General features: G+C 69.0%; 54 protein-coding genes (1 of these 54 running past the window's edge). 22 read left to right on the top strand and 32 right to left on the bottom strand.

Going from position 1 to position 57671, the window contains the following annotated elements:
* From ACFVVM_RS12810 to ACFVVM_RS12785, 6 genes are all read right to left on the bottom strand, one after another.
* Positions 1–1606 carry the 5' portion of an ABC transporter substrate-binding protein gene (locus tag ACFVVM_RS12810; protein WP_387616965.1) on the bottom strand. Its footprint begins 29 nt before the window's first position, so 1606 of the gene's 1635 nt are visible here — the first part of the coding sequence; it begins with the start codon at positions 1604–1606; its stop codon lies beyond the left edge, outside the window.
* Positions 1606–3597 (bottom strand): acetyl/propionyl/methylcrotonyl-CoA carboxylase subunit alpha, encoded by a 1992-nt coding sequence (locus ACFVVM_RS12805; RefSeq protein ID WP_387616963.1) that lies wholly within the window; start codon positions 3595–3597, stop codon positions 1606–1608. Before ACFVVM_RS12805 ends, ACFVVM_RS12810 begins: the two co-directional genes overlap by 1 nt.
* Positions 3594–5159 carry an acyl-CoA carboxylase subunit beta gene (locus ACFVVM_RS12800; protein ID WP_387616961.1) on the bottom strand — a complete coding sequence of 522 codons (1566 nt, stop codon included), beginning with the start codon at positions 5157–5159 and terminating at the stop codon, positions 3594–3596. The genes ACFVVM_RS12805 and ACFVVM_RS12800 overlap by 4 nt, the downstream gene beginning before the upstream one ends.
* Positions 5156–6391, bottom strand: coding sequence for an aminotransferase class I/II-fold pyridoxal phosphate-dependent enzyme (locus ACFVVM_RS12795; protein WP_387616959.1), 1236 nt, complete (start codon positions 6389–6391; stop codon positions 5156–5158). Before ACFVVM_RS12795 ends, ACFVVM_RS12800 begins: the two co-directional genes overlap by 4 nt.
* Positions 6392–6435: 44 nt before the next feature.
* A complete protein-coding gene (locus ACFVVM_RS12790) occupies positions 6436–7623 on the bottom strand; it encodes an MFS transporter (RefSeq protein WP_387616957.1) in 1188 nt (395 codons plus the stop codon).
* A 152-nt stretch (positions 7624–7775) separates the two neighbouring features.
* Positions 7776–8552 carry a helix-turn-helix domain-containing protein gene (locus ACFVVM_RS12785; RefSeq protein ID WP_387616955.1) on the bottom strand — a complete coding sequence of 259 codons (777 nt, stop codon included), beginning with the start codon at positions 8550–8552 and terminating at the stop codon, positions 7776–7778.
* Between the two features lie 72 nt (positions 8553–8624).
* On the opposite strand from ACFVVM_RS12785, the gene ACFVVM_RS12780 reads away from it, so the two are divergent.
* Complete coding sequence (locus tag ACFVVM_RS12780) at positions 8625–10676, top strand: thioredoxin domain-containing protein (protein WP_387616953.1); 2052 nt, start codon at positions 8625–8627, stop codon at positions 10674–10676.
* A 197-nt stretch (positions 10677–10873) separates the two neighbouring features.
* On the opposite strand, the gene ACFVVM_RS12775 is transcribed toward ACFVVM_RS12780, so the two are convergent.
* Positions 10874–12355, bottom strand: a complete 1482-nt coding sequence (locus tag ACFVVM_RS12775) for an adenylate/guanylate cyclase domain-containing protein (RefSeq protein ID WP_387616952.1) — start codon at positions 12353–12355, stop codon at positions 10874–10876.
* Positions 12356–12425: 70 nt separating this feature from the next.
* Positions 12426–13088 (bottom strand): hemolysin III family protein, encoded by a 663-nt coding sequence (locus tag ACFVVM_RS12770; RefSeq protein ID WP_387619171.1) that lies wholly within the window; start codon positions 13086–13088, stop codon positions 12426–12428.
* A gap of 259 nt (positions 13089–13347) precedes the next feature.
* Between ACFVVM_RS12770 and ACFVVM_RS12765 the strand changes: the two genes are divergently transcribed.
* The 3 genes from ACFVVM_RS12765 (at position 13348) to ACFVVM_RS12755 (ending at position 15898) form a co-directional block, all read left to right on the top strand.
* Positions 13348–14127, top strand: coding sequence for an isoprenyl transferase (locus ACFVVM_RS12765; protein ID WP_387616950.1), 780 nt, complete (start codon positions 13348–13350; stop codon positions 14125–14127).
* 28 nt (positions 14128–14155) lie between these two features.
* Positions 14156–14722, top strand: a complete 567-nt coding sequence (locus tag ACFVVM_RS12760; protein ID WP_387616949.1) for a hypothetical protein — start codon at positions 14156–14158, stop codon at positions 14720–14722.
* A gap of 81 nt (positions 14723–14803) precedes the next feature.
* Positions 14804–15898, top strand: a complete 1095-nt coding sequence (locus tag ACFVVM_RS12755; RefSeq protein ID WP_387616947.1) for a hypothetical protein — start codon at positions 14804–14806, stop codon at positions 15896–15898.
* Here ACFVVM_RS12755 and coaA read toward each other — a convergent pair whose 3' ends face one another.
* Positions 15899–16831: a type I pantothenate kinase gene (coaA, locus tag ACFVVM_RS12750; protein ID WP_387616945.1), complete on the bottom strand. Its 933-nt coding sequence runs from the start codon at positions 16829–16831 to the stop codon at positions 15899–15901.
* A gap of 198 nt (positions 16832–17029) precedes the next feature.
* Here coaA and ACFVVM_RS12745 point away from each other — a divergent pair, with 198 nt between their 5' ends.
* The gene (locus tag ACFVVM_RS12745; protein WP_387616943.1) at positions 17030–18247 is read left to right on the top strand and encodes a DUF885 domain-containing protein; all 1218 of its coding nucleotides are present in this window, start codon (positions 17030–17032) and stop codon (positions 18245–18247) included.
* Here the strand turns inward: ACFVVM_RS12745 and ACFVVM_RS12740 are convergent.
* On the bottom strand, positions 18240–18380 hold the full coding sequence (locus ACFVVM_RS12740) for a hypothetical protein (RefSeq protein ID WP_387616941.1): 141 nt from the start codon (positions 18378–18380) through the stop codon (positions 18240–18242). The genes ACFVVM_RS12745 and ACFVVM_RS12740 overlap by 8 nt on opposite strands.
* Before the next feature lie 164 nt (positions 18381–18544).
* Here ACFVVM_RS12740 and glyA point away from each other — a divergent pair, with 164 nt between their 5' ends.
* From glyA to ACFVVM_RS12725, 3 genes are all read left to right on the top strand, one after another.
* Positions 18545–19840, top strand: a complete 1296-nt coding sequence (glyA, locus tag ACFVVM_RS12735; RefSeq protein WP_387616939.1) for a serine hydroxymethyltransferase — start codon at positions 18545–18547, stop codon at positions 19838–19840.
* A gap of 151 nt (positions 19841–19991) precedes the next feature.
* A complete protein-coding gene (locus ACFVVM_RS12730) occupies positions 19992–20336 on the top strand; it encodes a cold-shock protein (RefSeq protein WP_387616937.1) in 345 nt (114 codons plus the stop codon).
* Positions 20333–21337, top strand: a complete 1005-nt coding sequence (locus ACFVVM_RS12725) for an alpha/beta hydrolase (RefSeq protein WP_387616935.1) — start codon at positions 20333–20335, stop codon at positions 21335–21337. Before ACFVVM_RS12730 ends, ACFVVM_RS12725 begins: the two co-directional genes overlap by 4 nt.
* Positions 21338–21345: 8 nt before the next feature.
* On the opposite strand, the gene ACFVVM_RS12720 is transcribed toward ACFVVM_RS12725, so the two are convergent.
* Together ACFVVM_RS12720 and ACFVVM_RS12715 are read right to left on the bottom strand one after the other, a co-directional pair.
* Positions 21346–21546: a hypothetical protein gene (locus tag ACFVVM_RS12720; protein WP_387616933.1), complete on the bottom strand. Its 201-nt coding sequence runs from the start codon at positions 21544–21546 to the stop codon at positions 21346–21348.
* Positions 21547–21601: 55 nt separating this feature from the next.
* Positions 21602–22597: an LLM class F420-dependent oxidoreductase gene (locus ACFVVM_RS12715; RefSeq protein ID WP_387616931.1), complete on the bottom strand. Its 996-nt coding sequence runs from the start codon at positions 22595–22597 to the stop codon at positions 21602–21604.
* A 99-nt stretch (positions 22598–22696) separates the two neighbouring features.
* On the opposite strand from ACFVVM_RS12715, the gene ACFVVM_RS12710 reads away from it, so the two are divergent.
* Both ACFVVM_RS12710 and ACFVVM_RS12705 read left to right on the top strand, forming a co-directional pair.
* On the top strand, positions 22697–22975 hold the full coding sequence (locus ACFVVM_RS12710; RefSeq protein WP_387616929.1) for a hypothetical protein: 279 nt from the start codon (positions 22697–22699) through the stop codon (positions 22973–22975).
* Positions 22972–23370: a PIN domain-containing protein gene (locus ACFVVM_RS12705; protein WP_387616927.1), complete on the top strand. Its 399-nt coding sequence runs from the start codon at positions 22972–22974 to the stop codon at positions 23368–23370. The genes ACFVVM_RS12710 and ACFVVM_RS12705 overlap by 4 nt, the downstream gene beginning before the upstream one ends.
* Positions 23371–23388: 18 nt before the next feature.
* Here the strand turns inward: ACFVVM_RS12705 and ACFVVM_RS12700 are convergent, their stop codons facing one another.
* Positions 23389–24597 (bottom strand): FAD-dependent monooxygenase, encoded by a 1209-nt coding sequence (locus tag ACFVVM_RS12700; RefSeq protein WP_387616925.1) that lies wholly within the window; start codon positions 24595–24597, stop codon positions 23389–23391.
* A gap of 107 nt (positions 24598–24704) precedes the next feature.
* On the opposite strand from ACFVVM_RS12700, the gene ACFVVM_RS12695 reads away from it, so the two are divergent.
* Both ACFVVM_RS12695 and ACFVVM_RS12690 read left to right on the top strand, forming a co-directional pair.
* The gene (locus tag ACFVVM_RS12695) at positions 24705–25415 is read left to right on the top strand and encodes a TetR/AcrR family transcriptional regulator (protein ID WP_387616923.1); all 711 of its coding nucleotides are present in this window, start codon (positions 24705–24707) and stop codon (positions 25413–25415) included.
* 41 nt (positions 25416–25456) lie between these two features.
* A complete protein-coding gene (locus ACFVVM_RS12690) occupies positions 25457–25876 on the top strand; it encodes a limonene-1,2-epoxide hydrolase family protein (RefSeq protein ID WP_387616922.1) in 420 nt (139 codons plus the stop codon).
* A gap of 1 nt (position 25877) precedes the next feature.
* On the opposite strand, the gene ACFVVM_RS12685 is transcribed toward ACFVVM_RS12690, so the two are convergent.
* Complete coding sequence (locus ACFVVM_RS12685) at positions 25878–26150, bottom strand: hypothetical protein (RefSeq protein WP_387616921.1); 273 nt, start codon at positions 26148–26150, stop codon at positions 25878–25880.
* A gap of 298 nt (positions 26151–26448) precedes the next feature.
* On the opposite strand from ACFVVM_RS12685, the gene ACFVVM_RS12680 reads away from it, so the two are divergent.
* The 3 genes from ACFVVM_RS12680 (at position 26449) to ACFVVM_RS12670 (ending at position 29543) form a co-directional block, all read left to right on the top strand.
* Positions 26449–27822, top strand: a complete 1374-nt coding sequence (locus ACFVVM_RS12680) for a PhoH family protein (RefSeq protein WP_387616920.1) — start codon at positions 26449–26451, stop codon at positions 27820–27822.
* 182 nt (positions 27823–28004) lie between these two features.
* Positions 28005–28610 (top strand): LGFP repeat-containing protein, encoded by a 606-nt coding sequence (locus ACFVVM_RS12675; protein ID WP_387616919.1) that lies wholly within the window; start codon positions 28005–28007, stop codon positions 28608–28610.
* Between the two features lie 78 nt (positions 28611–28688).
* A complete protein-coding gene (locus ACFVVM_RS12670; RefSeq protein ID WP_387616918.1) occupies positions 28689–29543 on the top strand; it encodes an acyl-ACP desaturase in 855 nt (284 codons plus the stop codon).
* A 55-nt stretch (positions 29544–29598) separates the two neighbouring features.
* Here the strand turns inward: ACFVVM_RS12670 and ACFVVM_RS12665 are convergent, their stop codons facing one another.
* Both ACFVVM_RS12665 and glpX read right to left on the bottom strand, forming a co-directional pair.
* The gene (locus ACFVVM_RS12665; protein ID WP_387616916.1) at positions 29599–31005 is read right to left on the bottom strand and encodes a class II fumarate hydratase; all 1407 of its coding nucleotides are present in this window, start codon (positions 31003–31005) and stop codon (positions 29599–29601) included.
* A gap of 119 nt (positions 31006–31124) precedes the next feature.
* Positions 31125–32168 carry a class II fructose-bisphosphatase gene (gene glpX, locus ACFVVM_RS12660; RefSeq protein WP_387616914.1) on the bottom strand — a complete coding sequence of 348 codons (1044 nt, stop codon included), beginning with the start codon at positions 32166–32168 and terminating at the stop codon, positions 31125–31127.
* A 128-nt stretch (positions 32169–32296) separates the two neighbouring features.
* Here glpX and ACFVVM_RS12655 point away from each other — a divergent pair, with 128 nt between their 5' ends.
* Positions 32297–32866, top strand: a complete 570-nt coding sequence (locus tag ACFVVM_RS12655) for a DUF4245 domain-containing protein (protein ID WP_387616912.1) — start codon at positions 32297–32299, stop codon at positions 32864–32866.
* Between the two features lie 8 nt (positions 32867–32874).
* Here the strand turns inward: ACFVVM_RS12655 and ACFVVM_RS12650 are convergent, their stop codons facing one another.
* From ACFVVM_RS12650 to ACFVVM_RS12635, 4 genes are all read right to left on the bottom strand, one after another.
* Positions 32875–34299: an FAD-binding oxidoreductase gene (locus tag ACFVVM_RS12650; protein ID WP_387616910.1), complete on the bottom strand. Its 1425-nt coding sequence runs from the start codon at positions 34297–34299 to the stop codon at positions 32875–32877.
* Positions 34300–34405: 106 nt separating this feature from the next.
* Entirely contained in the window at positions 34406–34654 is a 249-nt protein-coding gene (locus ACFVVM_RS12645) for an exodeoxyribonuclease VII small subunit (protein WP_387616909.1), read from the bottom strand.
* Positions 34655–34656: 2 nt separating this feature from the next.
* Positions 34657–35949, bottom strand: a complete 1293-nt coding sequence (gene xseA, locus ACFVVM_RS12640; RefSeq protein ID WP_387616907.1) for an exodeoxyribonuclease VII large subunit — start codon at positions 35947–35949, stop codon at positions 34657–34659.
* 83 nt (positions 35950–36032) lie between these two features.
* Positions 36033–36647, bottom strand: coding sequence for a lipid droplet-associated protein (locus ACFVVM_RS12635; protein WP_387616905.1), 615 nt, complete (start codon positions 36645–36647; stop codon positions 36033–36035).
* A 114-nt stretch (positions 36648–36761) separates the two neighbouring features.
* On the opposite strand from ACFVVM_RS12635, the gene ACFVVM_RS12630 reads away from it, so the two are divergent.
* Positions 36762–37781, top strand: coding sequence for a 4-hydroxy-3-methylbut-2-enyl diphosphate reductase (locus tag ACFVVM_RS12630; protein ID WP_387616903.1), 1020 nt, complete (start codon positions 36762–36764; stop codon positions 37779–37781).
* A 70-nt stretch (positions 37782–37851) separates the two neighbouring features.
* On the opposite strand, the gene ACFVVM_RS12625 is transcribed toward ACFVVM_RS12630, so the two are convergent.
* Together ACFVVM_RS12625 and ACFVVM_RS12620 are read right to left on the bottom strand one after the other, a co-directional pair.
* Complete coding sequence (locus ACFVVM_RS12625; protein WP_387616902.1) at positions 37852–38712, bottom strand: DUF6542 domain-containing protein; 861 nt, start codon at positions 38710–38712, stop codon at positions 37852–37854.
* A gap of 51 nt (positions 38713–38763) precedes the next feature.
* Positions 38764–39912 carry a DNA recombination protein RmuC gene (locus ACFVVM_RS12620; RefSeq protein ID WP_387616900.1) on the bottom strand — a complete coding sequence of 383 codons (1149 nt, stop codon included), beginning with the start codon at positions 39910–39912 and terminating at the stop codon, positions 38764–38766.
* Positions 39913–40058: 146 nt separating this feature from the next.
* On the opposite strand from ACFVVM_RS12620, the gene ACFVVM_RS12615 reads away from it, so the two are divergent.
* Complete coding sequence (locus ACFVVM_RS12615; protein ID WP_387616898.1) at positions 40059–41243, top strand: exonuclease SbcCD subunit D; 1185 nt, start codon at positions 40059–40061, stop codon at positions 41241–41243.
* Between the two features lie 31 nt (positions 41244–41274).
* Positions 41275–44826: an AAA family ATPase gene (locus ACFVVM_RS12610; protein ID WP_387616896.1), complete on the top strand. Its 3552-nt coding sequence runs from the start codon at positions 41275–41277 to the stop codon at positions 44824–44826.
* A 45-nt stretch (positions 44827–44871) separates the two neighbouring features.
* Here the strand turns inward: ACFVVM_RS12610 and ACFVVM_RS12605 are convergent, their stop codons facing one another.
* From ACFVVM_RS12605 to ACFVVM_RS12560, 10 genes are all read right to left on the bottom strand, one after another.
* Entirely contained in the window at positions 44872–45249 is a 378-nt protein-coding gene (locus ACFVVM_RS12605; protein ID WP_387616894.1) for a VOC family protein, read from the bottom strand.
* Positions 45230–45889: a YitT family protein gene (locus tag ACFVVM_RS12600; RefSeq protein ID WP_387616892.1), complete on the bottom strand. Its 660-nt coding sequence runs from the start codon at positions 45887–45889 to the stop codon at positions 45230–45232. Before ACFVVM_RS12600 ends, ACFVVM_RS12605 begins: the two co-directional genes overlap by 20 nt.
* Positions 45890–46047: 158 nt before the next feature.
* Entirely contained in the window at positions 46048–46557 is a 510-nt protein-coding gene (locus ACFVVM_RS12595; protein ID WP_387616890.1) for a methylated-DNA--[protein]-cysteine S-methyltransferase, read from the bottom strand.
* Between the two features lie 24 nt (positions 46558–46581).
* Positions 46582–48141 (bottom strand): DNA-3-methyladenine glycosylase 2 family protein, encoded by a 1560-nt coding sequence (locus tag ACFVVM_RS12590; protein ID WP_387616888.1) that lies wholly within the window; start codon positions 48139–48141, stop codon positions 46582–46584.
* 47 nt (positions 48142–48188) lie between these two features.
* The gene (locus tag ACFVVM_RS12585; protein WP_387616886.1) at positions 48189–48413 is read right to left on the bottom strand and encodes a helix-turn-helix domain-containing protein; all 225 of its coding nucleotides are present in this window, start codon (positions 48411–48413) and stop codon (positions 48189–48191) included.
* Positions 48413–49039 (bottom strand): DUF2975 domain-containing protein, encoded by a 627-nt coding sequence (locus ACFVVM_RS12580; protein ID WP_387616884.1) that lies wholly within the window; start codon positions 49037–49039, stop codon positions 48413–48415. Before ACFVVM_RS12580 ends, ACFVVM_RS12585 begins: the two co-directional genes overlap by 1 nt.
* Before the next feature lie 70 nt (positions 49040–49109).
* Positions 49110–49280, bottom strand: a complete 171-nt coding sequence (locus ACFVVM_RS12575) for a YbdD/YjiX family protein (protein ID WP_387619169.1) — start codon at positions 49278–49280, stop codon at positions 49110–49112.
* Positions 49281–49471: 191 nt separating this feature from the next.
* A complete protein-coding gene (locus tag ACFVVM_RS12570; RefSeq protein WP_387616882.1) occupies positions 49472–51724 on the bottom strand; it encodes a carbon starvation CstA family protein in 2253 nt (750 codons plus the stop codon).
* Between the two features lie 125 nt (positions 51725–51849).
* On the bottom strand, positions 51850–52269 hold the full coding sequence (locus ACFVVM_RS12565; protein WP_387616880.1) for a VOC family protein: 420 nt from the start codon (positions 52267–52269) through the stop codon (positions 51850–51852).
* Positions 52270–52273: 4 nt separating this feature from the next.
* Positions 52274–53116, bottom strand: coding sequence for a helix-turn-helix domain-containing protein (locus ACFVVM_RS12560; RefSeq protein WP_387616878.1), 843 nt, complete (start codon positions 53114–53116; stop codon positions 52274–52276).
* Between the two features lie 251 nt (positions 53117–53367).
* Between ACFVVM_RS12560 and ACFVVM_RS12555 the strand changes: the two genes are divergently transcribed.
* From ACFVVM_RS12555 to ACFVVM_RS12545, 3 genes are all read left to right on the top strand, one after another.
* Entirely contained in the window at positions 53368–54282 is a 915-nt protein-coding gene (locus tag ACFVVM_RS12555) for a zinc-binding alcohol dehydrogenase family protein (RefSeq protein WP_387616876.1), read from the top strand.
* Between the two features lie 172 nt (positions 54283–54454).
* The gene (gene ychF / locus ACFVVM_RS12550) at positions 54455–55558 is read left to right on the top strand and encodes a redox-regulated ATPase YchF (protein ID WP_387616874.1); all 1104 of its coding nucleotides are present in this window, start codon (positions 54455–54457) and stop codon (positions 55556–55558) included.
* Between the two features lie 390 nt (positions 55559–55948).
* Entirely contained in the window at positions 55949–57622 is a 1674-nt protein-coding gene (locus ACFVVM_RS12545; protein WP_387616872.1) for an Eco57I restriction-modification methylase domain-containing protein, read from the top strand.
* Positions 57623–57671: the final 49 nt, after the last annotated feature.

The raw sequence follows: 57671 nt of genomic DNA, 5'->3' as shown, positions 1-57671 counted from the left end.
CGCTCTCCGGCAGCTGCTTGTACGGCCGGAATCCCGCGCCGTACACGTGCGCGGCGGCCGCGATCTGGTTCTCCGGAATGTAGAGCGGCAGCGCGTAACCCTTTTCCACGAGCGCGAACTGCTGCAACTGCGAGTACTGCTTCGCCCGCTCGGCGATGTCGGTGGTCGCGGCGGCCGCCTGCAACCAGGCCGACAGCTCGGGATCACTCGCACGGCTGTAGTTGAGCGTGCCCTTCGATGACGCCGGGTACCAGTGGTTCTCGATGTCGATACCACCGGTGATGGTGTCGGAGTTGGCGATCGAGCCGAAGGTGTTCTTCTTGCGCAGCTCGGCGTAGGTGCCGAGATCGACGTAGGACAGCTTCAGGTCGATGCCCGCGTTCTGCTTGGCCTGGGCCTGCACGGCCTGCAACAGCACCTCGCGCTGGTCGCGCACGGTCGACTGCGCCTGCACCAGATCGATGGTCAGCCGCTGACCGTCCTTGGTGCGGAACCCGTCGGAATCCTTTGCCGTCCAGCCCGCTTCGTCGAGCAGCCGGTTGGCGGCGGCGGTGTCGGCACCGTAGGCGCCCTCGATGCTCTTGTCGTAGAAGGGCTTGTCGACGGTGGAGGTGATGCCCCAGCCGCGAGTGCGCTGACCGCGATAGATCGACTCCAGGATCGCGTCGACATCGACGGCGGCGTTGAGCGCCTTGCGAACTCGCTCGTCGGTGGCCGGGCCGAAGGTGGCGTTCCAGTACAGCGAGTACGGGCTGCCGTTGTTGAGCGCGGTCTGATACGTGTAGTCGGGATCGTCCTGGAACAGCGACGCGTCGTTGCCCGAGACACCCTCGATGAGATCCACCTGGCCCGACGTCAGCGCACCGGTGCGCACCGAGGACTCGGGCAGGAACCGGTAGGTCACCTCGTCGAGGTGGGCCGGACCCTGGTGCGCCGCGTTCGCGGGCGCCCAGTTGTAGTCCGGGTTCTTGGTGAAGTGCAGTTCCTGGCCCTTGACGTAGCGGTCGAGGATGAACGGTCCGGTACCCGCGATCTCCGGTCCACCGGCTTTGATCTGCGGCTTGTCGAAGGCGGCGGGGGAGATGATGTCGAAGCCGGAGGCGAAGTCCAGGAACGGCGCGTAGGGGTTCTTCAGGGTGAAGACCACCGTGTGCTCGTCGCGTGCGTCGACCCCGGCGAGGTTCGACAGCGGACCGGAGGAGAACCCGCCGGAGTAGCTCAGGTCCTGCATGGTGGTGAAGTTGCGGGCGACACCGGCCGCGGTGAGCGGATTGCCGTCGGTGAACTTCACATCGTCACGCAGGGTGAAGGTGTAGGTGAGTCCGTCGGCGGAGATCTCGTGGCCGGTGGCCAGCCAGGGGACGTAGCCGCCGTCCTGGGTGCGGGCGAGCAGCGTCTCGAAGGTGTTGCGCAGCAACATCTTCGTATTGCTCTGTCCGTTGAGGTGCGGATTGAGTGTGGTGGGTTCGGTCTCCACACCCCAGGTCAGCGAGCCGCCGCTCGTCGGTTCCGCGGATTCGCGTGCGGCGGTGTCGGTTCCGCCGCACGCCGACACCAGCAGCGCGGTCGCCGCCATCAGTGCCGTTGCCAGTCGTCGAGTCCGCATCACAGTGCGGCTCCCCTCTCCTCGATGAGAAACAGTGATTGATCCGTCGTGACCACCGCGCCTTCGGCGGCGGTCACCGTGACGATTCCGGCGTGTGTCGCCGTGAGTTCGTGCTCGAGCTTCATGGCCTCGACCACGCCGAGCAGCTGACCTTCCTCGACCCGCGCACCCGACTCGACGTGCAGCCGGACGAGCGTTCCCGGCATGGGCGAACGGATCTCGGGTTCGCCCGCTCCCGCCCCGTGCGCGCCGTACTCGGCGAAGCGCACCTCCCGGACGACCCCGTCGACCTGGCACTCCCAGCCCTCGCCGCGCCTGCGGACCACGCAGGCCGTCGAGCCGACCGTGACGGTGCCGGCGCTGTCGACGCTGACGGGCGAAGGCCCGGACCTGCTCGCGTCGGCGCGGGCAGGTGCCGCGCCCGCTCGGGTGAGCGAGGGCGGGGCCGACGCGGCGCGCAGCAGGGCCGCGTCCTCGGCATAGCCGCTGACCCGCACCGTGAACGGTCGCCCGTCGACCTCGAGATCGATTCCGCCGAGATCACCGTCGACCGGGTCGAGCCAGGCGCGGTCACCGCTCGGCGCACCGGCCGACCAGGGCGTTGCCCGGTCCGGCGCGCTGAGTACCCCGCCCACCGCGAGCGCGGCGAACTCGTCGGGGTCGCCGAACTCGGTGACCGGGTCGATCCGGTCCAGATAGGCCGTGTCGTGCTCGGCCGCCGCGACGATGGGGGAGGACAGCACGTGCGCGGCGAAACCGAGGTTGGTCGAGATGCCGTGCCAGCGCAGTTCCGCACTGGTCCGCCGAGCGCGGTCCAGCGCCTCGGCCCTCGTGGCGCCGGTGGCGACGAGCTTGGCGATCATCGGATCGAATCCGCCGGTGACGCGCAGTCGCCGGGTGAACGCCCGCTCCACCCGCACGTCCGGCCAGTGCGTCACCTCGAGCTCGCCGGGGCACGGCAGGAACGACCGGAACGGGTCCTCGGCGTACATCCGCACCTGCACCGAGGCACCGGAGTAGGCGATGTCGGCCTGGGCGGCGGGCAGCGGTTCGCCCGCGGCGACCCGCAACTGCCACTCCACCAGGTCGAGACCGGTGATCTCCTCGGTGACCGTGTGCTCCACCTGTAGCCGCGTGTTCATCTCGATGAAGAAGAACTCCGTGCCGACCAGCAGGAACTCGAAGGTGCCCGCGCCGACGTACTGCAGAGCCTTCGTACCCTGCACCGCGGCGTCGAACATCGCCGCGCGCACGTCGGCCGGAATCCGCGGCGCCGGAGCCTCTTCGATCACCTTCTGATGCCGTCGCTGCAGCGAGCAGTCCCGGTCGAAGAGATGGACCGCGCCGCCGTGTTCGTCACCGAACACCTGCACCTCGATGTGGCGCGCGTGCTCGACATAGCGTTCCAGATGCAGGCGACCGTCGGCGAAAGCCGCTGTCGCGGTACGCGATGCCGACGCCAGGGCCTCGCGCAGCCCGGCGGCCGAACGCAGCACCGACATCCCCTTGCCGCCACCGCCACCGGCGGGCTTGACGATCAGCGGATAGCCGATCGCGCCCGCCTGCTCGACCAGCGCGTCGAGGTCCTCGCTCGCCACCGCGGTGCCGGGCAGCACGGGCACCCCGGCCTCGGCCATCACCTGACGCGCGGACGCCTTGTCGGCCATGGTCTCGATCACCCGCGAACTCGGCCCGACGAACACCAGCCCCGCCGCCCGGACCGCCCGCGCGAAACCGGCGTTCTCGGACAGGAATCCGTAGCCGGGATGCACGGCATCGCAACCGTTTTCGGTGGCGGCACGAATCAGCGCCGCGGCATCGAGATAGCCGCCCGCGGGCAGCGGCACCGTCGCCACCGCACCGGCGTGCCCGCTCAGCTCGCGGTCCTCCTCGACGGACACCGTCACGTACTCGAGGCCGAGCCGCTCGCAGGTGCGCGCGATCCGGGCGGCGACCTCGCCCCGGTTCGCGATGAGCAGTCGCGCGATCACAGCCGGAACACCCCGAAATGCGCGGGTGCGGGCTCGGTCCGGTCCCAGCGTTCGTGGGCCAGCGACAGGCACTGCGCCAGCCAGGACCGGGTGTCCTCCGGCTCGACCACGGCATCGATCCACATGCGCGCGGCGATGTAGGCAGGCAGCGACTGGCGTTCGAAACTGTCGATGATCGGCTGCTTGATGGCGGCCTCGTCGGCGGCGCTGAGTTCCTTGCCCTCGCGGCGCAACCGGTCGCGCTTGAGGATCGCCATCACCGCGGCGGCCTGCTCGCCGCCGACCCCGGTGGACCGGGCATTGGGCCACATGGCCATGAACTGGCCGCCCATCGACCGCCCCGACATCGCGAAATTGGCGGCGCCGAAACTACCGCCGATCACCAGCGAGATCTTCGGCACGGTGGCGCAGGAGACGGCATTGACCATCTTCGCGCCGTGCTTGGCGATCCCGGCCCGCTCGTACTCCGCACCGACCATGAACCCACTCACGTTGTGCACGAACAACAGTGGGATGCGGCGCTGATTGCAGATCTGGATGAAGTTGGTGGCCTTGAGCGCGCTGTCGGGGAAGATCACGCCCTGATTCGCGATGATCCCGACCTCGTATCCGGCGATCCGCGCGGTCGCGCACACCATCGTGATGCCGTAGTCCTTGCGGTACTCCACCCACGAGGCGGCGTCGACGACGCAGCGCAGGATCGCGCGGACGTCCATCTCCTTCTTGGTGGTCGCCGGGATCAGGTCCGGCAACCGCGCCGGATCGTCGACGGGTTCGAGCACCTCGAAGGCCGGGGGACGCACCCGGTCGCCCGGGGTGCGCGCGACGATGTCGCGGACCATCGCCAGCGCTTCCACCTCGTCGGCCGCGAGATGGTCGGCCACCGCCGTCTCGCGCACGTGCAGGTCGGCGCCGCCGAGGGTCTGCGCATCCACGACCACGCCGGTCGCGGCCTCCACCAGTTGCGGTCCGCCGAGGAAGACGGTGCTGAGGCCGGAGACCATCACGGTCTCGTCGCTCATGGCCGGGATGTAGGCGCCACCGGCGGTGCAGATGCCGAGCACCGCCGAGATCTGCGGCAGGCCCATGGCCGACATCTCCGCGATGTTGCGGAACATCTTCCCGAGGTGTTCCTCGTCGGGGAAGATCTCCTCCTGCAACGGCAGGTAGATGCCACCGGAGTCGGCCAGGTAGACGCAGGGCAGCTTGTATTCCCTGGCCAGCTTCTGCCCGCGCAGCTGCTTCTTGATGGTGAGCGGATAGTAGGTGCCGCCTTTGACGTGCGGGTCGTTGGCGAAGACCATGCACGGGCGGCCGTGGATGGTGCCGATCCCGACGATCAGCGCGGCGGCGGGGAGATCGGTGTCGTACACCTCGTGCGCGGCCAGCCTGCCGATCTCCAGGAACGGCGTGCCGGGGTCGAGGACGCGGTTGACCCGTTCGCGCACCGGCAGTTTGGCGTCGCCCGTGCGCCTGCGTGGCGCCACGATCTCGGCGGTGTGTTCGCGCAGCAGGGCTCGCTGGGCCTCGAATCCGAGGGTGTTCTCGACGGTGACGGTCATGCGGGCTGCTCCGCCCGCTCCTGATGCGCGGCCAGGCTCGCGCTCAGTGTCTCGGCGAACCGCCGGATGGTGTCGGGTTCGAGGTCGGCGCGCAGCATCAGCCGCAGGCCCGCGCTGCCGCGCCGGATGATCGGGAAGAACACCGGCGAGGTGTAGAAACCGGCCTCGAGCATGTCGCGCGCCACGGCGACGGTGACGTCCTCGCGGCCGATGCTGACGAACCGGATGGGCAGTCCGTCCCCGGCGAGCTCGGTGTCGACCAGCGAGTCGAACAGGCGGACCCGCTCGCGCAGGGCGATCTGCAGTGCGTCCACCGTGCCGTCGTCGTGCAGGTCGCACGCGGCGACGATGGCACCGAGCCCGGCGGTATTGGTGCGCTGCGACCACATCAGCGGCCCGCTCGTGCGCAGCAGGGTGGGCTTGTGGGAGTCGTCGCCTGCCGCGCCGTAGAAGATCACGCCGCCGCTGGCGCCGAAACCCTTGTTGAGCGAGGCGATCACGAGCGTGCGCTCGCGCCAGCCCTCGTATGCGCCGAGAACGTAACCACGCCCACCCGGACCGATCGTCGAGATGCCGTGCGCCTCATCGAAATACAGAAACAGTCCGTATTGATCCTGCAGCCGGTGCAGTTCCGCCAGCGGCGCGCCGCCACCCGTGCTGTAGACGCCGTCGGCGACGTAGGCCACGGTCGAGTGCTCGCGGCACAACTGTTCCAGTGCCGCGATGTCGTTGTGCTCGATCGTCACCAGCTCGGTCTCGTCGGCCACCAGCGGCTTCATCGCGTTCAGGCAGAAGTGCGCGTTCTTGTCGAACACGACCAGCGGCGGCTTCCCGTCGGTGAGCTCGCCCGAGGCGAGCAGCGGCAGGGTGGCCCAGGCCGCCGCCGCGCACGACGACACCGTCACGGCCTGCGCGTCGAAAGTGCGCGAGAGCCGCTGTTCGGCCTCTTCCAGCAGCGACAACCGGATGCGCATCCGGGAGATGGAGGAGTTGATCGTCGCGGTCTCGTCGAGGCCGCGGTGCGCACCGGCGAGGATGCGCGGATCGCTGTCGAGGCCGAGGTAGGAGTAGGAGGAGAAGTTGACGATCGTGCGACCGTCACGGTCGTGCACCTTGCCGTCGCGCATGTCCGTCGCGACGATGTCGACCAGGCCGTGTGCGGTGCTGTCGTCCCAGAACGTGTTGCTCAGGTGCAGCTGGCGACCGATGTTGGCGAATTGATGAATGACCATTCGATGGTTCCTTCGGGTGGCGATGGAGCGTCGAGAACGGGTATTCAGGTACGGCTTTCGGGAGTGCGGACGAGCGCGACGTTCGCCGCGGCGAGCAGGGTGAGCACGAGCGACCAGGCCAGCAGGCCGGTGAGCGCGGGACCGGCGAGCGAGGCGATGCCGGCCAGGCCCTGCTGGATCAGCGCGCACCAGGAGACGGCGATCGCCGCTCCGGCGGCGAGATGGCTGACGGCGTGCGCGGCGCTGTTGGGGAACAGGGTCGCCTGACCGAAGGTGCTGGTCACGTACCCGGCGAGGAAGATCGGCAGGGCGATCGCCCGCGGCAGGTCGACCACCCACACGGCGGTGATCAGCACGCAGCCTGCCAGCATGATCCAGGCGCCGCGGCGCATCATGACGCGCGCCCCGACCCCGCGCACCGCGCGGCGCACATAGGTCGCCCCGCCCAGATACGCGGCGCCGTAGAGCACGCCGAACAGGCCGAACACCCACGGCGGCAAAGCGAACCGGTCGGTGAAGATGAACGCCGACTTCTGCTGGATCATCACGATCACGGCGAAGCCGATCCCGCCCGCGACGGCGCTGGCCAGGAAGATCCGGTCGCCGAACAGGCGCCGGGCCGTGCCCTTGACGGGCAGGGTCACCGCCGGTTTCGGCAGCGAGATGCGCAGGGCGAAGGCGACCGGGATCGCGGCGAGTACCGCCAGGATGACGAAGCCGTAGCGCCAGCCGATCGTCGAGGTGACGATCCCGCCGATCACCTGGCCACCGCCGAGCGCGACGACGAAGGCCATCGAGAGCAGCGCCAGCTGACGCGCGAGATCGGCGCCGCTGAACAGGTCCTTGATCATCATCCGGCCGACGACCGCGATGCCGCCCGCGCCGATCGCCTGGATCACCCGCAGCCCCAGCAGTTCCGGCGCGTTCGTGATCAGCGCGAGCGCGGCGCTGGCCAACACGAACAGCAGCCCGGCCGCGACGAAGGCGGGCACCCGGCCGAAGCGCTCGGCCGCCCGGCCCCAGGCGACCACCGGCAGCGCGGCGAACACCACGAACACGGCCACCGAGAGCTGCAGTGTGCTCTCGCTCGCGCCGATGTCCGCGCCGAGGGCGGGCATGCCGGGAAGGTAGATGGTGGTCGCCATCTGGGCGACCACGACGGCCCCGCACGCGGTGGCGACCACGGCTCGGTGTGTCGTCGGTGCCGACCCCTGGTCGGTGTCCTGACGCACGAACAATGTTCTCCCCCTGAGCCATTCGGTTTCCCGGTCCGCGTTCCAGATATACGGCGTCAGGTCGAAGGGCGGCCACCCTTGGAATCGCGGTGATTCTCGAGGATTGAGCCGGCGTCGGCGCGGTTATCGCGGCCGGTGGCGGCGCGGTGTCAGGAGGCGCGTTCGCCCAGGTCGAAGTGGATTCCGGCGCGCAGCACGGTGGTGGCGGACACGCCGATCAGGCCGTGGAAGGTCTCGCTGAAATGCGAGGGTGTGGCGAAGCCCGCATCAACGGCGGAGCGAGTCAGATCTAGGCCGCCGACCGCGCCGCTGAACACCGAGATCATCCGGTTCCATCGCTGATACCCGCGAAACGAGGTACCGCAGTGCTGGGCGAACAGCCGCAGGAAATGGCCGGTGGACAGGCCCATGTTCGCGGCGATCCGCTCGGCGCGCAGGGGCTGCGCGGGTTCGGCGCGGATCGCGGCGGCGACCCGCGCGATGCGGGGATCGCCGACCGGCCCCGCACCGGAAACCGCGCGGGCGTAGACGCGGTCGGGTTCCACGACGGGGCTCGCGCACAGCTCGACGAGCTCGCGCTCGTGGCGGTGCGCCAGCCCGAAAGCACCGGCGGCGTCGGTCATCTCGTCGGCGATCATCGTCGCGGACGCACCCGCCGGATCGACGAACAACGCCAGGATCCAGTCCCCGGCGGCCATCACGCGCTGTGGCGTGCGGGCGGGCGCGAAGCAACTGCGCGTGCGGACCGGGCCGTGCGGGGTGTGCACGACCAGCGGCCCGTCCACGCCGACGGTGAGCATCGCGACCGAGGGGGAGTGCGGATCGACGCCGAGATCGGGTCCGACGTAGCCGATGTGTCCCGGGCGGACCCATGCTGTCGGCGTCCGCACCGGGCCGAGGAGCTGCGGAAGGTCGCCGATGGTCACCTCACCAGCGTATCGGCCGGTCCGGACGGTGGGCCCGTGTGCGGGGCCGGGCGCGTGTGGCAGGGTGGAAGCGTGAACCGATTGGCCGGTGCGACCTCGCCTTATCTGCGTCAACACGCCGAGAACCCCGTGCACTGGCGGGAGTGGGATGCCGAAGCCCTCGCCGAGGCGGCGGCCCGGGACGTGCCGATCCTGCTCTCGATCGGCTACGCGTCGTGTCACTGGTGCCATGTGATGGCGCACGAGTCGTTCGAGGACGCGGCGACCGCCGAGCAGATGAACGCCGAGTTCGTGTGCGTGAAGGTCGACCGCGAGGAGCGGCCCGATCTGGACGCGGTCTACATGAACGCCACCGTCGCCATGACCGGGCAGGGCGGCTGGCCGATGACCTGCTTCCTCACCCCCGACGGCGCGCCGTTCTACTGCGGCACCTACTACCCCAAGCAGCCGCGCGGCGGCATGCCCTCGTTCACCCAGTTGCTCAGTGCGATCACCGACACCTGGCACAAGCGCCGTGACGATGTGAACTCGGCCGCGCAGCAGGTCACCGACGCGCTGCGCGCCCAGGCCACCGGCCTGCCCGACGCCGAATTCGCCATCGCCCCGGCACTACTCGATCAGGCGGTCGCCGCCATCGCCGCGGACGAGGATCGCGAACACGGCGGTTTCGGTGGGGCGCCGAAGTTTCCGCCGTCGGCCCTGCTGGAGGGGCTGCTGCGGCACTGGGAGCGCACCGGCGACAAGACGGTCTACGACCTGGTCGAGCGCACGGCCGAGGCGATGGCCCGCGGCGGCATCTACGACCAGCTGCGTGGCGGCTTCGCCCGTTACGCCGTCGACACCGGTTGGCTGGTACCGCATTTCGAGAAGATGCTCTACGACAACGCGCTGCTGCTGCGCGCCTACGGCCATCTCGCCCGCCGCGCCCCCGCGACGCCACTGGAATCGTTGCCGCACCGGGTCGCGCGCGAGACCGTCGAATTCCTGCTGGGTGATCTGAGCACCGCCGACGGCGGTTTCGCCTCCGGTCTCGACGCCGACACCCACCTCGAACCGGGCGGTCCCGGCGTCGAGGGCGCGACCTATGTGTGGACGCCCGCGGAGCTGGTCGGCGAGCTCGGCCCGCTCGAGGGCATGTGGGCCGCCGACGCGTTCGGCGTGAGCACCGCCGGCAACTTCGAACAGGGCACCTCGGTGCTCACCCGGCGCAGCGATCCCGTCGACATCGAACAGTCGGCCCGCTTCGACCGGTTGCGCGCCCAGCTCTTCGAGGTGCGCGCGCAGCGGCCACAGCCCGCGCGCGACGACAAGGTGGTCACCGCCTGGAACGGCATGGCGATCACCGCGCTCGCCGAAACCGGTGCGGCACTGGAGGAACCGTCGTGGATCGCGGCCGCGGTCCGCTGCGCGCGATTCCTGCTCGAGGTCCACCTCGTCGACGGCAGGTTGCGCCGCGCCTCCCTCGACGGCGCCGCGGGCACCCCGCCCGGCGTGCTCGAGGACTACGCCTGGCTCACCACCGGCCTGCTCGCGCTCTACCAGGCCACCGGCGAACCCGACTGGCTCGCCGCCGCCCAGCTGCTGCTCGACACCGCGATCGACCGCTTCGCCGATCCCGACCAGCCCGGCAGCTGGTTCGACACCGCCGACGACGCCGAAACCCTCGTCGCCCGTCCGCGGGACCCGGTCGACGGCGCTACCCCGTCCGGCGCGTCCACCCTCGCTGAGGCCCTGCTCACCGCCTCCGCCGTGGCCGATATCGATCGGGCCTCGCGCTACCGCGAGCTCGCCGACCTGACGCTGGGCCGTGGCGCGATCCTGCTCGCCAGGGCGCCGCGCACCGCTGGTCACTGGCTTGCCGTCGCCGAGGCGTCGGTGCGCGGCCCGATCCAGGTGGCTATCGCCGCCACCGAGAAATCTTCGGCCGCAACCGAACTCCTCGCCGCTGCCCGTGACGCCGCACCCGGTGGTTCGATCGTCCTCGCCGCCCCACCCGACGCCGCGCCCCTGCTGGCGGATCGCCCCCTCGTCGACGGCGCCCCCGCCGCCTACGTCTGCCGCGGCTCGGTCTGCGACCTCCCCGTCACCGACCCCGCCGCCCTCACCACCGCCCTACAGCGCTAACCGAAGCACGTAACCAGGCGCCGGGGTAGGTCAGCGGACCGAGCGGTCCGCGCGTCAGATCGGACTTTGCCGCTCGGGTGGCGGGCGGGTCAGCGCACCGATCGGGTTGCCGTCAGATCGGCCTTTCCGTGTGCCGCTCGGATGGATTCACCCGTCTGGTGCTCGCCCCTGAGTCGCGTGATCGTGGGTCCAGCTGGTCAGCGAACGGGTGCGAGGTCGGACCAGGTGCGGGTGCGGCCGGAGATGCCGCGCAGGCGAATGTCCTTGTAGCGCTTCCATTTGGCGCGCTCGTGGGGTGTGGCGGCCTGCAGGATGGCGGTGCTGACCAGGATGCGGCGCGGGGCGTCCTTGGCTTCGGCGGTGAGCCGCGCGGCTTCGTTGACGGCGTCGCCGATCACGGTGAACTCGAGCCGGGTGTCGGCGCCGACATCACCGGCGAAGACGCGACCGCGGGCGACGCCGATGCCGATGTCGAGTTCGCCGGTGGCGACGACCTCGTCGCGGATGCGGCGGGCCGCGCGCAGGGCGGGGGTGGCGTTGTCGTGCAGGGCCGAGGGTGCGCCGAAGATACACAGGGCGGCGTCACCGGCGAACTTGTTGACCAGGCCACCGTTGTCCTCGGTGGCGGCGACCACGGTGGCGAGCAGCCGGTTGAGCTTGTGCACGAATTCCTCCGGCGCCATCTCGGCGGACAGCTGCACCGAGCCGGTGACGTCGACGAACAGCGCCGAGACGATCCGCACGTCCCCGGTGAGGTCGGCATTGCCTGCCAGGGCGCGTTCGGCCACGGTGGAGCCGACGTGGCGGCCGAACACGTCCTCGGTATGCAGCTGGTCGCGCAGGGTGGACGCCAGTTCGTTGACCGAGTGTTCGAGTCGCCCGATCTCGCTGGCACTGCCGACGGGCACCCGCACGTCGAGTTCGCCACGGGTGATCCGTTCCAGCGCCCGGTACAGGGTGCGCATCGGGGTGGCGACCGAGCGGGCGAGCAGCCAGGTGGCCAGCGCGCCGACGGCGAGGGCGACGATCGAGAACAGCAAGGCGGCGCGCACCCGGTCCTCGGCCGGGGTGGTGCTGTCGCTGAGCACCACGATGATGATCAGCCCCGGCAGCGCGGCCGAGACCGCCCAGGTGACGAGAACCCGCACCAGCACGGTCGAGGTGGGGTGCACGGTGGGCCCGAGCACCGCGGCGATGATCGGCACGGCGGGCCGGACCAGCTGGTCGAGGACCAGATAGATCACCCCCGCCGATTCCAGCGCGCCGAGCGTGAAGCCCGCGACCAGCACGGCGACATTGTGATAGTCGGTGTAGCGGTCGACCTGCCACACCGCCAGCGCGACGCCGGGTGTCCACAGCACGATCGCGCGCAGGGTGATCGCGGCGGGCAGCCGGATCAGGCGCTCGGCTTCCTCACGGGTGGGCCGACGGCCGTCGTCGAGCCAGCGCAGGTGTCTGCGCCGGTCGTAGAGGGCAAGGCAGATCCCGGCGGTGAACGCGAGCGTCGGGTAGATCGCGATCAGCACCGCCGAATCGCGCCAGTCCGAGCCGAGCCGGCTGAAGACCCCGCCCGCCCAGGCGACGAGGAAGATGGCCGCGACGCCGACCATATTGGCGGAGATGACCACCAGGGCCAGCCCCCAGTAGGACCGCAGGGCCCACCGGATCAGCCGATTCACCGCGCACACTCGAGTGACACAAATACCGAGCATAGAAGGCGCGGCCATCCCGGCAGCGCCCACGCGCCGGTCAGCCCAGTACGACCAGCCAGATCGCGACGTAATGACACAGCGCCGCGACCACGGTCGCGGCATGGAAGAACTCGTGATGCCCGAAGTCGTCCCACGGATTGGGCCACTTGGTGGCATAGAGCACGGCCCCCACGCTGTAGATCACCCCACCCACCGCCAGCAACACCATCGGCAGCACCCCCACATTGCGCAGCAGTTCCCCCGCCACCGGCACGATCGCCCACCCCAGCAGCAGATACAACGGCACCCCCACCCACTTCGGCGCCGTCGGCCACAGGATCTTCAACGCCACCCCCGCCAGCGCCCCCGCCCACACCACGATCAACAACGTCCGCCCGGTCGACCCCGGCAACCCGAGCAACGCGAACGGCGTATAACTCCCCGCGATGAACAGAAAGATCATCGAGTGATCCGCCCGCTTCATCCGCACCCGAGCCCGCACACTCCGCCAGGTCACCCGGTGATACACCGCACTGATCCCGAACAGCGCACACACCGAAACCCCGTACAACAAAGTCGACCACCCAGCGGTAGCCGACTCCCGAAACCCGAACACCACAAGAACGGCAACCCCAACAGCCGCCACCCCCACAGCCCACGTATGAATCCACCCCCGCAACCGAGGCTTCACCACCGCGACGGGCACCTCAACGGCCTGCACAGCCTCCACGAAACCTCCAAGGACAAAAACCTACGGTACCGTAAGTTACGCTCCAACCGTACGCCAAAACCCAACCCCACCACCACAAACGTGCCCCCCAACACAAAAAACGCGACCCACTGATCTCGCAAGAACATGGGTAACTCCCCAACCACACCAAAACCGAACCACCCACTCACCGCCGGCCCGGCACGAATCCCACCCCCCACCCACGACCGGCAAAATTCCCGGGGAGGCGGGCCAGGCGTAGGGTGCGGGCGTGGAGTTTCTTGGTCGGGTGCGTGGTCTGCCGTACCGCATCTACGAAGCCAGGCTGTCCAAGCACCTGGCAGACAAGCAGCACCCCCGTCATGTCGCGGTGATGTGCGACGGCAATCGCCGGTGGGCGCGCGAGAACGGTTTCACCGATGTCAGCCACGGCCATCGGGTGGGTGCGCTGAAGATCGCCGAACTGGTCGGCTGGTGCGCCGACGAGGGCATCGAGATGGTGACCGTCTATCTGTTGTCGACGGAGAATCTGCGCCGCGATCCGGACGAGCTCGAGACCCTGTTCGAGGTCATCACCGACGTGGTGGAGGAGCTGTCGGCGCCGGAGCAGAACTGGAGCGTGCGGATCGTCGGTTCGCTGGCCGGGTTCCCCGAGCTGATCGCCAAGCGGCTGCGCACGGCGGCCGAGCGGACAAGTGGCCGCGACGGCGTGCACGTGAATGTGGCCGTGGGTTACGGCGGCCGGCAGGAGATCACCGACGCGGTGCGCTCGCTGGTGCGCCAGGAGATCGCCTCGGGCGAGTCGGGTGAGGATCTGGTGCAGTCGATCACGGTCGACGCGATCGGTCAGCACCTCTACACCTCCGGTCAGCCGGACCCGGATCTGGTCATCAGAACCTCTGGTGAGCAGCGTCTTTCGGGTTTCCTGCTGTGGCAGAGCGCCTATTCGGAGATCTGGTTCACCGAGGCGTACTGGCCGGAGTTCCGGCGGGTCGACTTCCTGCGCGCGCTACGGGATTACGCCGCGCGGCACCGGCGTTTCGGCATTTGAGCCGGTCCGCTCGCGTACTCTGCGGTCAGTGGAACCCGATCAGTCTTCCTACATAAGTTATGCGGAATTCGGCAGGCGTTTCCTGGAATACGCCGTGTCCGAGCAGCGGATCGCCGAGGCGTTCGGTGAACTCACCGGTGCGGCTTTCGATTTCGGGCCGATCGGGGTGGGCCCCGGCAAGCTCGCGAAGGTGACCGCGCAGGTGGAGCTGGCCCGGCCGCACATCCTGCGCTTCGTCGACGCCTACATCTCCTTCGAGCTCACCATCCCCTTGCGCGTGGACCTGGTCGTCGATCTGGCGGTCGACCGGTCGCGGTTCCGGGTCGACGGCACGGTGCACCTGCATCTGACCGCGCGCACCGCCGACCCGCTGCGGGTGATCATCGATATCGCCGAGCCGCGGCCCAGCGATGTGCGGGTCAATGTCGCCAGTGCCACCAAGCGCGGTGAGTTGTTGCGGGTGCTGGCCAGTGTCGATCACGAGATCCGCCGGTTCGTCGCCCGCTATGTGGCCGCCGAGATCCGCAAGCCCGAGATCGCCGCGGTCCGCAACATCGATGTGGCGACCAGGCTCGACGCGGCCTGGAAGTTGTAGGCAAGTCCGCGCCGATTCGGGGCGCGTGCGGGCTAGGCTGCTGCCCGAGACCAGGCCCGACGACACGTGCAGGGGTGAGCGGTGGCAGCAGCGAGGATGGGGTGGGGCGCGGCGATCGGCGTGCTGGGATGCGTGCTCGCGCTGACCGCGGGCTGCGGGACCGAGCAGCCACCGGCACCGCGCCTGACCCCGGAACAGGAGCGCGCGCTCGCGACGGGCCCGGTGTTCGCCTACCGCACCGCGGCCGAACTGGCGGTGGTGCGCGGCGCCGAGACCGTCCGCGCGCCCGGCAGTTTCGGCTATTCCTCGGCGGCGGTCGGCTTCACCGAGGACGGTCGGTACGCGTTCTCGGTGGAGACGAGTTCCAAGACGCTGGTGACGTTGAGCGTCCAGGACGGCGCGGTCTCGCGGACCGAATGCGATTGCACCGACGCGGTGGCCCTGCGCGACTCGGTGGTGGGCTGGTGGCGGGAGCCCGGCCAGATCATGAGCTTGGATCTGGCGGGCACCGAGCCTGCCGCGCCCGAACGTGATGTGGTGCTGCCGGATTCGCCCGATCCGCTCTCGGGTGGGAACTGGGACGGTGCCCGGCTGGTCGCCGCCAGCGACGAGTTCCTGCTGGTGGCCAGGGTGGAGTCGCGCGGGCTGTGGTGGGAGAAGAGCCACCTGTACGCGATCGGCGCCGAGGAGATCCTGCCGCTGGGCCGGGTGCCCGGCATCGACGGCCAGCTCGCGGCCGCCACCGGGCCCGACCCGCGCAGCTTCGTGCTGGCCGGTGCGACCGCGCGCAGCGCGTCCTGCGGGATCGGGCACGTGGCGACGATCGAGGTCACCACCAATGTCGTCCAGGAGCTGCCCCTGCTGCCCGGCGAGTGCTCGGCGGCCTACAGCCCGCGCTGGGACGACGACACGATCACCGTCGCCACCCGCAAGTGGGCCGACGCCCCCGGTGCGCCGTCGGCGGTCGATCGTTTGCGCTCGGCCGCCCAGGGGTGGGCGCCGGTGGGGGAGTACCCCGTGGTCGACATGCTGTCGCACGCACAGGAATCCGTCGTCGAGGTGGTCGCCGGTGATCCGACCGACGCGCGCGACACCCCGCGCGGCGTGCTCGTCGTCGAACGTGACGGTGCGCGAACGGAATTGGCGACCCAGGTCGTCTCGCTGAGCGCGCCGTGATCAGAGCTTGCGCAGGCGCAACCGGTTGATGGTGTGGTCGGAGTCCTTGCGCAGCACCAGCGTCGCGCGCGGACGGGTCGGCAGGATGTTCTCCACCAGGTTGGGCCGGTTGGTGGAGTTCCAGATGTCGCGCGCGGCCGCGGTGGCCTGCTGGTCGTCGAAGGACGAGTAGTGGTGGAAGTGCGCGTCGGGGTCGGCGAAGCCGGTCTTGCGCAGGGCCAGAAAGCGCTGCACGTACCAGTTCTCGATGTCCTCGATCCTGGCGTCGACATAGATGGAGAAGTCGAACAGGTCCGAGACCATCAGGCGCGGGCCGGTCTGCAAGACGTTGAGGCCCTCGACGATGAGGATGTCGGGCTGGCGCACGCAGTGCTTCTCGTCGGGCACGATGTCGTAGGAGATGTGCGAATACACCGGCGCGCACACCTCTTCGGCGCCCGACTTCACTTCCGTGACGAACCGCAGCAGCTTGCGCCGGTCGTAGCTCTCCGGAAAACCCTTGCGGTGCATGATGCCGCGTCGGGTGAGTTCGGCTGTGGGATAGAGGAATCCGTCGGTGGTCACCAGGTCGACGCGCGGATGGTGATCCCAGCGGGCCAGCAGCGCCTGCAGCACGCGCGCGGTGGTCGACTTGCCGACCGCCACGCTGCCCGCCACGCCGATCACGAACGGCACCTGCTTGTCCGGATGCTTCTCGCCGAGGAAGGTGGCGGTGGCCGCGAACAGCCGCTGGCGTGCGGCGACCTGCAGGTGGATCAGTCGAGCGAGCGGCAGGTAGACCTCGGCGACTTCCTCGAGATCGATCTGCTCTCCGAGGCCACGTAACCCGGTCAGTTCCTCCTCGGTCAGGACCAGGGGAGTCGACTTGCGCAGGGTCCGCCACTGCTTCCGATCGAACTCCACATACGGACTCGGCTCGCTCATCCGTGCCACTTACCCGACGCTCCGTCCGGACAAACACGCACAGCTGGGCTGCCCGTCGGGTGAGATCCGGGATAACTCTGACCGCATAGCGAGATTGTGCTCCGTGTCGGTCGTCCGCGCGCAACGGGGGGTTTGGCTACCGGTGGGTAACTAGCAACAATCCCGAGGTAGAGCGCACTTTTGTGCGCGACACCGTAAGGTCGCGGTATGGGGTCACATCCACTTGTCACCGAATATCTGCGGCTCGGACTGGCTTTCGATCGGCTCGAGGAGGGCTTCGTCGACGCCTTCACCGGCGATCCGCGGCTGCGCCGCGATGCCGAGAACGCGCCCGCTCCCGAGCCCGCCGCGCTGGCCCGCCGGGCCGCCGAGCTGCGGGTCGAACTGCCCGAGGCCGGGCTCTCGGCCCAGCGCACCGAGTTCCTCGACGCCCACCTGGTGGCGATGGAGTGCTCGGCGCGCAAGTTCGCGGGCGAGGAGATCGGTTTCGTCGACGAGGTGCGCGCGTATTTCGACGTCGACATCGCTCCCGGCGATCCCGAGGACTATCGCGAGGCGCACCGGCTGATGGACGAGGTGCTCGGCGGCGACGGACCGCTCGCCGAGCGCGCCGCCGCCTACCGGCGCGGGGACGAGATCCCGCCGGAGAAGCTCGCCACCTGCGTCGAGGCGTTCTCCAGCGCGCTGCGCGAACGGGTGCGCGACCGCTATCCGCTGCCCGACAACGAGCACGTCACCTACGAGGTCGTCGGCGACAAGCCGTGGTCCGGGTTCAACTACTACCTCGGCGATTTCCACTCCAAGGTCGCGATCAACTCCGACCTCAAACAGCACATGGCGCACCTGCCCGCCCTGATCGCGCACGAGGCCTACCCCGGCCATCACACCGAGCACTGCCGCAAGGAGGCCGGACTGGTCGCGGCGGGCGAGGACGAGCAGACGCTGTTCCTGGTCAACACCCCGCAGTGCCTGATGGCCGAGGGGCTGGCCGATCTGGCGCTGCAGTCGATCGTCGGGCCGGGCTGGGGTGCGTGGGCGCAGGAGATCTACGCCGATCTGGGACTCCGCTTCGACGGCGAGCGGGCCGAGCGGTTCTCGACCGCCTCGGCGAAGCTGCTGAGCGTGCGCCAGGACGCGGCGCTGCTGCTGCACGATCAGCACCGCAGCGCCGACGAGGTGGCGCTGTTCCTGCAACGGTGGAGCCTGGCGACGCCGGAGCGGGCGCGGCAGTCGCTGCGCTTCCTGTCCTCGCCACTGTGGCGGGCCTACATCAGCACCTATGTGGAGGGCTATCGCCTGCTCGGCGGCTGGCTCGACGGCGCGGTCGACGCGGCCGATCGCTCCGACCGATTCGGCCGACTGCTGGACGAGCCGCTCACGCCCGGCGCGATCCGGCGGATGGGTGCGGCGAACGCGCTCACATGATGATGGCGCAGTTCCCGCCGCTGAGCAGCTGACAGACCAGATGCGAGAGCTGCAGCAGCAGTGCGTCGATCGGGTTGGACGGGGCGATGGCCGGAGTGACGGGCAGGGAGTTCATACCTGTGTGATCGGTCACCTCCGGCTGCCCCGTTACGACCGGCGACCTCGTCCGGCGGCCGGCGCACCGGCCCGCCGGGACCGCCGCAACCCTGTGAGCTGCGTCTCGCGAGTGGCGGGCCGGTCGGTGTTGCGCTATCCCCCGTGCTCGGGCGTCCGCGCGCGGCCCATAGACTGAGGTCCGTGACGCAGACGACCGCTTCGGTGAATACCCAGTCTCTCGGTGAGCTCGATCCCGAGTTGGCCGCCGCGATGGCAGGCGAACTCGCCCGCGAACGCGACACCCTCGAAATGATCGCCTCGGAGAACTTCGTCCCCCGCGCGGTCCTGCAAGCCCAAGGCTCGGTCCTGACCAACAAATACGCCGAGGGCTACCCCGGACGCCGCTACTACGGTGGCTGCGAAGCCGTCGACGTCGTCGAAACCCTCGCCCGTGACCGCGCCAAAGAACTCTTCGGCGCCGAATTCGCCAACGTCCAACCCCACTCCGGCGCCCAAGCCAACGCCGCCGTACTCATGGCCCTGATGAACCCCGGCGAAACCCTGCTCGGGCTCGACCTCGCCCACGGTGGGCATTTGACCCACGGCATGCGGTTGAACTTCTCGGGCAAGCTCTACGACGTCCACTCCTACGGGGTGTCGAAGGAAGACCATCGCATCGACATGGACGAAGTCCGTGACATCGCGATCAAAGCCAAACCCAAGGTCATCGTCGCCGGTTGGTCGGCCTACCCGCGTCACCAGGACTTCGCCCGCTTCCGGGAAATCGCCGACGAGGTCGGTGCCTACCTGTGGGTCGACATGGCCCACTTCGCCGGCCTGGTCGCCGCCGGACTGCACCCGTCGCCGGTGCCGTATGCCGACGTCGTGTCCTCGACGGTCCACAAGACTTTGGGTGGTCCCCGTTCGGGTCTGATTCTGGCGAAGCAGGAATTCGCGAAGAAACTCAACTCGGCGGTGTTCCCCGGTCAGCAGGGCGGGCCTTTGATGCATGTGATCGCTGCGAAGGCGGCGGCGTTCAAGATCGCGGCGACCGACGAATTCGCTGACCGTCAGCAGCGGACTCTGTCGGGTGCCCGGATCCTGGCCGAACGCCTGACCGGGGCCGATGTGAAGGACAAGGGTGTTTCGGTGTTGACCGGCGGCACCGACGTCCACCTCGTCCTGGTCGATCTGCGGAACTCCGAACTCGATGGCCAGCAGGGCGAGGACCTGCTCCACGAGGTTGGTATCACGGTCAACCGCAACGCGGTCCCGTTCGACCCGCGTCCCCCGATGGTCACCTCGGGTCTGCGGATCGGTACCGCCGCCCTCGCGACGCGTGGTTTCGGTGATGTGGAGTTCACCGAGGTCGCCGACATCATCGCCGCGACCCTGGCGGGCACTTCCGATACCGAGACCCTGCGTGGTCGGGTGTCGAAGCTGGCGCAGAGTGTCCCGTTGTATCAGGGCCTGGAGGACTGGCGCCTCCTCGGCTGAGCCGAACCCCTATCGCGCGAACGCCCCCGCGGACCGAAACTCTCGGTCTGCGGGGGCGTTCGTCTGTTTCCCTCCCAACCGCGTTCCCGGCACCGATCCGAGCCACGGGGCACGACGAAATCCTTTCGCAATCGAGCGAAGGAGACACCTGATGACACAGTCCGGCACGGTCAAATGGTTCAACGTGGAGCGCGGATTCGGGTTCGTCGTCCCGGACGAGGGCGGCGCCGACCTGCTGGTCGAGCACTCCGACGTGCTCGAACACCAGGACCTGAGATTGCTGCGGCAAGGCCGCCGGGTGGAGTTCGACCGGGTGGTCGGCGCGAAGGGCCCGCAGGCCCGGCGAGTGCACGGACCCGACGGGCCTCGCGAAAGTTTCGGCCACTCGGACCAAGCCGGGCACGGTGGCGTCCCGAAGTCCTCGGCGACATCGGCACCTGCCGACGACGAGCACCGAGAGGCTTCCCCTTGCGAACACCGCGATCGACATCGATGACACTGCGCTGGGCCGCGGCCGGACTACTGGCCGTCTCGACCATGACCGGGCTGGCGGGGACGACTGCCGCGGAACCCGGCTCGGCGGGCATCGCCTCGGTGCAGGAGGTGAACGACCGGCAGCAGACGGTCATGGTGTATTCGCCCGCCATGGGCCGTGAGATCCCGATCCAGGTCATCCGCGCCGCCGACACCTCCACCCCGCGGCCGACGATGTACCTGCTCAACGGGTCCGGCGGTGGGCCGAACGAGAGCGGCTGGGATGTGCAGACCGACGCGGTGAGCTACCTGCGCGACAAGGACGTCAACGTGGTGACGCCCTACGGCGGCAGCAACTCCTATTACACCGACTGGGTCCGCGACGACGCCGTCCTCGGCCGGAACAAATGGCAGACCTTCCTCAACGAGGAACTGCCCCCGGTCATCGAGGGACACCTCGGCGCGAACGACGATCGCGCGTTGGTCGGGGTCTCCATGAGCGGCACCTCGGTCCTGAATCTGGCGATCGCCCGGCCCGGATTCTGGAACAGCGTGGCCTCCTACAGCGGCTGCGCGCAGACCTCCGACCCGATCGGGCAGGAATTCGTCCGGATCACCGTGGAGAACTGGGGCGGCGGACAGAGCGTCGAGAACATGTGGGGACCGCGCAACGGTCCGCTGTGGCGCGCCAACGACCCACTGGTCAACGCCGAAGGTCTGCGCGGCACCGCCGTGTATCTCAGTGCGGGAACCGGCATTCCGGCCGCACCGCACGACACCCCCGCCGATCGCCGGGTGCAGGAAGGCCGAATCCCCTTGCCCGTGCAGATCCTCTTCGGCGGCCCGATCGAGGCGGCCATCCACGCCTGCACGGTGAACCTGACGAACCGCCTGCGCGAACTCGACATCCCGGTCACCTTCGACGACCGCCCCGTCGGCACCCACTCCTGGGGCTACTGGGAGGACGACCTGCGTACCTCGTGGCCGTTCCTGTCCCAGACCCTCGGCAGCCGGACCGGATAGTCCGGGTACTACGCGCCGCTGCCCGAGCTGAGCAGTTCGGGCAGGGTGATCAACAGGAACTCCGCCAACGGCGACGAGCACCCTTGCATCGTGCAGCCCTCATCGGCCGAGCCGAGCATGGGTGCCGCCGAAGCCGCTCCCGCCGTGGCGAATTGGAGTGGTGCGAACATGGCGGCGGCGACGGCCGCGGCGGCGATGGTGCGTTTCATGGCGTGAAGCTAACCACCGTACGAATCCGGGCGTCAGCCCCCGATCTTCGGGGCCCTAGGACCGGGGTGTCGAGACCAGCGGGCGCAGGGCCTGGCCCACCGCGCTGACGACACCGGGCTCGTGGCCGTTGGTGACCATGTTGACGATGACGCCGTCGATGCCCAGGTCGAGGACGCGGGTTCGGATCTGTTCGGCGACTTCGTCCGGGGTGCCGGCGAATTGGCGGTCGGCGACGGTTTCCCGGCGCTCGGCTTCGGTGAGGGTGGACAGGTCGATGCCGAGGCGCGCCAGGATGTCGGCCTGCTGTTTGCGGGCGCGGTCGCCGTCTTCGTCGACGATGGCGAGGGCGAGGAAGCTGGTTTCGAGGGTGGCGGGATCGCGGCCCGCTTCGGCGCAGCGCTGGTGCAGGGCGTCGAGTTTGCGGGGGAGCTCGGAGGCGTTGCAGATGATGTTGAGATGGTCGGCGAAGCGCGCGGCCAGGCCGAAGGTCTTCTTCTCGCCGCCACCGCCGAGCAGGATCGGCAGGTCGTCGCGGATGCGTGGCTCGTTCATCGCGTTCTGCGCGCGGTACCACTTGCCGTCGAAGGTGGGGTGCTGGCCGCGCAGCATCGGCTCGATGATCTGCAGCGCCTCGTCGAGTCGCTCGAACCGCTCGGTGAAGGTCCCGAACTCGAACCCGTACTGCTGATGCTCGAGCTCGAACCACCCCGCCCCGATCCCCAGCACCGCCCGCCCGCCACTCACCACATCCAGCGTGGTGACGGTCTTGGCCAGCAGCGCCGGATTCCGGTACGTATTGCCGGTCACCAAGGCCGACAACTGAATTCGCTCGGTCGCCGTGGCCAGCCCGGACAGCGCCGAATACGCCTCCAGCATCGGCTCCTCCGGCCCCCCGACCAGCGGCAGCTGATAGAAGTGGTCCATCACGAACGCGGCATCGAACCCCGCCGCCTCCGCCTCCCTCGCCTGCGCGATCACCGCGGGAAACAGCTCGCGCACCGAAGACGTATTGCTGAAGTTGGGCATCTGATATCCGAGGCGAATGCTCATGCCATCGACCCTATGACTTGGAGTGCACTCCAAGTCAAGGGTCGCTGCGGGGCGCCATCGCTCTTGGCATATGGCATTTAAAATGCCATAATCGGCAGCATGAGTGAAGACCCCGAGTTCGCTCCCGGCGACGGCCCGGCGGGCGGCATTTCCGTGACATTGACCGCCGGGACGCTCCAGGCGATCCGGGCGAGGGTCGGGAAGCGGGGTGTGTCCGCATACCTGGAGCGGGCCGCCCAGCGCCAGATCGAGCGCGACAACCTCGACGAACTGATCGCGGATTTCGATCAGGCGAACGGACCGGCCGACCCGGACGCGGTGGCCGATAAACAGTCCCGGCTCAGTGGTGGCAACGGTGCAGCCACCGACGCCGCGTGAGCGGCGCGCTCGTTCTCGACTGCGAAGCATTGGCCAAAGCCGTACGGCGAGACCGTGAGGTCCATGAATGGCTGGTCGCTGCTCGCAACGCGGACATCCCGGTGCTGACTTCCGCCGCGACACTGGTCGAAGTCATCCACCCGAAGATCGACGATGCCGCGCTGCGGTGGACATTGTCGAGGCTGCGAACCGAGCCCGTCACCCAGGATCTGGCGTATGCGGCGGCAGCACTGTTGAAGCGCGCGGGTCTGCACGGTCACAAGTACGCGATCGACGCGATGCTCTGTGCGACAGCTCTTTCGGTGTCGGGCGCGGTGACGATCCTGACCTCTGACACCGACGACATCGAGAAGCTGACTTCGGAACACCCGCGAGTGCGTGTCGAGAAGGTGTGAGCCGCGGGCCCGGTGGTCCTATTCGGCATCGCGCCCGCCGACGGGCTGGGTTGGGAGCAGGGTCGGGTAGTCGATCAGGTCGATGTCGTTGGCGGCCTTGTCGCCGTATTTCAGCATGAGGGTGAACAGGCGGGAGCCGATGAACCAGTTGCGGGCGCGGATGCCGAGGGCGGTTTTCGGGGCGAGGAAGCGGCCGGCGTTGCTGTTGCCCGCGATCTTGGCGTAGCGCTTCATGATTCGGTCGTAGTTCGCGAAGGCGAGGGTGTGATCGCCTGCGGCGGTGGCGAGTTCGCCGGCGAGGACGTAGGCGCCGACGATGGCTAGGCCGGTGCCGAAGCCCGCCAGGGTGTTGCCGTAGGCGGCGTCGCCGACCAGGGCGACCCGGCCGCGGGTGTAGGCGCCGTTCATCCTGACCTGGCTGATCGAGTCGAGGTAGACGTCGTCGAAGTCGGCCAGATCGGCGAGCATGCGGGGCGCGTGCCAGGTCATGTCGGCGAAGGTCCGCTCGATGACGCGGCGCTGGGCATCGACGTCGTGGCGGGGGTAGTCGAGTTCGGGGGCGGCGAACATGTACATCTGCTGTGCCTTCGGTCCGCCGTCGACGGCCAGCTTGCCCGGGGTGTTGTGGGCGTGCCCGCGGGCCCGCTCGCGGGGAGTGGCGGCGTCGCTCCAGCGGCTCGACCCGGCCACGCAGTAGTGGTGGCCGAGGTGGTGCACGTAGTCGGCTTCGGGACCGAACGCCAGGGCGCGCACCCGTGAGTGGATGCCGTCGGCGCCGAGGACGAGGTCGAAGGTGCGGTCCGGTCCGTGCTCGAACCGGACGCGCACGCCGTCGGGGGTGTCGTCGAGGGCGGTGATGCTGTCACCGAAGACGTACTCGACCTCGTCGGCGGTCCGGCGATACGTGATCTCGGCCAGATCGCCGCGCAGGATCTCGATGTCGCCGCCGGTGAATTCGCCCGGCATGACCCCGAGTTCGCGCCCGTGCGCGTCGACGAACGCCAGGTCGGTGGTGCCGGTGCGCCGCTCGCGGACCTCGTCGATGATGCCCATCCGCTCGAGCACCGTCAGGTGCGTGCGGCCTTTGAAATCGACGGCCTGACCACCGGCCCGCAGTGCGGGCGCCCGCTCGACGACAGTGACGGTGAAGCCGTAGCGATGCAGCCAGTAGGCGAGGGCGGGACCCGCGATGCTGGCGCCGGAGATGAGAACGGTCTGGTTGCGCATGAAACCTCCTGAGATTCTGTGTCCGATGGAATCTGTATCCGATGGACACGATTAAGGGTATGGTAGACACAGTTTCAGGTCAACCGGAAATTCGAGAGGATGGACCGATGCCGCCGCCGACCACCGTCGAGCTGCTGTGGGGCGCCACGCAGCGACCCAAGCGCGGACCCAAGCCCGCGCTCACCCTGGACGGGATCGTCGCCGAGGCGATCACGCTGGTCGATGCCGACGGCCTGTCCGCCCTGTCGATGCAGCGGCTCGCCGAACGCCTCGGCTTCACCAAGATGTCGCTGTACCGGTACGTGCCGGGCAAGGAGCAGCTGACCGCGCTGATGGTCGACGCCGCCATCGGCCGGCCGCCCGCCACCCCGCCCGGCCAGTCCTGGCGGCCCGCCCTGCGCCGCTGGGCCGAGGAGATCTTCGAGCGCTACCGCGCCCACCCCTGGGTGATCGAGCTGACCCTCGGCGCGCGCCCGCTCGGCCCGAACGAGATGGCCTGGACCGAGGTCGTGCTGGCCGCCCTCGACGGCACCGGACTCACCGGCGCCGAACGCCTCGACACGATCGTGCTGCTCAACGGCCACGTGCGCGGACTGGCCCAGCAGTCACTCGGGGCGGATGCCGACCAGCTGCAGGAGCAGGTCACGGGCCAGCTGGCCGACACGGTGATCGCGGCGGGCGACCGGTTCCCGCACGTGCGCGCGGCCTTCACCGATGTCGACGGCGGGGCCGCGGGCGGGGAGGGCGCGCTGAGCTTCGGCATCGAACGCATCCTGGACGGACTCGACGTGCTGATCGCCCGCCGGGCGGATCGGTGACGACCCTGGTCTCCGGCGCGCGAAGGTTCTACGCTCGCACCATGACCGACGAGCCGGAACTGCCGGAGACCGCTGTCACCGTCGTGCGCGAATTCTTCGCCGCGCTCGAACTGAGCGCCGTCGACGAGGCACTGGAACTGCTCGATCCGGCGATCGTCTGGAAGAACGCCTCACTGCCGAGCGTGCGCGGCAAGGACCGGGTGGCCGCCGTGCTGCGCGGTCTCGACCGGCCCGCGCTCGGCTTCTCCGCCGAGATCCATCACATCGCCGCCGACGGCGACATCGTGCTCACCGACCGCACCGACTACCTGCGCGCGGGCCCGGTGCGTATCGGCTTCTGGGTGAGCGGCACCTTCGAACTGCGCGAGGGCCGGATCGTGCTGTGGGACGACCACTTCAGCAAGGGAAACGTGCTGCGCGGCACCATCGTCGGCATCGCGCGGGCGATCACGCGGCGCTGACTCAGCTCTGCTTGCGCAGGTACGCCAGATAGGTCGGGCGCAGGACATCGGCGAGTTTGCCGTCGCCGGCGTGGAAGTAGTCGTCGATCATCGGCAGCACGTACTTGATGTCGGCCTCGCTCTCGCCGAGTTCGCCCGCCTCGGCCTGCGCGGCCGGAATCGACTTCAGCAGCTGCCAGAGGAACTTCACGTCCCCGTGCCGGACCGCGCTCTTCACCGCGCGATCGTGCAGTTCCTTCGACGACAGCTGCTCCAGATCCTGGTCATCGGCCATGCCTTCGACTCTAGCCGCCGACGCGCGGCGCCGGTACGTTCGCGCCGGTTAACGACAAATTCACGGACACGTGGGTCGGTCCGCCAGCGCCGCCACCGGTTCGGCGGTAGCGTCGGAGATGCGGGCCGCGTCGGTGTGGCTCGTACGGGAGGTCCTGACCGTGACTGAGCTATTCAGTGCGAGAGGGCCGGCACCCGGCCCTCGTGGTGGTTGACCAGCGCGTCACCCACCTACCAGGACGGACCGGTCCAGCGAGATCGTTCGTGCGGGTGCCGTGCGAACACATAAGGAGCCCACCGTGACTGCTGCACGCTCCGTTTCCGCTTCCGCGAAGCACACGGCCTCGGCCTCGAAGAAGGGGGTCCGCCCCTCGCGTACCGGTCGAAAGACTTTCGTCGTCGACACCTCCGTTCTCCTCTCGGATCCCTGGGCCGTCACCCGGTTCGGTGAACATCGGGTGGTCCTACCCCTGGTCGTGATCAGTGAACTGGAGGCCAAGCGACACCACCACGAACTCGGCTGGTTCGCCCGGGAAGCGCTGCGCATGCTCGACGACCTGCGGGTTCAGCACGGCAGGCTCGATCAGGCGCTGCCCATCGGCACCGACGGTGGCACCATCCAGGTAGAGCTCAACCACACCGACCCCTCGGTGCTGCCCGCCGGATTCCGTTCCGACACCAACGATTCCCGCATCCTCGCCTGCGCGCTGAACTTCTCGGCCGAGGGCGAGGACGTGGTCCTGGTGTCCAAGGACATCCCGCTGCGCGTCAAGGCGAGCGCGGTCGGGCTGGCCGCAGACGAATACCACGCGCAGGACGTGGTGACCTCCGGCTGGAGCGGGATGGTCGAACTCGATGTCGCCAGTGCTCAGATCGACCAGCTCTACGCCGACTCGGTGATCGATCTGGACGAGGCGCGAGAACTGCCCTGCCACACCGGAATCCGGTTGCTCGGCAGCAGCTCGAGCGCACTGGGCCGGGTCACCGCCGACAAGCGGGTGCAGCTGGTGCGCGAGCGGGAGGCCTTCGGCCTGCACGGTCGCTCGGCCGAGCAGCGGATCGCGCTGGACCTGCTGATGGACGAGAGCATCGGCATCGTGTCGATGGGCGGGCGCGCCGGTACCGGCAAGTCCGCGCTCGCGCTGACCGCCGGACTGGAGGCCGTGCTCGAGCGGCGGACCCAGCGCAAGGTGGTCGTGTTCCGGCCGCTGTACGCGGTGGGTGGTCAGGAACTGGGCTACCTGCCCGGTTCCGAGAGCGAGAAGATGGGCCCGTGGGCTCAGGCCGTCTTCGACACCCTCGACGGGCTGGCCAGCCGGGAGGTGATGGAGGAGGTGCTCAGCCGCGACATGCTCGAGGTGCTGCCGCTGACCCACATCCGCGGCCGGTCACTGCACGATTCCTTCGTGATCGTCGACGAGGCGCAGTCGCTCGAGCGCAATGTGCTGCTGACGGTGCTGAGCCGTCTCGGCACCGGGTCGCGGGTGGTGCTCACCCACGATGTCGCCCAGCGCGACAATCTGCGGGTCGGCAGGCACGACGGCGTGGCCGCGGTGATCGAAAAGCTCAAGGGGCACCCGCTTTTCGCGCACATCACGCTCACCCGGAGTGAACGCTCGCCGATCGCGGCCCTGGTGACCGAAATGCTCGAGGAGTACGGCCCGAACGCATAGCCCGGCAATCGGCCGCCTCACCGGCCGGAATGCGTTTGATATCGGCGAACTGTGGGTATTATCCGCGGCGACACCAATCCAGCAACGGCTCGGCGAACACTGTTCCGCCGGGCCGTTGCGGATGTCGGCCAGGCTCCATTCCGGGGGCGTGCCCCCGGGGGGCCACTCGCGAGAGGATGGATATGAACCACTTCGCTCGACGTACCGCTACCGGGGGAGTCGCGATATTCGCCGCGACCGGTCTGCTGCTCGCCGCCGGCTGCAGCGATGACGACAAGGACTCGGCCGATTCGGCCATCTCCAGCGTGATCACCTCGCTGCCGGGCGGCGCCGGCGCGACGACGACGCCCGAGGAGGGCGCCGGTTCGGCGGACACCACCTCACCCGGTGCCGAGGCCACGGTCACCACCACGGCCGCCGCGGGCGAGTCGACCACCATCTCCACGCCCAACGGCGACATCACCATCTCCGGCGAGGTGTACAACAAGTACGTCGCCGTCGGTGGGGCCTCCAGCCCGCTCGGCGCACCGGAGGAAGCGCAGGAATCCGGCCCCGAGGGCGGCGAATACCAGGACTTCGAGGGCGGCACCATCTACTGGAGCAGCGACTCGGGCGCCCACATCGTCTGGGGCGAGATCCGGGAGGCCTGGGAGGCCAACGGCGGCGCCAACGGCACCCTCGGCTACCCGGTCAGCGACGAGCAGGACATCGCGGGCGGCAAGCAGAGCGAATTCACCGGCGGCACCATCACCTGGGTCGACGGCGAAATCACCGTGACCCCCAAATGAGTTTGTGACCTGCGCCTGCGCGGGGACCGGTTGACCCATTGGTCCCCGCGCTCGCGGCACAGGTACTAGGTTGGCGTGGTGCAGAAAACTTTGACCGATCGAGAGCTCCTGGATTCGCTCGAGGACGCGGTGGAAACGAACCTGCGTCGGCACATCGAGGTGGCCGACGGCTGGCAGCCGCACGAGCAGGTGCCGTGGGCGGACGGCCGTAACTTCGCCTTCCTCGGTGGCACCGACTGGACCCCCGAACAGTCCGAGCTCAGCGATACCGCGCGGCTCGCGCTGACGGTGAGCGTCCTCGTCGCCGACAATCTGCCCTCCTACCACCGTGAGCTCGGCAAGTACCTGCGCACCGGCGCGTGGTGGCGCTGGGTCGGCCGGTGGACGGCGGAGGAGAACCGCCACGAGATCATGATCCGCAACTACCTGATGCTCACCCGCGCGGTGGACCCGGTGGCCCTGGAGCGGGCGCGCATGGCGCACATGACCGAGGGCTTCAACCGTCCCCCGATGCATCTGATCGACGTGCTGGCCACCTGCGCGTTCGAAGAGGCCGCCGCCGCGATCCGGCATCGCAACACCGCCGCCCTCGGTGAGAACCCCATCGTCACCTCGATGGCCGAGAAGCTGGCCGCCGACGACGAGCTGCAGGCCGAGTTCTTCGCCGAACTCGTCTCCGCCGCGCTCGACCTGACCCCCGATCAGGCGGTGCGCGCCATCGCCGACCGGGTCGCCGACTTCCGGGTGCCCTATGTGGAGCTGCCCGGCGGCGGGTCCAGCGACGAGGCGCTGGCCGCGGCGGGCATCTACGACCGCGCGAACGAGGGCGAACTGGTCTTCAAGCCGCTGCTGCGGCGGTGGAACATCTTCACCCGCACCGACCTCTCGGAGGAAGGTGACAAGGCCCGCGCCGAACTGGCGCACCTGGCCTGAGTTCTTCGCCCGAACGGCCCGTCACCTCGCGCGAGGTGACGGGCCGTTCGTCGTGTCAGGGCTTGCGGTCGACGTTCGCCATCGCGAGGACGTCGAGCCGGTCGTCGAGCTCTTCCTCGGTCAGCTTGCCGGGGACCAGGCCGCGGTCGATGACGGTCTGGCGGATCGTCTTCTTCTCGCGCAGTGCCTGTTTGGCGACCGCGGCCGCCTCCTCGTAGCCGATGGCCGAGTTGAGCGGGGTGACGATCGAGGGGGAGGACTCGGCGAGGGTGCGCAGGTGCTCCTCGTTGGCGACCAGCCCGACGACGCACTTGTCGGCGAAGAGACGGGACACATTGGCCAGCAGGCGAATCGACTCGAGCAGGTTGCGTGCCATCACCGGGATGTAGACATTGAGCTCGAACGCGCCGCTGGCACCGCCGAAGGCGATCGCGGCGTCGTTGCCGACCACCTGCACCGCCACCTGCGTCACCGCTTCCGGCAGTACCGGATTCACCTTGCCGGGCATGATCGAGCTGCCGGGCTGCAGGTCGGGCAGCTGGAGTTCGCCCAGGCCGGTCAGCGGGCCCGAGCCCATCCAGCGGATGTCGTTGGCGATCTTGGTGAGGCTCACGGCGATGGTGCGCAGCGCGCCGGAGGCCTCGACCAGACCATCGCGGGCGGCCTGGGCCTCGAAGCTGTCCTGTGCCACGCGCAGTGCGTCGATTCCGGTGCGGCGCACCAGTTCCGCGACGACCTTCGCGCCGAATCCGGCGGGCGCGTTGAGGCCGGTGCCGACCGCGGTGCCGCCGATCGGCAGTTCGCCCAGGCGCGGCAGCGTGGCCATCACCCGCTCGACGCCCGCCGCGATCTGCCGGGTGTAGCCGCCGAATTCCTGGCCGAGGGTGACCGGCACCGCGTCCATCAGGTGGGTGCGGCCCGACTTGACCACCGTGTGCCACTGCTCGGTCTTGTCGCTCAGCGCCAGGCGCAGATGGTCCAGTGCCGGAACGAGTTCGGTGATCACCGCTTCGGTGGCGGCCAGATGGGTCGCGGTGGGGAAGGTGTCGTTGGACGACTGCGACATGTTCACGTCGTCGTTGGGATGCACGGTGACGCCGTCGCGCGCCGCGATCGAGGCGATCACCTCGTTGGCGTTCATGTTGGAGCTGGTGCCGGAGCCGGTCTGGAACACATCGATCGGGAACTGATCGTCGTGTTTGCCCTCGGCGATCTCGGTGGCCGCCGCGACGATGGCATCGGCCTTGCCCGGATCGAGCAGCCCCAGATCCTTGTTGACCTGGGCGCACGCGGCCTTGAGCAACCCGAGCGCCCGGATCTGCGCCCGCTCCAGCCCCCGTCCGCTGATCGGGAAGTTCTCCACGGCTCGCTGCGTCTGCGCCCGCCACAGGGCGTCGACGGGAACGCGAACCTCCCCCATCGTGTCGTGCTCGATCCGGTACTGCGCGTCGTCGTCAGCCATACCAACGACCCTAGGACGAGAACCGGCGGAATGGTGTTCCCACGTCAGCGGAAAATCCCACACCGTGTCGCGGAATACACCGGGGATCGGTCGGGGCTCCTGGCCCCGACCGATCGATGTCAGGGCAGGGGCGGGTTGGCGCTGTCGTCGCCGTCGAAATCCACCGAGGAGTACTCGCGGAGCTTGGTGAGGCGGTGGTAGGCGTCGATCATGCGGACGGTGCCCGACTTGGAGCGCATGACGATCGACTGGGTGGAGGCGCCGCCGCCGAAGTAGCGCACGCCGCGCAGCAGGTCGCCGTCGGTGACGCCGGTGGCGCAGAAGAAGACGTTGTCGCCGGAGACCAGGTCGGTGGTGGAGAGCACGCGGTCCAGGTCGTGGCCGGCGTCGATCGCCTTCTGGCGCTCCTCGTCGTCCTTGGGGGCGAGCTTGCCCTGCAGTTCGCCGCCGAGGCAGCGCAGCGCGGCGGCGGCGATGATGCCCTCGGGGGTGCCGCCGATGCCGACCAGGATGTCGACGCCGGACTCGGGGCGGGCCGCGGCGATGGCGCCCGCGACGTCGCCGTCGGAGATCAGTCGGATGCGCGCGCCCGCGTCGCGGGACTGCTGGATGATCTCGGCGTGGCGGGGGCGGTCGAGGATGCAGACGGTGAGGTCGGAGACCGAGAGCCGCTTGGCCTTGGCGACGCGGCGGATGTTCTCGCCGATCGGGGCGTTGATGTCGATCGAGCCCGCGGCGTCGGGGCCCACAGCGATCTTGTGCATGTAGAACACCGCGGACGGGTCGAACATGGCGCCGCGCTCGGCGACCGCGAGCACCGAGATGGCGCCGGGGGAGCCCTTCGACATCAGCGTGGTGCCGTCGACCGGGTCGACCGCGAAGTCGACCTCGGGACCGGTGCCGTCGCCGACGAGCTCGCCGTTGTAGAGCATCGGCGCTTCGTCCTTCTCGCCCTCGCCGATGACGACGATGCCCTTCATGGACACCGAGCTGACGAGCTGACGCATGGCGTCGACCGCCGCGCCGTCGCCGCCTTCCTTGTCGCCACGGCCGACCCAACGGCCACTCGCCATCGCTCCCGCCTCGGTGACCCGCACCAGCTCGAGTGCGAGGTTGCGGTCAGGTGCCTCGCGGCGGCTGGGGGCGGGCGATGATGCCGTCATTGCGGAGTGCCTCCTTGGCGTTGGTGTTACGGGGGCAATTGTCGCATTACGGACCGGCACGCCCGTGCAGTACCTCCTGCGGCGACCCCTTGGTGTCCTGGTCAGGGCACGAGTGGATACTGGTGGTCGTGTCCCCGCAGAAGAAGCACCGGATCTTCAACGACTACCGTGATCTGTTCTGGTCGCTGATCCCGTTGGTGCTGATCGCGGTGGTCCTGGCCGGTGCGGCCAGCCAGTGCACGGTGGCGACGAACGGTCCGACCCAGGGTCAGATCCCGCATTTCGACGCCGATGCCGCGCTGAAGTCCGACGCCAAGACCCTGTCGTTCCCCATCCGCAACCCCGAGCTGCCCGAGGGCTGGCAGTCGAACTCGGGTAGCCGCGACACCATCGCCGTGGCCGGTGGCGGTCCGGTGAGCACGGTCGGCTACATCACCCCGCAGGCCACCTACATGCGGTACTCGCAGAGCAGCGCCTCGGAAGAGGCCTTCTCCCGGCACGTGCTCGGCTCGCGCTATCCCACCGGCACGGTCGATGTCGGCGGCCAGAAGTGGGTCGTCTACACCGAGCCGACCGAAGAGACCGCCTGGATCGCCGATCTCGGCGCGGTGCGCATCCTGATCACCGGCGCGGGCAACGAGGCGGCCTTCACCACGTTGGCCCAGGCGATCACCACCGCCCAGCCGCTGGCAGGCTGATCGGCGGGTCAGTTGCTCAGCTGGTAGGACCAGCCGGTGTTGGGCAGCGCGGTCGAGGTGGAGATCCGTTCCGCGAGGAGCACGTCGTCGGCCTTGCCCTGCGCGAGCAGGCCGTAGGGGTCGAAGTCGCGTTTGAAGGCGGCTTCGCGTTGTCCCCACGGTTTCATCCCGCCCGCGCCGAGCAGCGGCGTGTGGCTGTTGACGATGGACAATCCGGCCCGCTGCAACCGCTCGATGACCTCGGCCAGGTGCTCGCGGCCCTCGTACCCGAACACCGGTGAACCTTGGCAGGACAGGCCGCCGTCGATCCGTTTCATCTCCACGTGCAGCGGGCCGAGCTCGCCGAACTCGCGGTGCACGCGCACGATCGACTCGTAGAGCGTCGGCTTCGGGAACAGCGCGAGCAGACCGATCAGTGCCGGGTCGCGGCGCTGGTAGTGCATCAGCGAATGTCCCCAGGTGAACTCGTAGAGCGGGACGCCGTAGCTCCCCTTGCCCTCGAGGCAGCGGTAGCGGATCCGGCCGCCGTTGGCGTGCACCAGATCCTCCACGTTGGGCACCGACTGCACCGCCGCCATCACCAGGACCATCGCCTCGCCCTCGGGGATCAGTCCGGCCAGCCCGGTGAAGTACTGGGGCAGCGGGTGCGCGTGCGGGGAGACGACCTTCTTGAGCACGCCGTCGCTGTGGCAGAGGTCGACCGAGAAGCGCGCGGCCTGCTCGAACTCCGGGAACGAGATGACCAGTTCGTGCCATTCCCACGCCGGGGCGACCGGCAGTTCGACCTCGGTGATGATGCCGTTGGCGCCGTAGGCGTGGTGCACGGTGTTCACATCGCGCCCGCGCAGCTCGATCAGCCGCGGATGTTCCTCCACGGTCATCACTTCCAACGCGGTGATGTTGCCGGTGTCGCGCAGGATGCCCCACTGGCAGCTGCCGACCCCGGCGTGCCCGCCCGCGATGTACCCACCGACGGTGGCCTTCTGCGCGGTCGGCGGATGCATGCGCAGTTCCCAGCCGGACGGCCGGATCTCGGCATCGATGTCGGCGACCACGGTGCCGGTCAGCGCCCGCACACTCCGTGGCAGCTGCCTGCCGCGATCACCGTGCCAGCCGAGGACGCCCGTCAGCGCGGTCACGTCGATCACGGCGCCGCCGCTCAGCGGCACACCCTGACCGAACTGGCCGGAACCGGCGCCGCGCACGGTGATCGGGACGCGATGACGCGCGCAGGCCGCGACCGCGGTGCGCAGCTCCTCCTTGTTGCGTGGCGCGATGAAGATCTCGGCATTGTGCCCGCGCAACAGGTCGCGCAGAACCGGGCTCTGGCCGAACAGGTCACGGCTCTTGGTGCGCAGTTTGCGGGTGTCGGTGGAGTGATCGATCGGTCCCAGTTCGGTGCGCAGCCGCGTGAGGGCTTCGGCAGGCGACATCAGAGGTACTCCACGGTGCTTCGGGGCCGATCAATGGATTGCCCAGCCTGCCCGCACCGTGTTTCGGTGCCGTAAAGCAGGAATTGCGCCGTGTGAACCGGTGGCCCTATTCGGCGGTGTCGAGATCGGCGCGGGAGAGGGCGTCCTCGACTCGCTTGCGGGCACCGGCGAGGTGCTGTTCGCAGCGGGCGGCCAACGCTTCGCCGCGTTCCCACAGGGCCAGCGAGTCGTCGAGGTCGAGGCCGCCCTGTTCGAGCATCTTGACGACATTGATCAGCTCGTCGCGGGCGCGCTCGTAGCCGAAGGCCGCGATCTCGGCCATGGTGTCGGTGGTGTCGGAACCGGCGTCGGCCACGGTCACTCCCTGTTCTCGTCGGTGGTCTTCGGCGTCAGGCGCTGGGTACCGAGTGCCGCCGCGGAGACCGCGCCGTCGGCGACCCTGATCCGCAGCTGGCTGCCCGCGGGCGCGTCCTCGATCGACCGCACGACATGGCGTTCCGGCCCTGCCACGCGCTGCACGACAGCGTAACCACGGGCCAGCGTGGCGGCCGGACCCACGGCGGTGAGTTTCTCGCGCAGGTGCTGGGTGGCCGTCGACTCGGTGCGCAGGAAGCGTTCGATGTCGCGCTGCGCGGTGGCGCGCAGCCGCTCCACCTCGTCGTGGCGATGGGTGAGCTCGCGCAGCGGATCGGCCAGGACCGGCCGGGAACGCAACTGCGTCAGGGTGTGCGACTCGCGCTCGACCCAGCCGCGCAGCGCGGCCGCCGAGCGCGCGCGCATCTCGCGGACCCCGGCCAGCTCGGCGGCGGCATCGGGGACGATGCGCTTGGCGGCATCGGTGGGCGTGGCCGCGCGCAAGTCGGCGACCAGATCGAGCAGGGGGTTGTCGGGCTCGTGGCCGATCGCGCTGACCACCGGCGTTCGCGCCGCGGCGACGGCCCGGCACAGTGCCTCGTCGGAGAACGGCAGCAGATCCTCGGTGCTGCCACCACCACGCGCAAGCACGATCACCTCGACCTCGTCGTCGCGATCGAGCTCGGCCAGCGCCGTCAGCATCTGCGGCACCGCCGTCGGCCCCTGCACCGCCGTATTACGAATGACGAAACGTACTGCGGGCCAACGATTCTGGGCCACACTGAGGACATCGCGCTCGGCCGCGCTGGCCCGCCCGGTGATCAACCCGATCGTCGCGGGCAGAAACGGCAACGGCCGCTTGAGCCGCGCGTCGAACAGCCCCTCCGCCGTGAGCAGCTGCTTCAACCGTTCGATCCGCGCCAGCAGTTCACCGATCCCGACCGCGCGGATCTCGGTGACCCGCAACGAGATCGTGCCCCGGCCGGTGAAGAACTGCAGCTTGCCGTAGACGACCACCCGGCTGCCCTCGGTCAATGGAACCGGCAGCCGCCGCAGCAGATCGGGATCGCAGGTCAGCGACAGCGACATGTCGGCGGAGGTGTCGCGCAGCACCAGGAACGCGGTGCGCGTGCCGGGCCGCAGATTGATCTGGGTGACCTGCCCCTCGACCCAGATACTGCCGAGCCGTTCGATCCACTGGGCGACCTTCACGGCCACCGAACGCACCGGATACGGCTGTTCCGCCGAATTCGCCGGTGCGCCTGCCGGAGCGGGCGCGGCACCGTCCTGAGTCATACGTCAGGTATACGCGGCGGCTCCGACACAAAACAAAGCGGCCGCATCCAGCGCCGTGGGCGCGGATTGCGGCCGCTTGGAGATCACTTCGCCTGGACGGTGGCGATTCGGTTGGTCAGCATGGTGACGAAAGGTGCGCGGGCGCGGGTCGCTTCCTCGAAGGCCAGCAGCTGGCCGAGCTCCTCGACGGTCAGCATGCGCAGCCGGGCGCGCAGCTGGGCCAGCGTCATCGTCGGGTAGTCGTAGCGGATGGCGACCTCGGGCGCCTCGACCTCCGCGAGCGCCTCGACGGCGGGCTCCTCGACCGGCGCGGGCTCGATGACCTCGGACTCGGTCTCGAGCACCAGCAGCGACGCGGGCACGGCCCTGCCATTGGTCGACTCGCCCGGTGCCGGTTCGGCGAACAGATCGAAGCGACTGGTGTGGCCGTTGGTCGCGGCGGGCGCCGGCTCGATGTCCTCGTCGAAGGTGGCCCACTCGGGCTGTTCCTGCGGCGCCGAGCCGAGCCGCTCGAACACCACGTCGCCCTTGAGGGCGAGGCTGGTGACGAACTGCTGCAGATGCATGGTCGTCTGCAGCACGCGACTGAGCGCGGTGATCGGGAAATTGACGGCGGCGACAGGTAACCGCCGCGTCTCTTCTAAGGCGTATACGGCGGCACCGGCGGCGACCCGGGCCACGAACGGAGGTCGAAACATGCCACCAGCCTGCCGTAAACCGCGTGTGATGCAAAGGTCCAGCCTGCCCGGATGTGACTTTCGCCCCTCGATCCCACCGGATACCCGCCGTCGAGCGCACGTAAGCTGTGGGATATGACCTCGGCAATTCCCTTGAACGTCGGTATCGCGCGCTCGGCGGGCGCGACTGCTGCCGGTGGCAAGCGCGTGCTGCTGGCCGAGCCGCGCGGTTACTGCGCAGGCGTCGATCGCGCCGTCGAGACCGTGGAGAAGGCGCTGGAGAAGCACGGTGCGCCCATCTACGTGCGCAAGGAGATCGTGCACAACCGCCACGTCGTGGAGACGCTGCGCGAGCGTGGCGTGATCTTCGTCGACGAGACCGACGAGGTGCCGGAGGGCGCGCTGGTCGTGTTCTCCGCCCACGGTGTCGCGCCGATCGTCCACGAGACCGCCGCCGAACGGAATCTGCGCACCATCGACGCCACCTGCCCGCTGGTCACCAAGGTGCACCAGGAGGCCAAGCGCTTCGCCCGCGACGACTACGACATCCTGCTGATCGGCCACGAGGGCCACGAGGAGGTCGAGGGCACCGCCGGTGAGGCCCCCGAGCACGTGCAGCTCGTCGACGGACCCGACGCGGTGGACAAGGTCTCGGTGCGCGATCCGGCCAAGGTGATCTGGCTGTCGCAGACCACGCTGTCGGTCGACGAGACCATGCAGACCGTCGAGCGGCTGCGCGAGCGCTTCCCGACGCTGCAGGATCCGCCCAGCGACGACATCTGCTACGCCACCTCCAACCGCCAGACCGCGGTCAAGGCGATGGCGCCCGAATGCGATCTGGTGATCGTGGTCGGTTCGCGCAACTCGTCGAACTCGGTGCGCCTGGTCGAGGTGGCCCTCGGCGCCGGTGCGCGGGCGTCGTATCTGGTCGACTACGCCCGCGAGGTCGACCTGGCCTGGCTCGACGGCGTGGAGACCATCGGCATCACCTCCGGTGCCTCGGTGCCGGAGATCCTGGTGACCGGTGTGCTCGAGCTGCTGGCCGAGCACGGCTTCGGTGAGGTGCAGCCGGTGACGACGGCCAACGAGACGCTGGTGTTCTCGCTGCCGCGTGAGCTGCGCGCCGCGCGCCGGGACGCCGCCGCGAAGCGCTGACGCCCGGAGCGGAACCGAACCACAGACGAAAAATCCCCGTCGCGTGATCGCGGCGGGGATTTTTCGTGGCTCAGACGTTGTCGGGTCGGCGCCGTTCGGTGCGGCCGGCGTCGCGGTCGCGGTAGCGCACGTTCGGCTGCGGATGCGGTGGCGCGTCACCGCGCCGACGGGGCGTGCGGGCCGGTTCGGCCTCGCGGGGAGCGCCGCCACGGGCGCGGGGTTCCCTGGTCCGCGCGGCGGGCGCGCGCTTGGGTTCGGCGGGTGCCCGCTTGGGCTCTTGCGGGCGCGCGGGGCGGCGGGCCGGGCTGGCCATGTCGACTTCGGTATCGGGATCGTCGAGGACGGCGGTGGCGCGGCGGGGACGCCTGCGGCCGGTGTCGCCCAGATCGCCCGCGGGTGCCGGCCGGCGGCGGTTGGCCGGCTTGCGCTCCGCTTTGCGTTCGGACTTGCGTTCGGTCCTGCGCTCGGCCGGGGCGGGCTTGGCGGTGGCGGGGGCCCGCTTGGCGATCGCGATCCTGGCGCCGCCGATCGCGAGCACCAGCGCGGTGGCCAGCATCATCGTGGGGAAGCGTTCCACCAGCGGGATGATCAGGTTCATCAGCACGTCTTTGACGGAGGTGGTCGCGCGCCCGCCGAGCAGGTGGCAGGCCACCGGCACCGCGACGAACAGCAGCAGCGGCGGCAGCACCATGGTCGAGAACAGACCGCGCATCCGCACCGCGCACACCGCGAGCACGCAGCCGAGTACATACAGCGCCGAGAACGTGCCGGTCGGGTAGGTCTCGCCACCGAGCCCGTCGATCAGGAACCCGAGCATCGTCGCGCCGACGGCGAGCAGAACCGCCGCCAGAGCGGGGATGCCGGGCACCGAAGGAACGATCGAGCGTTGCGGCGCGGGCACCCGGGGTCGCGCACGTTGGGAAGCAGCCACACTATGACACTAACTGCACAACCGCCCGTCAGGCGTCGCGGCACGAGGAACTCAGTGGCGATCCTCGGCCTCGGCGAAGGCGACGACGCGCGGTCTGGTGTCGGTCAGCCGGATTGCCGGGAGCTCCTGATCGGCGATGCCGAGATCGTGCATCCGGCGCGCGGTGACCATCACCCGCGACTCCACCGAGCCGACCGTGGCGTTGAAAGCCGCTACGGCCTTACCGAGATTCACGCCGAGGTTGTCCAGGTGCTCGGCGACCTTGCCCACCCGGGTGTAGAGCTCCTTGCCCAATTGCTGCACCGTTGCCATATCGCGGGACAGCGCTTCCTGGCGCCAGCTGAACGCGACGGTGCGCAGCAGCGCGATCAATGTCGTCGGCGTTGCGAGGATCACGTTCCGGCCGAACGCGTACTCGAGCAGTCCCGCGTCGGTGGTCAGGGCGGCGTCGAGGAACGGGTCGCCCGGCACGAACAGCACCACGAATTCCGGTGCCGGATCGAAGGCCGCCCAGTACGCCTTGTCCGACAGCTGGTCGACGTGGGCGCGCAGTTGCTTGGCGTGGCGGGCCAGCAGCTGAGCGCGATTGGTCGGGTCGTCGGTGGTCGCGGCGTCGAGGTAGGCCGAGAACGGCACCTTCGCGTCGACCACGATGTGCCTGCCACCGGCGAGCCGCACGACCATGTCGGGCCGGACCGCGCCGCGGTCGTCACCGCCCGACCGGTTCACCTGGGTGTCGAAATCGCAGTGCCTGGTCATCCCGGCCAGTTCGACGACCCGCTCCAGCTGGATCTCACCCCACCGACCGCGCACCTGCGGCGCCCGTAAGGCGGCGACCAGCTGCCCGGTCTGATCGGAGAGCCGGTGTGAGGTGCGCTGCATCCCGGCGACCTGCTCGCGCAGCCCCGAGTACGCGTCGATCCGGTGATGCTCGACCTGCCGGATCTGCTGCTCCAGCGCGCCGACCGCGTCGCGCAGCGGATCGACCAGCGCGCCGACGGCGGCCGAATGCCGACGCGCCGCATCCTCGTTCGCCGCGTGCAGCGACTGCTGCAGCAACCGTTGGTTGTCCCCGGCCGCGGCCAGCCTGGCCTCCGCCGCGGCGGTGCGTTGCCCACCGCGGGCGGCATGGCCCAACCAGCCGAGACCGAACCCGGCACCGAAAACCAAGACGAGCGCGACGAGCATCGAAGCGGTCATAGCGGTGATGGTGCCCGAGGGCACCGACAAACTCGCAATCCCCCGGCAACCCGGCGTGGTGGCCCGGCATGTCGCCACGCCGAAGAATTACACCGATGTAGTGCGTCGATTGAATTCTGTCGGTGCGGTGCCCTACGGTTCGCGGCATGCGGATCCTGCACACCTCCGATTGGCACATCGGGCGCACCTTTCACGGTGTCGACCTGCTGGCGGATCAGGCGCGGGCGCTCTCGGCCATCGCCGAACTGGTCGCCGCCGAATCGGTCGACGTGGTGGTGGTGCCGGGCGATGTCTACGACCGCTCCATCCCCGGTGCCGACGCCATCGCGGTCTGCAATCGCGGATTCGAGGCGATCCGGGCCGCCGGTGCCACGATCATCGCCACCTCGGGCAATCACGATTCGCCCGCCCGGCTCGGCGCGGGCGCCAGCTTCGCCGCCGCGGGCGGACTGCACCTGTGCACCAGGGTGGCCGACGCGGATCGGCCGGTGCTGCTCGCCGATGCCGACGGCGAGGTCGCCTTCTACGGCATCCCGTATCTGGAACCGGAGATCACCCGTGCCGAACTCGGTGTGCCGCAGGCCCGCTCGCACGCGGAGATCCTCGACGCGGCGATGGCGCGGATCAACGCCGATCGCGCCGCCCGGCCCGGCGTGCGTTCGGTGGTGCTCGCGCACGCCTTCGTCGTCGGCGGCGAGGCCACCGGGTCCGAACGGTCCATCTCGGTCGGCGGGGTGGAGACGGTGCCCATGTCGGCCTTCGACGGCATCGACTATGTGGCGCTGGGGCACCTGCATTCGCCGCAGACGCTTTCGGAGTCGGTGCGCTACAGCGGTTCTCCGCTGCCGTACTCCTTCGGTGAGAGTTCGCATCGCAAGGCGGTCTGGATCGTCGACCTCGACGCCACCGGCCTCGCCGCGGTCGAGCGCCGCGACCTACCGCTGGTCCGTGGCTTGAGCAGGCTCACCAGCACGCTCGAAGAGCTGCTCGCCGGTGCCGAATTCGCTGCCGCCGAAGCGCATTACGTGTCGGCCACACTGACTGACAGCACCCGCCCGGTCGATCCGATGCGTAAACTGCGCGACCGGTTCCCGCACGCGGTGCACGTGGAATGGGTTCGCCCGGAAGGCAATCCGGAACTGCGCTATCGGGAGCGCGTGCACGGCCGCCGTGATGCCGAGGTGGCGGCGAGTTTTCTGACCGACGTGCGTGGTACGCCGAGCGAGGGGGAGATGGCATGGGTGGAGCGAGCACTGGCGGCCGCGGTCAGCGAGCCCGATCGGCCCCGGAACCCGGACGCGGTGCCCGATGCCGCCGAGCTGACGGCGTGAATCCCGACGCCGGGTTCGCTGGCGGCGCCGAATGAGGCTGCATCGGCTGGAGATGACCGCGTTCGGCCCGTTCGCCGAGACCACCGTCGTCGACTTCGACGCGCTCGGCTCCGACGGGCTGTTCCTGCTGCACGGGCACACCGGCGCGGGCAAGACGACCGTGCTCGACGCCATCGCGTTCGCCCTCTACGGCAAGGTGCCCGGCGCGCGCGGGGAGAGCAAGCGCCTGCACTCCGACCACGCCGATCCGCAGACGCCGCCCCAGGTGAGCCTGGAAGCCACGCTCGGCGGTCGCAAGCTCCGGCTGACCCGCGTGCCCGAGTTCGAGCGGCCCAAGCGGGACGGGTCGGGCACCCGCACGCTCCAGCCCAAAGCCAACCTCACCTGGCTCGACGGCAGCGGCGAGAACCTGTCCAGGATCACCGATATCGGCGAGGAGGTACTGCGCCTGCTCGGCATGAGCGCCGACCAGTTCTTCCAGGTGGTGCTGCTGCCGCAGGGCGATTTCGCCCGCTTCCTGCGCGCCGAGAACGAGGAGCGCGAGAAGCTGCTCGAAAAGCTCTTCGACACCCAGCGTTTCGGCACGGCAGAACAGTGGTTGGCCGATCGCCGTCGCGCCGCCGGAGCCACCCTCGACACTCATCGTCAGGGCATCGATCGGCTGATCACCAAGGTCGGGATGGCCGCGGGTTTCAGCGGCGCGGAGTCGGTCGAGGCCAGTGACGCGGTCGCCTGGTCACAGGAACTCCTGGCCCAGGCCCGGACCGAACTCGCCGACGCGAACACCGATGCCGATCTGCGCCAGAAGGAATCGGCCGAGGCCCGCACCGAGGCCGAGGAACAGCGCCGCCTCGCCGACCTGCACTCGCGCATGGCCGCCGCCGAAGCCGAACTGTCCGCCTACACCGCCGCCGCGCCGCATCGCGCCGAACTGACCCGCGAACTCGAACAGGCCCGCCGCGCCGAACCCGTCGTCCAGGCCATCGACGAGGCCCGATCGGCAGTTCGTGCCCTCCGCCGCGCCGAATCGTCCACACGAACCGCCGCCGGCGCACTGGCAGCCCAGCTCCGCGCCCCGGCCGCGGTCGACATCGCCGGTATCGACCTGCTGACCGTCGTGACCGATGCCGAAGCATCAGAGGCAATCGATGGGCGATCGGTCGGTGGCAGCGCTGATCGTGCTGCCGCTGGTGCGGGTGGGTCGCGCCCGTCTCGCGAGGGCATCGGCCGGTCGGTTGGTGGGGTCACCGCAGGTGCTGACGGGTGGCGTCCGCGTCATGGGGACGTAGCCGTCGCGCGATCCGGATCGAAGGCCGGTGTGTCGGTGGCCGGTGTCCGGGACGTCGTCGGGGATCTCGATGCCGCGATCAGTCAGTGGAATGCGCTGCTCGGGGTGCTCGGTGAGGTGCGTGCCGATGCGGTGACCGCTGATCAGTTGGCCGCCGATCTGGCCGCGCACGAAGCCGAGGCGGCGCAGCTCGCCCGGCGTGCCACCGAGTTGGGTGGGCGGCGGATCGAATTGCCGACGGTGATCGCCGGCGCGCAGGAACAGCTGCGCGAGGCGACCGATGCCGCCGCCGCGCTGCCCGGGCTGCGTAGCGAGTTGGCGAAGTGGCAGGACTCCGCAGCGGCTGCCGTCGAATTGTCCAGGCAGCGACCGGCGTTGGATCGGGCGCAGGGCGAACTCGATGCCGCCCGCAGGACTCACCTCGATGCCAGGGAGCGCGTGCTCGATCTGCGCGCCCGCCGCCTGGCCGGGATGGCGGCCGAACTCGCGGGTGCGCTGGAGGCGGGCGCGCCGTGCACAGTCTGCGGTTCCGCCGAACATCCCGAACCGGCCCAACCCACCGACGACGCGGTGTCCAAGGACGCCGAGGACACCGCCACCGTCGCCGAGCAGGCCGCCGAGGCCGCTCGCGACCGGATCGCCGAGCGCATCGGCGCCATCGAACGCGAAATCGAGGCGCTCACCGCCCGCGGCGGCGACGCCGACCCCGTCACCCTCGCCGACGCCGTCCGCACCGCTACCCACCGCTTCGACGACGCCGCCGACACCGCCGATCGCGCCGCCGCGCTCACCACCCGCCTCGACACCCTGCGCACCGAGGAGTCCCAGCTCCACGAGCAGTCCCGCGACCTGGACTCCCGCCTCGGCACCGTCACCGCGAACATCGCCGCCACCCGCACCCGCCTCGACGAACTCACCCTCCGCCTGCGCACCGCCGCAGGCGCCGACGCCACCGTCGAAGCCCGCACCACCCGTCTCGAATCCCTCGTCACCGCCGCCACCACCCTCCGCACCACCCGCACCGAGGAATCCACCGCCCGCGACGCCGTCCGCCGCATCGCCACCCGCGTGGAAACCCTGGCCCGCACAGCTGGTTTCGTCGCCGAAGGATTCGAAGTCCCCGCCGCGCCGATGGCCGGTCAGGCGTCGGACTCGCCGGGAGCGGAACCACGCTCCGGTGTGGGCATTGATGCCGAGCTCAGTGCTGGGGCCGACGGGGAGGTTGTGTCCGGGATCGACGCGGACGGCGAGGACGCCGAATCCGCGCAGTCTGCTGCCGGACGTTCCGGTCGGCGGGCCGATCGGTCGCGTGCGATCTCGGTCGGGCCCGAGATGCCCAGTCTGTTCGACCTTTTCGACGAAGCGCCCAGCGACGAAGTCTCGGTCGAAGAGGTCGAGCCTGCCGCGCCTCGCGACGACATCGCGCTTCTCACGGCCTACGCCAAGGTTGTCACCGCTGTCGCGCGCACCGCGCAGCAGCAGGCCGCGATCGAAGCCGAACTCACCGCCGCCGATCGGGCGCGCGCGCATGCGGAGACCGTGCTGGCCGAGCCGCAGATCCGGGCGGCGGCCGAGCAGGTGCCCGGTGACCTGGGCGAGCTGGAGCAGCGGTTCGCGCAGGCACAGCGTGCGCTGACCGCGGCGGTAGCCGCGCAGTCGGCGGCGGCGGAGCGGGTCGCCCAGCTCGAGCGGCTGGGGGCGCAGCTGTGGGGTGAGGTAGAGCGGATCGCGCCCGAGCAGCGGGCTTTCGACGAGCTGGCCGGGCTGGCCGAGGTGGTCGCTGGTCGCGGTGAGAACAATCGGCGGATGTCGCTGCGGTCGTATGTGCTGGCCGCGCGACTCGAGGAGGTCGCGGTGGCGGGCTCGCTGCGGCTGCGCCGAATGTCTGGTGGGCGTTACGAATTCGTTCACTCGGACAAGGCGGGTCCACGCGGTCGCCGTGGCGGCCTCGGCCTCGACGTCCGCGACGACTACACCGGTGCCATACGCTCCGCGAAAACCCTCTCCGGCGGCGAAACCTTCATGGCCTCACTGGCTTTGGCGCTCGGCCTGGCCGACGTGGTCGCCGCCGAATCCGGCGGCGTCGTCCTGGACACCCTGTTCATCGACGAGGGCTTCGGCAGTCTCGACGCCGACACCCTCGACGCCGTCATGGGCGTACTGGACGAACTCCGCGCGGGCGGCCGCGTCGTCGGCGTGGTCAGTCACGTCGACGAGATGCGCCAGCGCATCCCCAGCCGCCTCCACGTCCTCCGCGGGCGCACCGGCTCCCGGCTCCAAGCCACGGTGGCCTGAACGGCAAGCGTCGCCGACCGTAGGTCACCGTGCGCGGACCGGCTGTCAGACGGGATCGATGCGTGCTCTGAGCAGGCAGAACTCATTGCCTTCCGGATCGGCGAGAACATGCCAGGATTCCTCGCCGGTCTGGCCCACGTCGGCTGGACGTGCCCCGAGCCGCAGCAGGCGTTCGAGTTCGGCGTCCTGATCGTGGTCGGTGGCGCTGACGTCGATGTGCAGGCGCGACTTCGCCGGCTCCGGCTCGTCCTGGCGGCTGAGAATGATCGTCGGCTGCGCGCCGCCGAACCCTGCGTGCGGCCCGATCTCGACACTGTCCTCATCGCGATCGAGAACGGCGAAATCCAGGACCTGACACCAGAACCGGGCCAGTGCCTCGGGGTCGCGGCATTCGAGGACGAGTTCACTGATGCGGCATGCCATGGATGGACCTGCTCTCCGAGTGTGGGGTTTGGGGTTCCGGGCGCGGTGTCGGGGTGAAGCCGGGGAGCCGACCGTCGATGTACGGGATCATCAGCTGGATCAATGGGCCGATGCCGAAGGCGTAGACCAAGGTCCCGATGCCGACGGTGCCGCCGAGGACCCAGCCGGTGGCCAGGACCGAGGCCTCGATGCCGGTGCGGACCGACCAGACAGGCCACCCGGTTCGGGCGACCAGTCCAGTCATCAGTCCATCACGGGGTCCTGGACCCATCCCGGCGCCGATGTAGAGCACGGTCGCGGCGGCGTTGACCACCACCGCCACGACCATGGCGAGCACTTGCAGCCACAGCTGCTCCGCGGCCGGGATCAACCACAGTCCGGCGTCGACCGCCACCGCGATCACCACCACATTGCTGATCGTTCCGAGCCCGGGCCGCTGCCGCAGCGGGATCCAGGCGAGCAGGACAACGAGCCCGGTCAGCGCGGTCACCATGCCGAAACTCAACGGCACATGCGACGCGACGCCCTGATGGAAGACATCCCACGGATCGAGTCCGAGCCCGGCCCGGATCATCACCGCCATCGATATCCCGTACAACCACAGACCGATGTACAGCGCGAGGAGGCGGCGAGTGAGCATGGGTATCAGCATCCGGTCAGCTGAACCCCAGTGGAAGAGCCACTTCTTCAATACTGGACTGATCTTCGGCCTGCCATCGAGGGGCTGTCGAGCTGTGTCAGTCCGTCGAGCCACATCCGATCGCGCCGTGACGCTGTGCCGGTCAGGTCACTGTCAGGTCACCCCTCGTGGTCGAGCAACCAACGCTTGGCATCCAACCCCCAGCGGAACCCGCCCAGCGCGCCCCCGATCCGCAGCACCCGATGGCACGGCACGAACAGCGCTGCCGCATTGCGCGCACACGCACTGGCCGCCGCGCGGGTGGCGGCGGGACGACCGGCCAGCCCCGCGAACTCGGTGTATGTAATGGGCTCGCCCGCAGGCACTTTGCGCAGAACTTCCCACGCGTGCAGGAGGAATTCACCGGAGTGCTGCCGCACGGGAATCCCGTCGATCGCGGTCAGATCACCCGCGTGGTAGTCGGTGATCGCCGTGGTCACCGCGCCGAGCGAATCCCGTTGCCGCAGTTCGGCAGGACGCAGGGTCGGGTGGATGACGCTGGTCAAGGTGCTGACATCGCCGGTCCAGCCCGAGGCGAGCACGGCGCCGTCGGCATCGACGACCGCGGTGAATGGGCCGATCGGCGTGGTGACGGTCGCGGTGTCGGCGAGGCTGATGGTGGTAGGCATGGTATTTCGCTTCCGGTAGCAGGTTCAGGAAGGCACGGGAAGAACGCCGCGGTGTTCGAGCGCGGTCTTCCACAGGTGCATGGACAGATAGGAGCGCCACGGCGCCCACCGTTCGGTGCGGGCGAGGTCGATCCCCGCGTACGCCGCGCCCTGGCGGACCACCAGGTCGGTGCCGAGCAGAATGTCGGGATCGGCGAGCGAGCGCATGGTGACGTAGTCGGCCGTCCACGGCCCGACCCCGTCGAGCGCGAGCAAGTCCCGCCGCAGGTCAGCGGCTGTCCGACCCGAGTGCAACACGAGCTCGCCGTCCGCGGTCGCCCGCGCCGCGGCCACGATGGCCGCGACCCGACGCGCGGGCCCGGTGAGCACTTCGCCCCCGTGCTCGGCGACCGCCGCGGCCGTCGGAAACAGCCGCGGCACCGGCCCATCGATCCGCTCACCGAGCGCATCGACCAGCCGCGCGGTATGCGTCGCCGCCGCCTGCACCGAAATCTGCTGCCCGATCATGGTGCGCAACAACAACTCCGGCCCATCCAGACACCCTGGCACCCGAATCCCCGGCGTGAAGCCAGGCTCCGGACCCGTGCCCCGGTCACCGCTCGCCGCATCGGCACGGCTCCGTCCGGGTCCACCGAGGTTCGCGTCGCCGACATCGGCACCCGACGCCGGTCCGATCACCAACGCTTCATCGATCCCGTGTGGATCGGCATCCAGGTCGAGCAGGTGCCGCACCCGCGCCACCGTCGGCGCCAGATCGCGCATGTCGCGCAGCGCCAGCTCGGCCCGGACGTGACCGGGTTGAAAGGACAACCGGATGGTCGCGTGGCCGTGGGGCGTGCGCAGGCTGCGCGCGTAGATGCCGTCCGCCCACGTCTCCATGCCGGGCACGGTGTGCGCGGACAGGAACCAGGCCAGCCAGCCGGTGTCGAGGGGTTCCCGGTAGGGCAGGCGCAGGGTCAGCAGGCCCGGGGTGGCGGGGGCGACGACGTCCGCGCGCGGTGAGCGCCGGGATTCGGTGCGCATGGTCGACGGGCTCACCGCGAACACCTCGCGCACGGTGTCGTTGAACTGGCGAATGCTGGCGAAGCCCGCCGCGAACGCGATGTCCGACATCGGCATCTCGGTGGTCTGGATGAGCAGCCGCGCGGTGTGCGCGCGATGAGCTCGGGCCAGTGCGAGCGGACCGGCGCCGAGTTCGGTGGTGAGCACCCGGGTCAGCTGGCGCTGTGAGTAGCCGAGCGTCGCGGCCAGCGCGGGCACCCCGCCCCGCTCGATCACCCCGTCGCCGATCAGCCGCATGGCGCGGGCGGCGAGATCGGCCCGCACATTCCACAGCGGCGAGCCGGGCGCCGCGTCGGGCAGACACCGTCGACAGGCCCGATACCCGGCCTGCTGCGCCGCCGCGGCGGTCGGCAGGAATGACACGTTCACCCGCTTGGGCGTGATCGCCGGGCACGACGGCCTGCAGTAGATACCGGTGGTGCGCACCGCGGTGAAGAACTGCCCGTCGAAGCGGGAGTCCCTGGTGGAGACCGCGCGGTAGCAGCGCTCGAAGTCCAAAGCCGTGATGGTCACGTCATCCACACTGTCAGCCCGCCGGACGCGACGCTAGCGGAAATCGGCCACTGCCGTCAGGCGTCGTCGTAGCTGATGAGGTCGCCCGGCTGGCAGTCCAGTTCCCGGCACAGGGCGGCGAGGGTGGAGAACCGGATGGCTCTGGCCCGGCCGTTCTTCAGCACCGACATGTTCACGACGGTGACGCCCACCCGCTCGGCCAGCTCGGTCAGGGTGAGCCCGCGCTCGGACAGCAGTTCGTCGAGATGCACGCGCACCCCGGTGGCGTCCTCCGGCGGCATCAGACCAGCCCCGCGACGTCATCGCGCAGCCGCGTCCCGCGCCGGAACACCTCGGCCAGCGCGACGAGCGCGACCCCGGCGAGCAGCAGCGCACCACTGCTCGACCCGTATTCGAACGTCACCGAGACCGGCGACCCGAGCGCCATGGACTCCAGCCGTGCGTGGCTGAACGCCTCGACCACGGGAACGAGCAGCGCGACGGTGATCACGGCGACCGCGACGGAATAGACGCGGCGCGCGTTCGCGGCGACGAACGGATCACCCTTGTCCAGGCTGCCGACGACGCGCAGCACGGACACGAGCACGACGAGTGCGGCGGCGGCGGCGATCAAGCCGGGCGCCGACAGCAAGAGACGCTGCGCTGTCCCCGGGTCGTGGAACGTCATCTCCATCGCGCCGGATCCGCCGACGCTGATGCCGTCACCGATCTCGGCGCGATGCGTCGGCGCGCCGCCGGGGTGGCTGACGGTGATCGTGTTCCATCGACCGTCCCCCGCGGCGGGCAGCACCGTGATCCACAGCAGTCGATAGGCCGTGACGAGCCCGGTCGCGCCGATCGCGACGAGCAACGCGACGCGCAGCACGACGGTGTCGGACCGGGTCCAGCGAAGTGGTGACGAGCGCACGACAACCCCCTACATATCGTTTTTCGATATTAACGATAAACGATATGTAGGGGGTTGTCACCGCCGCCGATCAGCAGCAGCGGGTCGAAGGGTTGCGTTCCGCCTCGGCATACCGTTCGCGCCAGTACTCACGCTCGCTGGGCACCGGACGGTCGGGATGATTGCGTCGCAGGTGACCCACGTAGCGCTGGTAGTCCTGTCCGCCGTTGATCGCGCTGTACCACCGTGCGACCCCGCGCACACCCGCCCACACGCGAGCGAGCAGCGCACCCAAGCGCGGCCCGGAGGCACTCGGCGCGGCGCATTCGGCGACAGCGACATCGCGCGACACGGCCGGAGTGGTGCCGCTCCGATCGCGGAGTACGGCCCGCTCGAGCACTGGGGTGCGGACGGCCGATCCGGTGAACCGGCCGTCCACATCCCGGTGCGGGCTCATGACGAATGCGCCGATCCGGGCGCACTCACCTTGCCCTCGGCGATCAGCGCGTCCCACTCCTTCTGCACGTCCTTCTCCGCCGGTGTCGCGAGGAAACCACTGGGAGAGAAGATCTTCGACGGCTGCTCCTCCGACTCGGTGCTCGACACCGTGCCCGAACGAATCGCCCGCACACACACCAGCGTGGCGACGACGGCCACGATCAGCACCAGCCCCGCGAACACGATCGAGAGCGTGCCCTGGATGAAGGTGTTGCGGATCGCGATGTCCACCTGCTCGGGAGTCTTCGCGGTCAGGCAGCTCGTCCCGGCTTCCTTGGCGGCCCGGCACAGGCTGTTCTGGGTCCAGTAGCCGAGCTTGGGATCGTCGGAGAAGATCTTCTGCCAGGACGCGGCCATCGTGACGATGAGATCCCAGGCCAGCGGAATGCCCGGTATCCAGGCCCACTTCAGCTGCCCGCGCTTGATGATGATGGTGAGCACGATGGTCAGTGCGAGGGCCGCCAGCAATTGGTTGGCGATGCCGAACAGCGGGAAGAGCGCGTTGATGCCGCCGAACGGATCGTTGACGCCCATCAGCAGCACGCCACCCCAGCCCGCGACGACCAGCAGCGAGCACAGCCACGCGCCGACCCGCCACGACGGATCCCGGAACTTCTTGAACCCGCCACCGAAGTTGCCCAGCGCGTCGGAGAACAGGAACCGCGCGACGCGGGTGCCCGCGTCGATGGTGGTGAGGATGAACAGCGCCTCGAACATGATCGCGAAGTGGTACCAGAACGCCTTCATCGACGCTCCGCCGAGGAACTGGCTGAACACCTCGGAGATGCCGACGGCCAGCGTCGGCGCGCCACCGGTGCGCGAGATGATCGAGGTCTCGCCGACATCGGCGGCGGCGTCGGAGAACAGCTCCGGTGTCGCGGGCGGGCCGGACAGGCCGAGCGAATTCGTGTACTCCGCAGCGCTTTCCGGCGTGCCACCGGTGAGCCCGGCGGCGGCGTTCATGCCGAAGTACAGGTGCTGATCGATGATCGTCGCGGTGATGATCGCCATGACCGCGACGAACGACTCCATCAGCATGCCGCCGTAGCCGATCATCCTGGCATTGGATTCCTTGGCCATCAGCTTGGGTGTGGTCCCCGAGGCGACCAGCGCGTGGAAGCCCGAGAGCGCACCGCAGGCGATGGTGATGAACAGGAATGGGAACAGGCTGCCCGCGAACGCCGGACCCGTTCCGCTGTGCGCGAATTCGGAGACGGCGGGCGCTTTCAGCACCGGCATGGTGATCAGGATGCCCGCTGCGAGCAGCACGATCGTGCCGATCTTCATGAACGTCGACAGGTAGTCGCGCGGGGCGAGCAGCAGCCATACCGGCAGCACCGAGGCGAAGAAGCCGTAGGCGATCAGGCACCACGCGATGGTGGTGCGCGAGAGGGTGAACCAGTCCGCGCCCCACTCGGTCTCCGACACCACGCCGCCGCCGACGATCGCGGCCAGCAGCAGCACGATGCCGATCGCGGAGACCTCACCGACCTTGCCCGGTCGCAGGAACCGCAGGTACACGCCCATGAACAGGGCGATCGGGATGGTCATCGCGATGGAGAACACGCCCCACGGGCTCTCGCCGAGGGCGTTCACCACGACCAGGGCGAGCACCGCGAGCAGGATGGTCATGATCGCCAGAATCGCCACGATCGCCGCGGCGCCACCGACGGTGCCGAGCTCGTCGCGCGCCATCTGGCCGAGGCTGCGCCCGCGCCTGCGGGTCGAGGCCCACAGCACCAGGTAGTCCTGCACCGCACCGGCGAACACCACGCCGACCACGATCCAGATGGTGCCGGGCAGGTAGCCCATCTGCGCGGCCAGCACCGGTCCGACCAGCGGTCCGGCGCCCGCGATGGCGGCGAAGTGGTGCCCGTAGAGCACCCGCCGGTCCATCGGCATGAAGTCTTTGCCGTTGTCGTAGAGCTCGGCGGGGGTGGCCACGTCATCGCGCGGCTTGGTGATCTTCCATTCGATGTACCGCGCGTAGAAGCGGTAGGCGATGATGTAGGTACAGACCGCCGCGATGACGATCCACACCGCGTTCACGGACTCGCCGCGGACGAACGCGATGACCGTCCACGCGATGGCGCCGAGCACGGCGATTCCCGCGAACACGGCCTTCTTGGCCGGTGTCAGCGGTGTGCGATCGACGACACCGACCGGAGGTAGCTCCGGGTCGGTCCGTAGATATTCGATGGTCGCCATTGACTCAACTCTCCTGTATAAAGCGCAGGACCTCGGGGGAAACATCGACAAGGTAGCCGATGGGAGATCCGCGCCGGAGAGGTTCGCACACCCTCACGGCCAAGATGAAATTTTGTTCAGCGGGCTCACTCGCCGGAATATGTCCCGAAACTCCAGAGGTTGCCCTCGGGATCGGCGACGCTGAAGCCACGCGAGCCGTAGTCCTCGTCGCGCAGTCCGCGGATGATCTTCGCGCCCGCCGCGGTGGCGCGGGCGTGCAGGGCGTCGGGGTCGTCGGTCACCAGATAGAGGGAGGCGACACCGGCGGGGCGGGAGCCGAAGGGGCTGTCGTCGCGGCCGGTGGAGCCGAACATGATGCCGCCGCCCGCGGGCCAGCGCAGTTCGCCGTGCTCGACGACCGCCGGGTCGTCGTCTCTGGCGTAGACCGCGGTCACCTCGAACCCGAAGGCGGTGGTGAGGAACTCGGTCATGGCGCGGGCGTCGTCGAAGGCGAGGCACGGCCAGACGGCGGCCGCGGTGCTGGTGGAGTTGGTTGCAGTAGTCATGGGTTCAGCCTCGCGCTTCGAGGGCGGCCGGGTCTTGGACGGATGGAATCTCCTCGGCCAGCCAGGTCGTCGGCGCGCACCCGGCGAGCTCGGTGAAGTCGCGATTGAGGTGGGCCTGGTCGTAGTAGCCGCAGGCGGCCGCGACCTGGGCGATGGAGACATAGGAGGGCACGTCGGCGAGCATCCGCCGCGCCCGCTCGAACCGGATGATCCGGGCCGCCAGTTTCGGGCTCGCGCCGAACTCGGCGGTGAACTTACGGGTCAGGTGCTGTCTGCTCCAGCCGATCCGCTCGGCCAGCGGGGTGATCTCACAGGTCCCGCCCGTGCCGACGAGAGTGCGCCAGGCCCAGGTGAGTTCGGGCGCCGGGCGGGTTTCGGTGCGTACGGCCGCGAGGAGGGCGCGGTCGCAGGCGGCGAATCGGCTCGGCCAATCCGGTTGGGACTGCACCGCATCCGCGAGGTGATCGCCCAATGCCGCTTGCGCGTCGGCACATTCGATCGACATGTCCCACAGTTCACTGGCGGGCATGCCGAACAGGACCCGGCTGCCCAGCGGAGTCAGTTCGATCGCCACACCCTCTTGGAAACCGGTGTGCGAGATCATCGCCGGCGTCGCCTGCAATCCGCTCAGCACACACCGGAAACTGCCGGGGGCCTGGCGCGGATCGGTGTGCTCGACGACGTCGATGGTCGGGCCGATGGCGACGATGAAGGTCATGTGCCGCGAGGGCAGGCCGCGGTGCAGGCCCGGCTCGTATCCCGCCATCCGGTAGCCGAGATAGCGGTCGATGAATGCCGCGAGGACCGGCGCGGGAGCCGCGGTCACCACCTCCGTGGTCGCCTCCATAGGGCAACGCTACGCCCGGTGCGGGGCGGCGACCAGTGCGTTCCGCGCACGACGTTTCGGGAGCGGTCGGCGCGTCCGGTGTGGCGTGCCGCACGCGTCCGCGCGGCTCGGCCTGGGTAATCACCCGTTCGTGAAGGTGCTCTCCGCGTCGTCGCGGCGGCGGTGAGATTTCGCACTCGCAGCCCGAGGAGCTGTGGAAACGCGTACCCACCCGGTTACCGTTGCGCCTTCGCTCGATTTCAGGAGGTGTCATGCGGCGGGTTCAGTACGAGCACAGCGGTGGTCCGGAGGTGCTCGAGGTCGTCGCAGCGGAGGTGCCGGCACCCGGCGCCGGTGAGCTGCTCGTTCGCGTCGAGGCCATCGGGGTCACCCTGTCGGCGATCCGGCGGATCAGCGTCGCACAGCAGTTGCGCGCCGAGGTGGCCGGTGAGGTCGTCGCGGTGGGTGACGGTGTCGACGGGTACAGCGAGGGATATCGCGTCGTCGGGCTGTGTACCTCCGATGCCTATGCCGAGTACGTCGTGCTCGCCGCCGATCAGGCCTCGGCGATTCCCGACGGCGCGTCCGCGGTCGACGCGGTCGCGTTGATGCGCAGCGGGCTCGTCGCCCTCGGCGCGCTCGACACCGCTGCTCCCCGCGAGGGTGAGACCGCGCTGGTCACCGCCGCGGCGGGTGGCGTCGGCCATCTCGCCGTGCAGCTGGCCCGCGTGCGCGGCGCGAGCTGGGTCACCGCCGCGGTCTCGGCCGAGGCCAAGGCCGATTTCGTGCGCGAACTCGGTGCCGACGAGGTGTTCACCTACGACCAGCTGCACTGCGGCAAGCAGGCCGACTACGCCCTCGACGGCGTCGGCGGCAGCGGACTGGCCGAGACCCTCGGCGGATTGGCCGAGGGCGGTCGCGCCGTCACCTACGGCACCGGCGCCGGCCTCATCGACACCGAGGACCTGCTCGCGGGCGGCAAGACCCTCACCGGATTCCGCATCGGCCGCCTCGCCCAGCGCGACGCGGCCCGCTACGAGGATCTGCGCCAGGAGGTCTGGCAGTACTACGCCTCCGGTCTGCTGCACCCGGTCGTGCACGCGGAGTTCGCGCTCGACGACGCGGCGGCCGCGCATGCGGTCATCGAGCAGCGCGAGAACCTGGGCAAGGTCGTCCTCGTTCCCTGACCGCACCAGCGCTCGGCCATCACGTTGGACAGTTGATCACCAGGCACTGAGGTGAGTATCGGCCGAGAGGCGCCCGCCACCAGAGCCTGGTGATCAATGGTCCAGGTCGGTCCCGCGCGGAGCCGAAGGCGCTGACCGGCGGGCGGTGAGCACCACGTAGACTCCTGTTCTCGTGAGCCTCACCCTTGGAATCGTTGGTCTGCCCAATGTCGGTAAGTCGACGCTGTTCAACGCGTTGACCAAGAACGACGTGTTGGCCGCGAACTATCCGTTCGCGACCATCGAACCCAACGTCGGCGTGGTCCCGCTGCCCGACCAGCGGCTGAACAAGCTGGCCGAGATCTTCGGTTCCGAGCGGATCGTGCCCGCCGTGGTGTCGTTCGTCGACATCGCCGGCATCGTGAAGGGCGCCTCTGAGGGCGCGGGCCTTGGCAACAAGTTCCTGGCCAACATCCGTGAGGCCGACGCCATCTGCCAGGTGGTGCGCGTGTTCGCCGACGACGACGTGATCCACGTCGACGGTCGCGTCGATCCCACCGCCGACATCGAGGTCATCGAGACCGAGCTCATCCTCGCCGACCTGCAGACCCTCGAGAAGGCCATCCCGCGCCTCGAGAAGGAAGCCAGGGTCAAGAAGGACCGCAAGCCCCTGCTCGACGCCGCCAACGTGGCCCAGGACTTCCTCAACCAGGGCACCACCCTGTTCGCCGCGGGCAACAAGATCGACGCCGAGTTGCTGCGCGAACTCTCGCTGCTCACGATCAAGCCGTTCCTCTACGTCTTCAACGCCGACGAATCCGTCCTCACCGACGAGGCCAAGGTCGCCGAACTCAAGGCCGCCGTCGCCCCCGCCGACGCCGTTTTCCTCGACGCCAAGGTCGAAGCCGAACTCCTCGAACTCGACGACGAGTCCGCCCTCGAACTCCTCGAGTCCATCGGCCAGACCGAGCCCGGCCTGCACGGCCTGGCCCGCGCCGGCTTCCACACCCTCGGCCTGCAGACCTACCTCACCGCAGGCCCCAAGGAAGCCCGAGCCTGGACCATCCACCAGGGCGACACCGCCCCCAAGGCCGCGGGCGTCATCCACACCGACTTCGAACGCGGCTTCATCAAGGCCGAAATCGTCGCCTTCACCGACCTCGTCGACGCCGGCTCCATGTCCGCCGCCAAGGCCGCGGGCAAGGTCCGCATGGAAGGCAAGGACTACGTCATGACCGACGGCGACGTCGTGGAGTTCCGCAGCGGACTAGCCTCTGCGGCTCAGGGTAAGAAGTAATGCTCGCGGGAAGACTGCGGCGGGGCAGACGGTGGGGGTCCGAAGATGCCGGATCCGGCGGAACTCCACTCATCGCGCGTCGATTCGCGATTACTTCGTCCTGTCTACGGCGCGGGGCTTCTCTGCGCAGGCAGGGATCAGGAGGGCATGACCGTCGAATCGGGGTTGGCGGCGCGGTGCACGCGGTACCAGTAGTCCTTATCCTGCACAGGTCTGTCGTCGCCCGACCACCGTGTGTCTGTGTGACTGGCTAGCATCGACTTCGTTTGCCCCGCCCGGACAGGTTCTAGGACGGAGCAGTGGGCCACCGCGCGACAAGTGCCGTGTGTCGGTGAACAGCTGTGCCTCGTGAGCAGCGAGGATGGAGCTACTGGCGGAGAGGGGACGAACGTGAAGTTCAAGAGCGAGCAGACGTACGACAAGTTGAGGGGTGGCTATTACACCCCCGCCCCTGTCGCGCGGTTTCTGAGCCGGTGGGCGCTCGCCGACAATCCCAAATCGCTGCTTGAGCCCAGTTGCGGAGACGGAGCATTCTTCCGCGCCGCTGAGGAACTGGGGCTCGTGCCAGGGGTGGTCCATGGAGTTGAACTGGACCCTTACGAGGCTGAAAAAGCCCAGGCTGCCTTGGGGTCAGGTGACACGCAGAAGCGGGTGTTCGCGACGGACTTCCTCCAGTTTGCCGAGGACGGTCAAGACGAGTACGACGCCGTGCTCGGGAACCCGCCTTACATCCGCTACCAGTTCCTCTCCGCTGCGACGCAGCACCTTGCCAAGGTGCTCTACAACCGCAATGGGCTACCGTTCACCAAGCATCTGAATGCGTGGGCTCCGTTCGTCGTGGAGTCGCTCGATCGGCTAACTCCCGGCGGACGGCTCGCGATGGTAATTCCGGCCGAGTTGATGAACGTCATCCACGCCGGCGGCCTGCGCAAATTCTTGTTGGAAGTGTGCTCACGGGTCCTCCTGATTGACACGCAGGCACTGATCTTCGACGAGGCTCTCCAAGGCACCGTTCTGCTGATGGCGCAGAAGCGACCGGACGGCTGTGATGGTCCAGCGAAGCTGGCCATCCGGCACGAGATAGGGACGGACTTCCTGGAGCGGGACCCGAACACGATCTTCGATAGTGCCGAGTACGTTGCGCGACGTGCCTCCGCCGACAAGTGGATGAACTCGCTGCTGACCGCCGAGGAACAAGCCGTTCTCGACCGTGCGACAAGCTTGCCTGCGTTCCATCTGTTCGGCGAGATCGCGAAGGTCGGGGTCGGCATCGTGACAGGCGCCAACAACTTCTTCCTCGTGCCGGACCATGTGGTCGAGGAGTTCGGGCTTCACCAGTTCGTCAAGCCAATGTTCGGACGCAGTTTTCATGTGCGCGGGGTTATCTACTCTCAGGTGGTCCACGATGCCAACAAGGGATCGGGAGTCGCCGCTAACTTCCTGCACTTCGGCAATGTGCCGTTCGCCGACCTGCCAGCAGGTGCTCGGCGGTACATCCAGAAGGGCGAGGCCGAGGAGCTGCACACCAGGTACAAGTGCCGTATCCGTGAGCCCTGGTACGACGTCCCGTCGGTCCGGTTCGCCGCCATGAGCCTGTTGAAGCGATCGCATGAGGTCCCTCGGCTGATTGTCAACGAGATGGGTGCTTACACCACCGACACCGCCTACCGTGTGGACTCCGAAGTCGACCCGATGGTCCTCTCGGTTGGCTGGCTCAACTCCGTCACTGCCCTCTCGGCGGAGATGCACGGACGCGCCTACGGCGGCGGAGTGCTCGAACTAGTCCCGTCCGAGATCAGGTCCATGCTCGTACCCGTCGTGGACGTGGCCGACACGGACCTTGCCGAATTAGATGAATGGCTCATTGCAGGCCAGAGCGTTGATAGCATCCTCGAACGTCAGGACGCTAAGGTGCTCACGCGCGCCGGGCTTACCGTCGAAGAGATCGCGGTGATCCAGCGGGCGCGGCGAAGGCTTATGGCGCGGCGGCTGCGAGAAGTCGAGGCCGACGACAAGGTGTCAGCACCAGCCGGTGCCGACAAAGGGCAAGATGTGGCAGTCTGATGGATCGCTGCCGCGAGGAAATTAAGGGCGCATGGTTTCGCTTGCTGAC

Source organism: Nocardia sp. NPDC058176 (assembly GCF_042883805.1).
Classification (GTDB): Bacteria; Actinomycetota; Actinomycetes; order Mycobacteriales; family Mycobacteriaceae; genus Nocardia.
This window is presented reverse-complemented; position numbering and strand designations above follow the sequence as displayed.

Coding starts and splice junctions, on each gene's coding strand:
- ACFVVM_RS12800 (WP_387616961.1), bottom strand. CDS start 5,159: ATGACCGTCACCGTCGAGAACACCCTCGGATTCGAGGCCCAGCGAGCC.
- ACFVVM_RS12795 (WP_387616959.1), bottom strand. CDS start 6,391: ATGGTCATTCATCAATTCGCCAACATCGGTCGCCAGCTGCACCTGAGC.
- ACFVVM_RS12745 (WP_387616943.1), top strand. CDS start 17,030: ATGGGGTCACATCCACTTGTCACCGAATATCTGCGGCTCGGACTGGCT.
- ACFVVM_RS12730 (WP_387616937.1), top strand. CDS start 19,992: ATGACACAGTCCGGCACGGTCAAATGGTTCAACGTGGAGCGCGGATTC.
- ACFVVM_RS12725 (WP_387616935.1), top strand. CDS start 20,333: ATGACACTGCGCTGGGCCGCGGCCGGACTACTGGCCGTCTCGACCATG.
- ACFVVM_RS12720 (WP_387616933.1), bottom strand. CDS start 21,546: ATGAAACGCACCATCGCCGCCGCGGCCGTCGCCGCCGCCATGTTCGCA.
- ACFVVM_RS12715 (WP_387616931.1), bottom strand. CDS start 22,597: ATGAGCATTCGCCTCGGATATCAGATGCCCAACTTCAGCAATACGTCT.
- ACFVVM_RS12710 (WP_387616929.1), top strand. CDS start 22,697: ATGAGTGAAGACCCCGAGTTCGCTCCCGGCGACGGCCCGGCGGGCGGC.
- ACFVVM_RS12700 (WP_387616925.1), bottom strand. CDS start 24,597: ATGCGCAACCAGACCGTTCTCATCTCCGGCGCCAGCATCGCGGGTCCC.
- ACFVVM_RS12695 (WP_387616923.1), top strand. CDS start 24,705: ATGCCGCCGCCGACCACCGTCGAGCTGCTGTGGGGCGCCACGCAGCGA.
- ACFVVM_RS12690 (WP_387616922.1), top strand. CDS start 25,457: ATGACCGACGAGCCGGAACTGCCGGAGACCGCTGTCACCGTCGTGCGC.
- ACFVVM_RS12685 (WP_387616921.1), bottom strand. CDS start 26,150: ATGGCCGATGACCAGGATCTGGAGCAGCTGTCGTCGAAGGAACTGCAC.
- ACFVVM_RS12675 (WP_387616919.1), top strand. CDS start 28,005: ATGAACCACTTCGCTCGACGTACCGCTACCGGGGGAGTCGCGATATTC.
- ACFVVM_RS12665 (WP_387616916.1), bottom strand. CDS start 31,005: ATGGCTGACGACGACGCGCAGTACCGGATCGAGCACGACACGATGGGG.
- glpX (WP_387616914.1), bottom strand. CDS start 32,168: ATGACGGCATCATCGCCCGCCCCCAGCCGCCGCGAGGCACCTGACCGC.
- ACFVVM_RS12650 (WP_387616910.1), bottom strand. CDS start 34,299: ATGTCGCCTGCCGAAGCCCTCACGCGGCTGCGCACCGAACTGGGACCG.
- xseA (WP_387616907.1), bottom strand. CDS start 35,949: ATGACTCAGGACGGTGCCGCGCCCGCTCCGGCAGGCGCACCGGCGAAT.
- ACFVVM_RS12635 (WP_387616905.1), bottom strand. CDS start 36,647: ATGTTTCGACCTCCGTTCGTGGCCCGGGTCGCCGCCGGTGCCGCCGTA.
- ACFVVM_RS12630 (WP_387616903.1), top strand. CDS start 36,762: ATGACCTCGGCAATTCCCTTGAACGTCGGTATCGCGCGCTCGGCGGGC.
- ACFVVM_RS12620 (WP_387616900.1), bottom strand. CDS start 39,912: ATGACCGCTTCGATGCTCGTCGCGCTCGTCTTGGTTTTCGGTGCCGGG.
- ACFVVM_RS12615 (WP_387616898.1), top strand. CDS start 40,059: ATGCGGATCCTGCACACCTCCGATTGGCACATCGGGCGCACCTTTCAC.
- ACFVVM_RS12610 (WP_387616896.1), top strand. CDS start 41,275: ATGAGGCTGCATCGGCTGGAGATGACCGCGTTCGGCCCGTTCGCCGAG.
- ACFVVM_RS12605 (WP_387616894.1), bottom strand. CDS start 45,249: ATGGCATGCCGCATCAGTGAACTCGTCCTCGAATGCCGCGACCCCGAG.
- ACFVVM_RS12600 (WP_387616892.1), bottom strand. CDS start 45,889: ATGCTCACTCGCCGCCTCCTCGCGCTGTACATCGGTCTGTGGTTGTAC.
- ACFVVM_RS12595 (WP_387616890.1), bottom strand. CDS start 46,557: ATGCCTACCACCATCAGCCTCGCCGACACCGCGACCGTCACCACGCCG.
- ACFVVM_RS12585 (WP_387616886.1), bottom strand. CDS start 48,413: ATGCCGCCGGAGGACGCCACCGGGGTGCGCGTGCATCTCGACGAACTG.
- ACFVVM_RS12570 (WP_387616882.1), bottom strand. CDS start 51,724: ATGGCGACCATCGAATATCTACGGACCGACCCGGAGCTACCTCCGGTC.
- ACFVVM_RS12565 (WP_387616880.1), bottom strand. CDS start 52,269: ATGACTACTGCAACCAACTCCACCAGCACCGCGGCCGCCGTCTGGCCG.
- ACFVVM_RS12560 (WP_387616878.1), bottom strand. CDS start 53,116: ATGGAGGCGACCACGGAGGTGGTGACCGCGGCTCCCGCGCCGGTCCTC.
- ACFVVM_RS12555 (WP_387616876.1), top strand. CDS start 53,368: ATGCGGCGGGTTCAGTACGAGCACAGCGGTGGTCCGGAGGTGCTCGAG.